Here is a 55,730-nt window from a genome sequence, read left to right on the forward strand (position 1 = left end):
TGTCCGGCGCCCGTCGCCGTACCAAGTTCGCGACCTCCGGAACAAATGTGAATGTCGCTCGCTTCTCACCGTGACCGCCGGCTTCCGCGCCTTGGGCGACGACAATGTCGGCTCCGGCATCAAGAGCGCGGCGCGCGTCGTCGAGGCTCTGGACCTGGCAGATCAAGGGGACCCCGGCGGCCCGTATCGCCGGCGAAAAAGGCGCCGGGTCGCCAAAGGATAGGAAAATCGCACTTGGTCGCCGCTCCAGGGCCTTATCGAGCAGGCGCGGGTTCCTGGCGAGTGACCAAGTTATGAAGCCGCAGCCGACAGGTCGGTTGCCAGATCGCTCGAACTCTCGCGTCAGCCAATCAGCGTCGCCATAGCCGCCGCCGATAAGACCAAGCCCTCCGGCTGAACTGACCGCACCTGCGAGTTCCCCGCCCGATGCGAATGCCATCGGCGCGCTGATGATCGGATGCTGCAGTTTAAGCCGATCAGTGAGACGGGTTACGATGCGCATCATCACTCCAACAGATTGCCTTGAGTATCGCAGGTTCGGTTGATCGTATCGAGCCCCGCTCAGCGCCCCGCGATTAACGGCAACCAGAGCCGCCAGCGCAGTCGACCGACGGTTATGAGTCCGGACCCTAACCCGATCAGCAAACTTACGACCGGGCTTTGAGCCCGTCACCGATCGATCCAATGGCGCTGCGGTTACCTGGACGGACCTGAAAACCAGCCTGTCACAGCCTTAGCTTCGGTCCATCCTGCAATGCGGCACAAAGCAGATTTCAAGATCATGCGCGGCGTGAAATCTGCGTGGCCATCATCCTGAACCTCGTAGGCGCCAAATGGGCCTCGGCACATGAGGTCACTAACACTGCTCGGTCTCTTTAGCCGCAGGCGGCAGTGATCTCTGCTCAGCGCTCGTAATCGTTATCATTTGAGCGCTGGGTCTTGCGGTCCTGTTCTTCAGCCTGCTGAGCCTTCTGCTTGTTGGCGTCCTTCTGCTTGGCTCTCACCTTCTCCTGCTCGGTGCCTGTGCGCGGCTCGTCCGGCTCGCGGGGATTGTCCCGAGTTGGAAGGTCTCGTGCTCGCGCCTCGCGCTCGGGGATCGGCTCGCCACCGCCACCACCACGACGCTGCTGTTGCCGCTCGAATTGCAGCCGCGCCAGACGGTCGTGCATCTTGTCGTTGACCTCTTCACGATACTGTTCGAACTGCCCTTGGTGCGCCGCCGGCAGCGTGTCGCGCATGTTGTCGAGAGCCTGATTGACGCGGGCCATCTGACGCCGCATTTCCAAGGGGGTCTGCGCCATGTTCAAATCTCCTATCAGTGCATTCAATTCTCTCATACCGGGATGGGACAGAAAAGACTTCTGCCCCGATTGATCAGCTCCGCGATCCCCGGCAGGAACTGGCTGCCCCTCCCCTGTCCGATCGCGACGGAACTGCAGAAAATTGTTGCCGATCGACTCCGCCGCCGTGAGAGCCTGACCGACTACGCCCGCGCTCCGCATCGTCGTCACAGTCTTTTGCCATGCGGCAGCGATTGCATCGCCGTTCACGACAAGCGATTGTCCATCCAAACGCCGTTGCCGCTTGGCCTCCACCCGTTCGATCGTCCTGGCGCTGACCTGATAGCGCGGATCGCTCTGGGCGCGGCTGTAGGCTCCGGCATGCTCCTTCGTGAATGGCCGCGTCATCGCATGATCCATGCGCCGCGTCGCCACCATCGCAATGCCGTTCTCGCGTGCTTTTTCCGCAAAAGTCTCGCGCCAGGCTGCGAGATCAGGCTTGTAGAATTTCAGGCGCTCGCCGTCGGCCGACCGTGCCTGCACCATTGCATGAATGTGGACGTGCTTGGTGTTGTTGTGATGCGCCAGGACGAACTTGTACCCTGGCGCGCGCTCCTCGAGCACGGCGCGCGCCGCGGCCATCACGGCGTTGGCATCGGTGCCGGCTCTTGCCGAGAAAAGCAGGTGATAGGCATTGCGGCGCTCACGCCCCGAAAACTGCGGGCGCCATTGTTCATAGATCGAAGCCGCCGCCTTGGTGGAGCTTTTCACAGCAGGCACAGGCTCGCCATTTGCGTGGCGGATGTGGCTGTGGGTGCGGATGAACTTCTGCAGGAAATATTTCGCTTTGGGTTCACGGCTCACGGCCGCCGTTACCTCTGCCTTGGCGACCACCCCCGCCTCGCCCATGGCTTCAGACAGGCGCGCTTCGATCTTGTCGAGCGCCTTGCTGCGCGAATTTTTTTCCCGACCGCCGGCGAGCACCTTGGCAAGCGGTCCGGCCCGCTCATCGGTATGCGCGTAAACCTCCACCGTCTGTCCATCCTGCGCATAGATGAACGGTTTTGCCCCGAAGGCCTTGCTCAGCGCCTCGCTCAAGGCGGCATCGGTCACCTCGCTAGCGAGATCGAAGCGAACCTCGATAAAATTGGTGTTTTCCAGGGGCGGTTCGAACGTCTCGCAAAACGATTCCAGGAACGCCTTTCTTGCGGCACCTGTCGCAAGCACCTGCCCGTCCTCGTCGAAAATCTCGATGTCGTGTTTCTCGCCTTTTTCGTCCTCGCGCTTCCCGATGTAATTGAGCAGCCGGGCGGCAGCTTCCTTGGTCGATGGCGGATTGGGCATGACCTTGAACACGGCAGGCTGCGCGCCCGCCGCATAGCCTGCCCGTGCCGCCACGGCCCGCGCCTGATAGCCCGTCCGCGCCGCTCGTGCCGTACCGCTCGGACGAACAGCACCACGACCACCGCCGCCGCGCCGCTTCCAGTCTTCCTCCTCCTCTTCCGGCCGGAAACCGGCGAGCGTGACGCCATAGATCATGATCGGCGCGCTAGCGGCCTTGGGCGAACTCGCAGCAGCAGTGGACTTCGGTGCCCTGCTGGACATGGAGCTCCCCGCCGCCCCCAATCCTCCCGGCGACGAACGATGGGCGCTCCTGCCGCCACCGGCCGTCGAGCCGCCTCCTTGCCCGAGGCGTCCGCCGCCACCGGTCCGCTCATAGCTCTTCATCGCCTGGAATTCACCGACCTCGCGTCGGGCGCCCGTGACGGACTTGTCGTCGTCCAGCTCCTCACGCTTCACGCCGGACTCGCCTCGAAGATAGCGTTCGATTTCGGCCGCGTAGCCAGCAAGACGACCGCTCATGGCCTGGCCACCCTCGCCTTGCGTGACCCGCCAGTCATCGCCTTCAGTTCCTCGCGAAACTGCCGCACCAGGTTGCCCACGGCGACCAGCGCCTGTTCAAGATCCTCATCGTGGGCAACACGGCCGTCATTTATCGCGCGCACGGCCTGATTGAAATTGACGCCGACGCGCCGCAGCTGATCGGTCATGTCCACGATCGCCGGCCGCAACGCCTCTGACGCGATAGGCAGATACCCGGCCTCTGCCCGCACAAGACGCCGCACGACCTCGCTGACGGTAACGCCGTCCCGCTCCGCAATGGCTTTAAGGTTGGCCAGCTCGTCAGCCGAAAATCGGATGTGCGTCACCTCGCCGTAGCGTCGTGACGCGTTCTGTACCGCTGCTTTCTGGGCGCCTGCATCCATCTCTCAAGCCCGCTTGCGGGCGCTAAGGCCCGACAGGGCCGCGCCGCCTATTTTGTGTGTATCACAAAATAGGCTATCCTGCCAATAAAAGAAGATGGAAAAGGACAAAGCCGACGTTCCTTTCTCACCAGCCCAGTTGTCAACCGCAGCGGGCCGGTCGCGATGTGTTTCCATCGTGACTTGATGTAGTGTGTCTATGATGCGTTGAGGACTGATGCGTAGTCGGAAATGCGCAGTCGATGGGCCACCGGACCTATTCCTTCGCTGCAGATAGCAGCTGCGCAAAAACCGCACCGTGAACCAGCTCTTATTGGTGCGCGCCTGGGTTGCCAAACCAGTCTTCCCCGTTGACTATGTCACCATGTCTCTACCGTGATATTGTTCCATGTTGACTTGTTTCCATGTTAACATGGAAACAAGGAGACAACGCCGGAACGAGGCCCCCATGATCATCTCCGCTGCGATCCCAAAGGGCGGCACTGGCAAATCGACGATGCTGCGTGCCCTCGCATCCGTCGCGCTGCATCGAGGTTATTCGGTCACTCTTATCGATGGCGATCGGCGGCAGAACATGAATCGCTGGTTCCAGATGCTGGGCGACGCTGGCAATTGTCCTGACACGCTCCAGATAGTGAGCGCGATGACCCCGCAGGAAATCCTCCGCGCGGCAGCCACTCACAACGGTGAACGCTCCGTCGTGTTGATTGATACGGAAGGCACCACAAATGACAACCTCATGGCCGGGCTCTTCGCGGCCGACATTGTCGTCGTGCCGGTCTATTTTGCCCTCGACGATGTGACCGCCGCCATCCAGATCACGGATCACTACATCCCGCTGGCGGTCGAGAGCCGGGGTAGGCAGCTGCCTGCGATATTCGTGCTGACCAAGCAGACCATCATCGATGGCAGGGCGCGAGCCCTGACCGAACTGCGCGCCATCATCCAGGCCAACGGCACGCCGATTGCAGAACACGTCCTGCACAATCGCGTTGCCTACCGTGACCTTCAGACCGGGCAGACCCTCTACAGCCCCGAGGTGCCTGACGCAAAGGCGGTTGCCGAGAGCGAAGGGGTCTTCGACGACCTTCTGCAAACCTTCATCGAAGCCACAAGGAACGCGGCATGAGTGAAGAAACCGCGCCGAAACCCGGTGACGACAAGAAGGCCCGCATGATGAAGGCGATCTCCACGCAGCCGCCCGTACTGCCGAGCATGTTCATCCCACAGAAGGTCGAGCCGTCAGGGATCAAGGAGCAAGCTACGCCACCGATGGAGGAACCGACAAAGCCGTCCCCGGCAGTCGGGCCCGATTTCCGCAAGCTGCTGCGGCAGGGTCAGAAAAAAGACCCCATCGCCGGAAAGAAGATTCGCGAGGAGGAGATGATCCGCTGCGGTTACTACCTGACGGCCGTGGAGCAGCGGCAGTTCAAGTTGCTGGCGATCAGCAACGGGCACAGCATGACCGAACTGCTGCGAAAGGCTGTCCAGGACTATATCCGCATTCATAAGCACAAACTGCCGAAGGAATAATCGGCGGTTTGGAGTCTCCATCGCATGCTGTGACGGGTGATGTTCGTGGCTCTTTTGCGACGCGCAAAAAAAGGGCCCGCGACGGAACACTCCGTCGCGGGCCCTTTTTTTGTTGCCTACTTGGGTTGGTTGAGATGTTTCAGCACCTCGCCGAGGATGTCGTCCCGCTCCGGACGCCCGCTGGCTGCAGCTTTGTCGTCGACCAGCTTTGCGGCCAATTCAGGCGGCAGCGGGACTAAGTCGTAGCCGTGTGAGATGGCTGCATGGCGAAGATCCTCAAGCGTTTCGAACGCGCGGTCGCGGGTGCCAAGCCAGAGCGCGGGCTCGTCGGTTTCTTCGTGCGGGAACGCTTGCAGGAAGTAGGTTCGAAGTGGCGGGTCGTAGCCGATGACAGCGTCTGGATCCGAGCGGCCCTGTCCGGTGACGGTGCCAGTGACAGTGATGGTGTAGCGACTCATTGCAACCTCCTTTTGCCGGGGGAGCCGGCCCCTTGCGGGGCCGGCCACCGATGCCTCACTGGGGGTTGTTCCAGAGGATGACCTTCTTGTTTTCCTCGCCGCCCGGGGCGGGAGCGAGGTTGCCGAAGATGACGCCGATCTCGGGGGCTTCCAGCTTGATCGAGAGGTATTCCTCGCCCGAACGCTGGGAGATGCGGTGCCAGCCGGCTCCGATCTCGAAGCCCGTGCGCTTGTTGACGATCCGGTAGTCGGGCGCGTCCTCGCGCGACTTGTTGGTGTTCGGGATCAGGGTGATCGGGGCGTTGACCCGGAGCGTGGCAAAGATGCCTTCCATCGAGCCGTCGGCCTTGGTGGTGAGGTTTGCGATCGTGGTGGCCATGGTAGTTCTCCTTCGGTTGCATCGGGACCATTCCCGATGGCGCCAAAGGAGAGGGCCGTCCTGCTGCGGTCATCTCGGCGAAAATTCTGGAAAATTCTATTTACCGAAAAATAGCGGGCAGCCCTTCGCCTGCCCGCAGATAAAAACAGAAATCGAATTTTCCTGAATATTCGCCGAGTGTACCCCCAACGGGGTTGACCGCACAAAGCAGGCGGTCGTCTACAAAGGCGACATGAAACGGGAATGGCCCCGGATGCAGCAGATGGACAAGAACTCAGGCCGCCATCGCTTGACCGCCGACGCAACGCTGCCGGATCTCAGGAAGAGGCTGCAGCCTCTCGGGTCATGTCCTCGGCATCGCCAACACATCGAACGGCAGCATGGCGCGTGAACCGCCTTGCGCGATCAGGATGGCGGCACAGCGGCTTCGAGATCGGAGCCGACTGGCAGCGAACTTCACGCCCCTCGGGGACGAGCCTCGCAACCAGGTTGGATGACCAAGCAAGCCAGCACGCTTGCACCCGCTTCAGATGCGAGACGGGTCAAGATGATCATTCTGCACAACGCCCCGCGGCTCTGCGCGTGGGCCGGTTTCGAAAGGGGCGGGCTCCGGCCGTTCATATAAGTGGAGTAGGCGGCGCGGGGCCGGATCAAGCTATCGGGTCGGACCCGCCGGCTGTCGGGGAGACCGCGCGTACATTATCCTGGCAACGCCAGACGCTCGTCCGGCTTCATGCGGGCTTCGGCTCGGCGGAGAATGTCCGGACCGGCATGGCGGAGCATGGCGCACCAGTCTTGCACATTGTAGGTAGTCGCCATGCTGCCCCTGGCCAGATCGTAAATGACGCACGGCTTGTTCGCGATGGCGAGCCGAAGCACGTTGGCGGCCATCCCGGGTGATGCCCCATCCCAAACCATCATCCCAAAGTCGGCGCGCCGTGCCATCTCCCGGTCTTTGGCAGCGTGGAACCGATACCCGTGAGCGCCTTCAGGAGACGGGACATGGTAGGCAGCCCAGTCGCCCAGATTGTAGCGGGGTTCCTTGCCCGCATGGAAGACCCCGACATGTTCGTAGCCGTAGCCCGCGAGCAGGGACTGCGTCTCGGCATCGGCTCCGGGCGCGTCGCCAATCAGCACGCCGTGCTCGGCAGCAACGATTGCGCCGATGCGAGTGATAGCAGGTTCCGGCAGCTCGAATATCTCGCGTGATCCACCTATGAATATCATCGACATGGTGACTTTCCCTTCTCTCCCGCGTCCCCCGCCCCGCGCCGGCCGCCCTCTCCCCTGGCCCTGCGCGAGGGATCGTCACCCGAAGGCCGAGACGGCAAAGCTGGCTCGGGAAGCGGCGGGACGCCGCGACGAGAGCCCGGCCGGCCGCAGGCCGGCGCGCCCGGATCCTGCAGCTGCCGGAGGCGCTACGCGCATCTGGCTAGTTGCGCTTCGCGCTTGGAGCTAGTGGTCTTTGCGGCCAGCCAGAGGCTCACGTCCTGGATCGAGCGCATGGCCGCGAAAGAGAACGTCAATCCAGACGGCTGACGCGGCGGCCCTCGCTGCGCGCTTCGATAAAGGCGTCTGCGATTTTCATCATGAATGCCTTGCTGAAACGACCGAGGGGCTTACCGTCGGCTTCGATGTACCAGGAGCGTTCGGCAATATCGTAGTTGTATTCGTCAACCACGATCCAGCAGCGTTTGAGATCGGTCAGACCGGCGCGGCGGCACTCGATAGTGGAGATTTCCAAACCGACCCGATCGCTGGTTGGTGGCTGGGTGGTTATCGCCAGGAGCGCGAGATGGGTCAGGCCATCTCTTGCGCCGCGGACAGCGATGACCACGCAGGTGGGCCGGCTCTTGCGGCCTTCCGTTTCGCCGCGCTCGTGTTGCCATGCCCAAAGATACGGGTAGGAGATCACCTGACCAGGCAGGAATCTACCGCTCATCATCGTATCCTTCCCCGCGCGCCAATCGGTCGATCTCGGCGGCGAAGAGTTCCGTGTGTTCCTCCGGCATCTCGGAGACACGGTATGCGCGGCGGGGATCGCCCCCGATGCGCATCCGTTCGTAGTGCTCGTAACTCATCAGCACGAACCGGGGTTTCCGGTGCTTGGTAAGAATAACGGGTTCGCGGCTGGCAACGTCGGTGACGTCGCCAACCTGCTTGTTGAGATCCCCCGTCGTGAACTGGCGCATGGCTGGACTCCTTATCGATCTCCATATTATCTGGATTTTCTAGATTTGCAAGAAAACGGCGCTCACGCGCCGTCCTCCGCGAACCGCCAGACGGGGATGCCGAGCCGACGGGCCTTGTCGGCAAGGTTGTCGGTAATGCCGGAGCCGGGAAAGACGATCAGGCCATAGGGCACCACGGAGAGAAGCTGGTCGTTGCGGCGGAACGGAGCTGCCTTGGCGTGCCGGTTCCAGTCTGGCTTGAAGGCGATCTGGATGACCTTGCGGTTCTCGGCCCAGCAGGCGGCGATGCGCTCGGCGCCGCGCGGGCTGCCGCCGTGGAGCAGGACCATGTCGGGATGCTTCTCGCGGGCCTTGTCGAGCGCGTCCCAGATCCGGTCGTGATCGTTGCAGTCGAGGCCGCCGGCGAAGGCAATCTTGGTGCCGGCCGGAACAAGCACCTCGTTTTCGGCGCGACGGCGGGCGGCGAGGAAGTCGCGGCTGTCGATCACCGACGCGGTCATTGCCTGGTGACTGACCTTGGAGCCGGTGCGCGGCCGCCATGCCGAGCCGGTCTGCGCCTCGTAGAGGTCGGCGGCCTCATCGCGCATGATTTCGAGCACGTTGCGGCGCTCGATATAGCTGATGCCTTCCGCGGTCAGCCGCTCCAGCTCGACGGACTTCACCTCCGAGCCGTCCTGCTCCTGCTGGCTTGAACGTTGCGCCTCCTCGTTGCGGTCGAGGCTGCGGGCGACGCGCTCGGCGGCACGGTGGAAGACGTTTGCGAAGGACCAGAGCAGGTCGTCGAGATCGGGTTCGAGCCTGGTGTCGCCAAGCATGCCGGCGAAGGTCTCGACGATCCCGGCGAGGCCGGCCCGGATCACTTCGTCGTCGGGAAGTGGCCGAGGATCTGGTTCGTCCTGATGCGGGCGATGGCCGTACATCTGCAGTTCGAGGATGACGCGGTCGGTCGGCGAGGAGGCGTGGTAGGGCTCGTAGGCGTCGTCGAGAGGAAGCTCGTAGGTCATGGCGGTGTCTCCGTCGGTTGTGGCCGCGCCTATCGCGGCCTGACAGCGCATCCCGGCCGCGCGCCGGGCGCGGCCGCACCGAAGGCCGGAGCGCGAGCGGAGGACGGCGCAGCCGTTGCGGCCGTGACCGGGGGGTGGCAGGGGTCGCCTCTCAGGCAGGCCGCGGGCGCGGCCTCTCTGGGGGGCCACCGCCATGTCTGCAGGCTAACCGCGACGCCGCCCCGCCCCGCGTGCCGGCCCGACCCGTTCATCCGGGTGGCAGGAAGAGACAGGCATCCTCCGGGACGAGCTGGTCGCTGAACGATGCCGCGAGATGGGCCGGGCCGAGATGACGCAGGTCGTCGTTGAAATCGCCGAGCTGCGGCCGCAACACCAGGGCGAGGATTCCGGCTTCGCCGGCTCGCTGGCTGAGACGCTCGATGCCGTGCCGGCCGGCGGCGTCGGCATCGGCCGCGATGTAGAGGCGACGGCAGCCAGGCGGGAAGGTCAGCCCGGCGAGGTGATTGGCCGAAGTGGCGGCTGCCACCGGCAGCGCCGGCATCACCGTCCGGAGCGACGCCATCGTCTCGAGGCCCTCGCCTGCGGCCATGACCGGGGCGGGGGCGCCGGGCTCAAGGCCAAGCCAGATGGCGTTGCCCAAGAGATGACCCAGTGAGCGGCGTGGATCGGCGAGTTGCGCCTTGCCCTGACCCGAGGGATCAAGCCAGGTGCGTTGCAGGCCGGTGATCTTCCCGTCGAAGCCGGTGACAGCGGCAATCAGCGCAGGAAGGGTCCGCGTCTCGCCGGTCACAAGATCCCGGTAGTAGCAGCCGGGATGGAAACGCAGCGCACGCTCATGCAAGGAGAGCAGAATGCCGCGGCCGGCGAGGTATCGTTCGGCCAGCGTGCCGGCGATCGGATGCGATATGGCGAACAGGCGACGCGCGGCCTCAGGCGAGCCGCGTGCCGCGGCAGGCTGGCGCTGCGCGCCAAGGGGCTGGAGCGGTGGCTGGGGCGGTGGCAGCGGCAGGGAGAGGAAGCGAAGTGCTTCATCCGCGACCTCGCGGAAGTCGACCAGACCACAGCTCTGCTCGATGACGTCAAGCAGGTCGCCATGTTCCCCCGACGACTCGTCGACCCATTTTCCGGCTGCCTTAGCGCCGACCGCCTTGAGCCGTACATGCATGGAGCGGCCGCGCGTGTTGCGGACATCGCCGACCATCCAGTAGTTGCCGCAGCGATGGCCGTTGGAGAGATATTCGCGGCACACCGCCTCTGCATGTTCGCCAAGGCGGCGTGCCAGCTCGGAGGCCGAGACGGTCATGATCGTCTCCCCTCACGCCGCTCCCGCGCGGTCGGTGACGCCGACCAGTGTGTGGCGGTCGAGGAGCGCGGCGAGGATGGACGGCCCTTGCTCGCTCGTCGGGATGAACAGCCGGAGTTTCCACGAGATGATCTCGGAGATCAGCCCCAGCGCCTTCAGACGCGGAACAAAAGCGTCTGTGAAGCCGATCAATTCGATACGGTAGTCGTTCATGATCCGACTGCGGCGCAGGATCAGTCCATCGGCGAGTTGCAGTCCGATCCGTCCGTCGACAAGCCCGGCCCAGGCATCGTCCGGCGCGAGCTTGGGCACATCGTCGAGCCCGAGATTGCGGAACATGGTCGCGACCAGCGTCGGCGCAATGGGACGCCCGATGATGCGTTCGCCGGCATCGGTCTGGATCCGGTAGACCTGGCAATCATGATCCGGCAAGCGCCGCCAGATCGGCAGCAGCAGACCCGTCACGATGTGAAAGGTGCTGGTGGTGAACTCCGGGACGGCGGCGGCTTCTGCCTGCCACAGGTCGCAGAACAATTTTCGGGCGGCGGGCTGCCAGTGGGTTTCGGCAAGGGCGTGGAGACTGAAGCGCAGCTCGTCAGTCGGCCGCAGCAAGCGCACGCGGTGCTCTATCGCGCCGTCGTCGAGCATCAGGCTCGCCGTCGGCAGCCGGATCGCCGCGCGGCTCGACCGCGTATTGACCAACAGAATCGCTTGCGGTTCCGCCCGGACGATTGCCAGCGCATCGACGAGGCTGAGCGGCCGAATTCGATCCTTGCGTGCGACGGTGAGCACATGCGACTGCGCGCCAGAGACTGGGTGCGCGTAGACGGTACGGCGATCGGTGACGACGATGCTTTCCGCCGTGATGGTCTCCAGGCCCTTGTCGTAGTTGCCGGCGGCAATGGCACCTTCTATTCTCGCCGCCATCAGTTGTTCGAACACTTCGAACAGCAGATTCTGGGTTTCGATGCGCAGCGCCAGCAGGCGGTTGAGCCAGGTCGTGATCGGCGGCAGGTCGTCACGCAGCCCGCCCTCGTCAGTCGTCAGCGACAGCCCGGTCACGGTCTCGAAGGTCGTGAGCGAGCAGCCTTCGATCCTCCCCTGATGCAGCAGCATGTAAAATTGGCGAAGTGCGGCCCGCGCGTAGGGGCTTTCGAGATTGTCCTCGGCACGGAACAGCCCTGCCCCGCCGGTCTGGCGCTGCCCGCGCGTGATCGCGCCCAGCGTGTCGAGCCGTCGTGCGATCGTCGACAGGAAGCGTTTGCCGGCTTTCACGTTCGCGGCCATGGGCCGGAACAGCGGCGGTTGCTTCTGATTTGTGCGGTGGGTCCGCCCGAGACCCTGGATGGCGTTGTCGGCGCGCCAGCCGGCCTCGAGCAGATAGTGCTTGCGCAGCCTCTGGTTCCTGACCCCAAGATCGGCATGATATGAGCGGCCAGTGCCGCCGGCGTCGGAGAAGATCAGAACGCTCTTGTCGTCATCCATAAAACTCTGGGTTTCGGCGAGGTTGGCCGAGCCCGGACGGTTTTCCACGGCCAGCCGGTCGATGCCATCGCGGCCGGCCTTCCTGACGATGCGGCGGGACCGGCCTGTCACCTCGGCCACGGTGTCGGTGCCGAAGTGATGGATGATCTGGTCCAGCGCGCTGCCGACCGGCGGCAGCGATGCGAGTTTTTCGACCATTTCGTCGCGCCGGCGAACCGCCTCGCGGCACTGGACCGGATTGCCATCTTCGTCGTGAACGGGCCGCGAATAGACGTTCCCCTCCGCGTCCGAATATTGCTCGAACAACTGGGTGGGGAAGGAGTGCATCAAGTACCCGCCGACATACTCGCGCGGCGTGACGTCGACATGCAGATCCGACCATTCCCCGGTGGGGATTTCGGCAAGGCGTCGCTCCATGAGCGCCTCCCCGGTCGAGACGATCTGTACGACCGCCGAATGACCGTCGGCGAGGTCCTGTTCGATCGCGCCGATCAGCGTCGGCGTCATCATCGAGGTGATGAGATGGCTAAAGAAACGCTGCTTCGTGCTCTCGAAGGCCGAGCGCGCGCCTGCCTTGGCGTTGCGGTTCAGCGTGCCGGACTCACTGGTGATGTTGGTCGCCTCGAGCGCGGCGGTGAGGTTGTTGTGAATGACCTGGAACGCATCGGCATAGGCGTTGTAGATGCGGATCTGTTCGTCGCTTAGCTCATGCTCGAGCAGGTCGTATTCGACGCCGTCATAAGAGAGCGAACGCGCCGCATAGAGGCCAAGCGATTTGAGATCGCGGGCGAGCACTTCCATCGCCGCGACACCACCATCCTCGATCGCCGCGACGAATTCGGCGCGGTTGGCGAAGGGAAAATCCTCGCTGCCCCAGATGCCGAGACGCTGCGCATAGGCGAGGTTCTCGACCGCGGTCGCACCGGTCGCGGAGACGTAGACGACGCGCGCGTCGGGAAGGGCGTGCTGCAGCCGCAGTCCCGCCTTGCCTTGTTGCGAGGGCGCGACGTCGCCACGCTCGCTTTTGCCGCCAGCGGCATTGGCCATGGCGTGGGCCTCGTCGAAGACGATGACGCCATCGAAAGATTTTTTGGCCCCCGACGGGTTTTCTCCAATCCCTGTCTGGCTTTCTCTAATCCCCGTCGGGCCTTCGTCCCTCCTCGCCTCTTGTCCGACCCAGTCGAGGATCTGAGCGATCCGGGATTTCTTGCCCTCCCGTTCCTGCGAGCGCAGGGTTGCGTAGGTCGTGAACAGGATGCCCTCGGCAAGGCGGATCCGTGTGCCCTGCCCATAACGTGACAGCGGCTGGACGAGAAGTTTTTCCTGGCCGAGTGATGCCCAATCGCGCTGGGCGTCTTCAAGCAATTTGTCCGACTTGGAAATCCAGATCGCACGGCGGCGGCCCTGCAGCCAATTGTCGAGGATGATGCCGGCGACTTGCCGTCCCTTGCCGCAACCGGTCCCGTCACCCAGAAACCATCCACGGCGGAAGCGGACAGCGTTCGCAGCACCCTCTGGCGCAGCCGAGACGACATCGCAGGTCTCGTCAACCGTCCAGGCGCCGGTGAGATGGCCGCAATGGGCTTCGCCGGCATAGATCACGCTTTCAAGCTGGGCGTCCGACAGCAGGCCCTCGTCGATGATCGCATCAGGAAGAAGCGGCCGATAGGAAGGTTTTGGTGGCGCGACGGCGGCCATTGCGGCCGACTGCACGAGCGGCGTCGGATGCGGCTTGGCGCGGGGAATGTCGATCGACTGGAGCGCGTACGGTTCGTAGATCGTGTCGGTGAGGCGGCCGCCCTCCTCCGGGATCCAGTCGCGCAGCTCATAGGCGAGCGGGACGGCAGGCGCGCTGCTTGCCATGACCCGGCGAGCGGGCTTCGCCTGCACAATCGGACGGACCGATCGTATGGTCTTCGGAGCAGCCGTTGATCCAGCGAGGGGTGCGGCTCTCGCCCCCCATCGGGCGCCCATGTGCATGGCGGCATTGCGCAGGATGCCGCTGGACAATGCACCGATCGAGTCCGGAAAGCCGCCCGGGGCTCGGGGCGGCAGGGCGGAGATCCAGGAGAGCAACGTCTCGACATCCATGGCCTTGCCCGGCGAGCCGGAGAAGCTGGTTGGGTCGGTAGCAGGAACTTTGTCGATAATTGTCAGGCGCGTCTCAGTGGTGGTGCCATGGCGGGCGTAGACACGGCCGTCGATCACCGCGGTGAAGATGATGGTGCCTTGCTGCTGCAGGCGTTCGAAGGCGCCCCGCCATTTGGGGTTTTCCGGAGACAGCCCGGTGCCGGTGATGGCGACCAGGCGTCCGCCCTGACGCAAGCGTGCGAATGCGGAGGAGAGGTGCCGCCATGCCGCGTCGGCGACATGGCCGTCGACATAGGCGCCGACGCTGAAGGGTGGATTCATCAGCACGACGGACGGCTCGATGGCGACGTCGAGATGATCGTCGATATGGGCGGCGTCGTGCCGAGAGACGGGCATGCGCGGAAACAGCAAGCCGAGGAGATCGGCCCGCGTCGCGGCAAGTTCGTTGAGGGCGATCGAGGCGCGCGCCATCTCGGCATTAACGGCGAGCAGACCCGTGCCGGCCGAGGGTTCGAGAACGAGGTCGCAAGATGTGATCGCCGCGGCGTGCGCTGTGACGAAGGACAGCGGCAAGGGCGTGGAGAGCTGCTGCATCGCGTGACTCTCGTCGGACCGTCGCGTATGCGTGGGAAGAAGTTCGGCGATGCGCTTCATCCTCGCCAGCGTTGCCTGCGGCGTGGTGGAACGGGACAGGATCGCGGGGCCGAACTGGCGCAGAAACAGCACCTGGGCGACTTCGAGCGCCTCATAGGCGTCCTTCCAGACCCATAACCCTTGCGCATCGCTGCCGCCAAAGCTTGTCGTCATGGCGGTGCGCAGTGCGGCGGTGGTGACAGGCTCGCCCTGTTCTAGGAAAGGCAAAAGCAGCGTTCCCGCCTGATGGATTGCCTGGGCGTTGTTGATGGAGGCAGGCGTCGGCGCGTCGAGGGGAGCAGCAGTCCGGGCAACGGCCGGTGTGGGCGAAACAATGTTCATGGAAAGTCCTTCGCGAGTGGGGAGTGGCGCCCGCGCCGGCACTCTCTCCGCGCCAGCCGGGCCGCACTTCTCCCGGCTCCCCCCTGCCTCTGGCGCCGATGCACCAATCGGGTTGCGCTCTGCGCAAAGCCATGACTTGAATGCCCGGACAGCGATGCGGCGGCGACCTGGAGCTGTGGAGGTGATGCGACGGTTCAGAATTGGCAGTGCGGTTTACGAGGAGGGGGCGCCTGACCTGCAGGGGGCGCTGGCGAACGCCTATGCCCGCACCGAGCGCCCGCTATGCCTGTGCCGCGAGCCGGGCTGCCCGATGTACATCGCCCGCATCGGCGACCTTCACCTGATCAAGCGCATGCCGCTGAGCGGCGGCGGGCATGATCCATCCTGTGATTCATATGAATCGCCTTACGAGCTGTCCGGGCTGGGCGCGCTGATGGGCAGCGCGATACAGCTCGATCCGCAAAGCGGCATGGCGGCCCTCAAATTGGACTTCAGCCTGTCGAAGACAGGGAGCCGGGCAGCGTCCGTGCCTGCTGGCCAGAGCTCCGCCAGTGTAACCGGAGACCCCAGGAGGATGTCGCTGCGTGGCCTCCTTCATTATCTCTGGCACGAGGCCGAATTGACGGTCTGGACATCCCGATGGGCTGGCAAGCGACATTGGTGGAATGTCCGCTGGCACCTTCTCGAGGCTGCCGGACAAATGACGGTGAGGGGCGGACCGCTCGCGGATATCCTGTTCGTGCCCGAGCCGTTTCGCGCCGAGAACAAGGAAGCGATCGAGCAGCGTCGCAATGCGATTCTTGCACCTGCGCTCCCGCCGAAATCCGGCCCACGAAAGTTGCTGGTCCTGGTCGGCGAGGTGAAGGAATTCATGCCCGCCCGATCGGGTCAGAAACTCGTCATCAAGCATTTGCCCGGTTTCCCCTTCATCATCGACGATGGATTGCACCGCCGCTTGCAGGCACGTTTCGAGAAAGAATTGTCGCTGTGGGGAGCAGATTCCAGCTCGCATCTCGTGGCGATTGCGACCTTCGGACTGAACCCGGCCGGCCTTGCAATTGTCGAGGAGGTCGCGTTGATGTTGGTATCCGAGAACTGGATCCCTTACGAGACGATCCCGGAGAAGAGGCTCGTTGACGCGCTTGCCCGCCTTCGGGAGAAAAGCGTCAAGGGATTGCGCTACGACCTGCAAGCCGACCAGCCGATCGCCAACGCTTTGCTCCAGAACAGGCAAGAGCCGATGGCGCTCTTTATCGTCCCCGCCGGTGCGGACGAAGCGTTCGAGGCGTCGTTGCAGGATATGATCGCGAACCGGCCGGAGATGGGTGCGTGGATCTGGCGGGTCGGTGACGGGGAGATGCCGGCCCTTCCATAGGCTGGGACGACATCTAGGTTTCCATCAATGCCGTGAATTGATTGGCGGCCATCGATTCAGACAATGCGTTGAACAAGGATCCCCGCTGTCTTGGACCATGACGGTTTGGTGGGGGATGACCAGCGATCATCTTTTTCGGTGAGCATGCTGCGGGTTTGCGAAGATCCGTAGCGCGAGGACAGTGGGCGCCTGATACTCGGCATGCCATTCGCCCTTGCCGAACCCCGCGTTGCGACAGGGAACAACGCGACCGTAGGACCCGAGAAATCTAGTTCCGTGCAACGCCAAACACTGAAAAGTCGAAGGTCTTCACATAATCGCGGAATGCGGCCTGCGCCTTGGACTGGTTCTTCAGGTTGGGAAAGATCAGCATCATCTCATAGGGTGGAATTTCCCACCCAGGCAGCAATTCCAGCAGGCGGCCGACCGCGACGGCCGGCTGGCATACATAAGCGGGAAGGAGAGCGACACCGCCGCCCGCGATGCAGGATTGCAGCAGAAACCCCATGGAATCCGAGATCGCAGCCGGCGGCGGTCGTAGGACGATCGGCGTGCCGTCTGACAAGAACACCCATTCGGGCTGCGCATCGTGAATTAGGCAGCGGCGATACAGGAGATCGGTCGGTTCCCGAAGAGGACTGCCAGCCGCCAGATAGGCTGGGGCGGCGACGAGAACCCGTTTGATCGAGGAGACACGCCGCACGATCAGATCCTGACCTGTGCTCGTGCCAACGCGAAAGGCGAAATCAACCCCCTCGCGGATGATGTCAAGATGCCGGTTTGTGGCGATCAGTTCGACGGCGATGCGGGGAAACTGCGTGGTAAATCCGTGTAGAAAGGTGGGCATGAAATAGGTGGCTGTTACCTCTGGGCAGGTGATCTTCAGCGTCCCGACCGGTTGTTCCTTCAGATTGGTCATCGCCATGTTCGCGGCCGAAACCTCTGCGCGAACGCGGCGGCAGTATTCGAGATAGACTTGGCCGCTGCCGGTAAGGCTCACGTGCCGGGTGGAACGGTTGAGGAGCCGCAATCCCACACAGGCCTCTAGCTGGGCGATGCGTTGGCTGACGGTAGATTTGGGCATCCCGATCCGCTCCCCGGCGCGGGTAAAGCTGCCCGTTTCGGCGACTTCGGCCAAAAGGATCATGTCGTCCACGCTGTCCAAAATCGGGCACCCCTTTTCATGTCGCCGCTCATTGTACAAGAACACAGACAATATTTCCGTATAAACACAATTGTTGGAACGTTCTCGGCTCGCTAGCCTGGGCGAACGAAGCAGAGACGCGAGAATGTCGATTAGTCAGACGGCCCGCAAAGTGGACAGGGTGGGCATCGCCGTTGCGGCGATGGTTTTCACTAACCTGACGCTTTCCATCGCGGATGCGATCATCAAGGTCACGATCTCGGACGTGCCGCTGTCGCAGTTCGTTTTCCTGCGGTCCTGCGTCACGCTGCCCTTGTTGATCTCGATCCTGAAATGGCGCTTTCCACAGGTGTCGTTGCGCCCAGCCTATCCTGGATGGGCCATCGTGCGAAGCAGCCTGCTTCTGTCGAGCCTGCTGACCTACTACGCTTCGCTACCGTGGCTCGATTTTTCGATGGCGGCGGCGGTGTATTACACGATCCCGCTGTTCATTACTCTTTTTGCGGCCATCTGGATCAGGGAACCTGTCGGAGTGCAAGGTTGGGCCGGAGTCGCCCTCGGCTTCGTCGGTGTGCTGCTCATGCTGAAGCCGCAGGCCGGTGATGTTAGCATTTATGCTGTGATGCCGCTGGTTTCCGCGATTCTTTACGCTCTGGCGATGGTGCTGACGCGTACCAAGAGCCGCGGCGAAAACCCCTTCGTTCTGGCGCTGATCTTCAACCTGTTAGCGATCGTTCTCGCGGGCGGCGCGAGCCTGGCGACCGTGACGGCCGGGAGCGAGGGCGGGCAAAGCCTGTTCATCGGCGAGTGGATTCCAATGGGCTGGACCCAATGGGCACTGATAGGGTTTTTGAGCATGACGATGCTGATCGGCAGCATTGGCACGGCCATCGCCTACCAGTGGGGACCATCGTCGATCATCTCGACCTGGGACTTCTCCTACCTGGCCTTCGCAGTGCTATGGGGCGTCGTGCTGTTTTCGGAACGTCTGGATGCGGCTTCAATGCTCGGCATCGTTCTCATCGCACTGGCTGGGATTATCGTCATCCGGCGTTAGCCCACGCCTCCCCGTTCGCAAAGTAACGATGTCGCTATCTGGGTGGAGGCGCTGATCCCCACCGAAGCGGCGGTCGCGACCCATCACGGCGGGGATGCTGACTGTGCATACAGGCGTCAGGACATTATTACGGCTGCCTAGGAGGGGTCTGGATCGCTATCGCCTCGCCTGCGTCGCGCGGGAATTGCCTGCAAGCGGCTGTCGATCTCATCGTCCGACAGGTCCTCGAGCAGTTTCAGGATCGTGCCATTGCCACCATTGTTGAGCGAGAATGACGCGTTTGCCACTCCGCGGCCCAGGTGCCGGGATTGATCTCGCCGGCGATCCCCTCGAAGTCGGGAGCGTCGTGTTCCAGATCGCCTCGAGCTGTTCCGCGCGGGTCATGCTGTCGCTCGCGCCGGTCTCGTGGGCGATGATGGCGGCGCGCATCTTGTCAGGGGACTGCCGATCCGTGAGGTCGCAAAAGCCATGAAACCAGCGTTCGCGGCCCCTGATCCGGATCGCGAAGAATACGCTGGTCACGTTGCCGGCCTTGAACTCCGACGTGCCGAACATGCCGGTGCGCATGAACAGCGGTGGCAGCAAATCGAGCCTGAAGTGATATTCTGACGCGGGGATTTCGAACTACTCGCCTGAATAGGGAGTGCCGGAAAGCGGATCGATGCCGGGAGTATCCTTGTGTCGGCTGAACAGTTGGAACATCTGCTCGCGGGTGGCGACGCCGTCGAGCACCTTCCTGAAGGGTGGATGTGCGGTCATGGGATTCTCCTGAACGCGGGTCGGCCACGCGTGGCATGAACCGCGTCGTCGCAACTGTTTGGTGGTGTTGTGGCTGTCGACTGGCCGAGCCCGCGGCCGGCGCGTGCACCGGCGATGATGGGGTTTGCAGGGTTCAGGCGGCACGTCGCTCGGAGGAACGCGAAGCGTCTCGACCAACCCCAGTGATGGCACGCACGGCGGCGGCGAGCGCCGGGATGTCGTCGAGCATGCCGAGCGCGACGAAGTGGTTGGCCCCGCCGACATAATCCTTGCGGCCCTTGCAGGTGCGGATCAGGATGCCGTGACCTGAGGACAAACCGAACTGGCCGACCTGAATGTAGGTACGGTGATGGTACAGGGTGACTTCGCCGGAAACGGCAATACCCGCCTTGTTTGAGCGCAGGTCAAAGCAGCCCGATGGCAGGTTTAGTTCGGCGGCGAGTTTTTCAGCCGTGAACGCGCTGTCGTGTGAAAACGCCTCTTCTGCTTGCTCGTCATAGGAGCAGCTTCTGTTCCAGTCGAACATGTCGATCTCCATGAAATGAACAGGCCCGTGATCGCTCACGCGATCCCGGGCCCGTCATCGGGTGGGGTTAAATGGTGGAACGGTCAGGCGGCCGCGCGGCCCTCAATGACGTCGGCGCCGACCCCGTCCGCGGAGACTTCCTCGAGATAGGCCCGACCATACTGGTTGTTGGCGAGCCAGCGTTCGGCCGCCTCGCGATCCTTGGCGAGATAGAGCAGCTCCGGGCTGTCGCCGCGTTCCTGCAGGACGCGGACCATGCCGATCGTGGGACGCTCGACGATCTCGAAACCCAGGTCACTCTCGACGGACCAAGTGCGCCTGACCGAGACGACGATGATGCCGCCCTGCTCGAAATCGCCCTCATGCAGGGTGAAGTAGGCCGGCGAGCTATAGGTCGCGCGCTCGCGCGGCGGTTCCTTCCTGACAAGGCGACCGACGCCGTTGCGGCTTTCCCAGGCCGCAAGTTTTTTGGTGAAGCGAGCCGGCGGTTTCGCGGTGCCGTCGCTGTACCGGATAACGCTCCCCAGAGGAGCGGATTCGTACACGATATGTGCGGACATGCGGGTTTCTCCATGCGGAAAACGAAAAAGGGCCCGGCGGGAGTGCCGGGCCCGGTGCGAGCGTGAGGCCGACTATTCAGCGGCCTGGAGGTGGTCCGCCTCGTCAACGTCGCTGGTCACCGGCTCATCCGAGGACGGATCCGCATCGTCGGCGAGAAAGGCCGGCAGCTCGGCGGCATCGCCGTCGCGAGCCGCCTCGTCCGACATATCGCCGGCGACCGCGTCGCCAGCATCGGTAGCCACTTCATCGACCTCAAGACGCAGCGGCTCGGGCAGCCAGTTCGACCCTTCGAGAAGACGCGCGGCCTCACGCGCCATGATGTCCTTCTTCATGTGGTCGATCAGCTGCGCGGAGTCTGCGCCACGAGCTTCATGGACTGCCTGTAGAATCCGCGCCTTGGTGAGCCGCCCGAGGAACTCGACCGTAGGCGTCCAGCCGGCGTCGACCATGTCGAACTGGAGGGAACGGCCAAGCACGTCTGCATGCTTGAGCGCCTTCGGTCGCCTGTTCCAGGGTTCGACCACCGCATTGAGGGTCAGCGAGACGCAGTGCGCGAACAGCGCCTTGCGGCTTGCTTCGTCGAGGCCGAGAAGGAAGTTCCACAGGCCATCCGCCTCATCGGGCAGATCGCGATCCCAGGCTTCATGGCGCTCGGCGATCTCCTTCGCCCAGGATGTCTCGGCAAGACCGTCGACCTGGCTGAAGCCGCCGCTCTTCAGGCTGATCTCCAGGCACGTGTCCGGCGCGAAGCGATAGAAGACCTGCAGGACGAAGGCATGGAGTGCGGCGACGAAGGCAATGTCGACGTCACCGGCGAGCGCGTTGCGCAGTGCCAGCGTCCGCTGCGCGGTCAGGTCGAAGACCAGCCGATCGGGCAGCGGCTTGATGCCGTCGTCCTCGCCGTCGTCGCTAGAGCCGTCTTCCACCGGCTTGCCGTTGACGTCAACACCATCGCCATCATCGTCGCCATTGGCTCGGGGTTGGCCGTCGGCGCCCCCTTTCTCGCCCTCATCGACGTCGCCGGTTTCGGTCCGCGGCTCGTCCTCGGACCGCACGAAACCGGCGTCGACCTGGAGCTTGCCGTCCGCGGCAAGCGTCACGAAAACACCGGCAATGGCCTTCTGGGCGGGATCGTAGCTTTGAGGACGATCATCGATCGCATCGAGCTCGGCACCCAACTGGTCGAGCTTCGCCTCGATTGCTTCGTCGGCATCCTCGGCCCGGGCATAGTCCGCATCCAGCTTGTCGTATTCGGCCTTCAGCGCGTCATAGCGTTCGATCTCCTCGGCGCTGAGCTCCTGCGGCTCGGCATAGATGCGCCGCATACCGGAGGTATGGCCGTAGGGAAAGCTGATCGCCGCCTCGACCCATTTCCAGCCTTCGGCGCGGATCGCCTCGGCATCCATCTTCAGCCTGTCGAAAACGAGCTGCTCGAGGAGCGCCGCATCCTGGAACCAGCCACCAGAATCCTGCTCGAAGAGATCGCGCAGGATGACGCCGCCGGCCGCCTCATAGGCCTCGGCGCCGATATAGACGGCCCGGCGATCATCGGCCCGGACCGTCGTCTCCGTCAGCAGGCGCCTGATGTAGTACGGTTCCTGCGTGTGCGAGCCGGATATCCGTTCCCAGACCTGCTCCTGGCGCGCGTGATCGTCCGAGATCGAAAACGCCATGATCTGCTCAAGCCGGATTTCGTCCTTCCCGTAGAGACCGAGAAGCCTCGGCGACACCGATGCCAGCCGCAGGCGCTGCCTCACCGTCGCAGGCGATACGAAGAAGCGGGCGCCGATCTCCTCCGGATCGAGGCCCTGATCGCTGAGCGTCTTGAAGGCCCGGAACTGGTCGAGCGGATGCAGGTCGGCGCGCCGCAGGTTTTCGGCAAGCGAATCCTCTTCGGCCGAGGTCTCCTGCCTGCGGTTGACGATGCAGGGGATTGGCTCGTTCTTCGCCAGGCGCTTTTGCTTGATGAGGATGCCGAGCGCGAGATAACGCCGGCCGCCGGCGGGCACCTCGAACGCGCCGGTCTCCTCGCCCTCGCCGTCGAGCACGGGACGGACGTTCAAGCTCTGGATCAGCTTTCGCCGCCCGATGTCCTCGGCGAGCTGCTCGATAGACACGCCGTCCTTGATGCGGCGGATATTCCTCTGCGACAGCCTGAGCTTGTCATAGGGAATGTTCTCCGCGGCGTTCATCGCAATCTTCTGAATGGCGTTCTTTGCCATGGTCAGGTTCTCCATGACGAGCGGCCCGGGGCCTCTCCCCGAACCTCCAAGCCCGTCAGGAACCTCCCCTTCCCCCTCTGCCTCCAGGCCTCACACCGGCGCCGGCCGCCTGCCGCAAAGCTTCGCTGGACTGCGGACGGCAGATGACTATATATCTTCCATGAACGTGGAAGGATTATTGTCATGCCGGGGTTTAGTACCGAAGTGCTCACCGCCAATGAGGCGGCGGCGGTAACGCAGGTGCCGCTCAAGCAGGTGCATCGCATCATCGATGCCGGATTGCTACGCGGCCGTGTCGAGACACGCCGCGGCAGCCGCGTCATCATCGGAGCGGGTCTCGTCGGCCTACGCCTCGCCTGGCTGACGGCGGAGACGCTGACGCCTGCCGCGCGGCGGCGGATCGTCGAGCACGCTATTGCCGATGAAGCTGCGCCCGTGGTCGCGGACGATCCGCTTAAGGTCGACCTGAAGCCAATCACCGCCGGGGTAAGGACCGGCCTCAGCCGGCTGAGGAAAGCAAAGGCCATGGTGGCGCGCGATCCAGCGGTACTTGGCGGTCAGCCGGCTTTTGTGGGAACACGCGTGCTTGTTCATGACGTTGCCGACATGCTCGCCAATGGCGATACGCCCGAGACGATCCGTGCCGCCTATCCGCAACTGACTCTCGACCAGATCGGGCTCGCGGCCGACTATGCGCTCGCCTATCCGCGGCGTGGCCGTCCGCCGGTCAAGCCGGCGTGGCGCAGTACGGCAGCGAAGTCGAGCCTCACAATCCGTCTCGACGATCTGCCGGCCGTTTCGTGAAATTCCTGATCGACGAATGCCTGAGCCCAGAGCTTGCGAACGCGCGAACGGGGTTTTCCCGAGTCGAGCCATGTGCGCTGGCTGGGCTCGCCGGCGCCAAGGACCATATGGTGACCCGGCGCGCGGTCGATGACGGCTATGTGCTCGTCACGCACAACACGACCGACTTTCGCGGCCTCTATCGCGGCGAGGAGCTGCATGTCGGGCTGGTCGCCTTCAACATCGCCCCTGGCCTGATAAGCCTCGATCTCCAGCACAGGCTCTTTCATCTCGCCCTTTCGGAGCTCGGTGGGGAGGAGGCATGGAACGAAGTGCTGGAGATTACGGTGGATGTCGCGCGTACCATCACCATCGAACGGTTCAACCTCCCCGACTGACGGACCATTTCCTGCAATCGGGCTGCCAGAAGCCGCCGCTCGCACAACGAAAAAGCCCGCCGCGGGAGGAGATGCGGCGGGCTTGATTTGGACGACAGCATTCGGGAGGAATAAATGCCGTCCCGATCGCCAAGGTCGGGAGGAGGTGACCCGGACGAAACTTGATACCGACAAGCTACTCCCTTCCACGCTCCCGAGAAGCATTAATTGTGCATAGCAGCATTGCGATTTTGTGCAGCGCACACCTGGACCTGAAAGATGTGTTTGCCAGACCGGCAGCGCAGGCCGTGTGCTGCGCGCCGCAGCGATGCAACGGCATCGGCAGCCCGGTGACGTTACCCACTCCCGCGGCGCGCAGCATTGCGGTATCATGCTGCCAGATCGTGAAGCTTCTTGGCCTTGCCCTCCATCTCCAGGCGAACATCCTGATGCGACTTGTCGCGCGCCACCCGCGTAATGCCCTGCACGAAGTCGAAAATCGAGGCGGGCGGGTGCCCTTCCTCCGAAAGCACGGCATCGATGATCTTCGTCGTCTCAGCCTTGGAGAAGCCACGCTTGCGCAGGAAGCTCTGGCGATCTTCATCGTCCCGAGCGACGACACGCTCCCGCGAAGCCTTGATGCCATTGACGAACGGCATGGGCGAAGACTCCGCGAACCGGATCAGCGCTGGCTCGGCTTCCAGGGCAAAACGCGAGGCGGCATATTTAGAATGCCGGATAGTGATTTCCTCGAAATCCTCCACGCCCCAGAGGCAACGATTCTGGCACACTGCACGTAGATAGAAGCTGGCGATTCCAAGCGTGCGGGCGCCGACCTCCGAGTTCCAGCAATAAAACCCCCTGAAAAAGACGTCGGGCGAGCCATCGGGCAGCTTGCCGGCTTCGATCGGATTCAGGTCGTCGACGAGGAAGACAAAGACATCACGGTCGGACGCATAGAGCGTCGTCGTGGCATTGGAGATGTCGACATTCGGATTGTAGATTCCCGTCGACCAGTCGAGCACGCCGGGCACCTTCCAACGCGTGTCGCCGGTACCGTTGCCGGCGATTTTTTGGACGGCCGCGATCAGCTCTTCATCGAAAATCCTGCCGTAGTCCGGACCTGTTACCGCTCGCAACTCGAGGCGCCCGTTCTTGATTTCCAGCGTCTTCACCTGTTCGCGGTGGTTGAGGAGACCATGCTGAAGGTTGATCGCCGCGAGCGGGGCCGGAAGCTGGCGCAGATAGGTGGCCGGCGCGCCTATCAGGCTGGCGAGTTGGCCAAAACTCCAATGCGTGGGGGCAACTGGGGCAGGCGCATCGGGCAGCATTAGCCTCAGGCGCTCCGGATCGTCGCGGCTGGCCTCGACGCGGATTAGCTCACTTTCGACGGTGCGCGTCTTGCTACGTTCGGACCGCCATTTCACCGAATTGTGGAGATTGGTGAGAGAAAGGTAGCGCTCGTCGGCCGGGCGGCTAAACCACTCCGACGACACCCGGCCGATGCGCTGGCCGCGGCTGACGTCGACCTTGTAGCCTCGACGTTCGTTGCGTGTGGGCGTGTGAATTTCCATCTGTGTCATGGTTGGAGCTCCGCGGCGGGCGCCGGGAGCCGATCTCCCGGACCTCCACCCGCCACCCGCAATCCCGTCCGCCCTCTGCCTCTGTCGGCCTGTCCGCGCCGAAAGAAGCGCTGGCGCAACGGCAGCGGCCGCGTCAAGGCTGACACACAAAGGAGGGAAGGCTCGGGCTTCAGGAAAGCCCGCCATGGGACCAAGCGCCGCTTCACCTTCCGGACGCGACAGAATTCCGCTGTGCTTTCTTGCGCAACAAGACCGGGACCCATCCGGATTCAGATAGCGCCCTGCTGAAATTGGACAGGGCAACTTGTGTTGAGATTGAGCAACTGCAGGTTCTCTTCGGGCCCTAACCAATACATGTCTAAATCGACTCCACGTCATGATACGCGAAGACCGTATCGGGGTCGGAGCTGAGAGAGTAATTGCATGTCGAGCAGGTTGGTCCGGCCCGTGGTGGTGCAAGTTGGCCGGCATGACCGTGAGCGCGTCATATTCGATGTGAACGACGCTGCCACGATCCTGTTGCGGAGTTTCCTTATCAGACGAAGAAGCGAAAACTGGCTATGGATGCATGTCTTCAGGTTCTGCGTGGTGAAGCTCAGCCGGCGGTTGGGAGACGGGCCTTCGTTGTAGCGGCGCTAGAAGCGAAAATCCTACGCAGCGACTGAGGTCCAAATGATAGTATCCTCGATGGCTTCCAAAGTGACTTAGGAAAGCAGAGCTTCACGCGTCGCTTCGATGACCGCGAATTATGCAGCCGAAGCAGAACATCGAGTCCTGCCATCGTGTGAAACAACCCCGACGTTCATTTGCTTGACTCGACGACGGTCAGGAAGACGGCAATATTTACGTCGATCGGAGATAGCATATGCGAGATTTGCCGAGCGACATCGATGCTGACGTTGTGATCGAAGTCAGTCGGCTTCTCGATGACGCCGAGGATCTATCGCCTTTGCCGGTGCACGAACTGGTTAAACGAATTCGTACGATACTGCATACCCGCCTTTCCGATCACGCCATCGAAGAGTTGGTCGTCGAGATGGCGAAGAAACGTGGGTTGCCCATGGTCTTCGACAAGCCCGCAGCATAGTCAATTCTTCCACATCACTTGGAAATATCGGCGAAAGCTGGCAGCGAATTGCCATTGCCCTTCGAATGACCGGCAAGAATGGCAGGTCGAGAAGACGGCCAGGGATCAGTTTGCCGCCTGCCGGGCTGGCGACGTTACACCGTCGGCTTGACAGCTCTCATCATGGTTCTCATTTCACCGGTGACGTGGCAACGCGATATTTGACGATTCTGGGCGGTAGATCGCCCAACCAGCGGCCGGACGTCGTCGCCTCAGTTTACCCGTTTCTCGCGCACAAATCGGGATAGGGGGGAACCTCGCGGTTCCACCCCTCCCACACCACCGTACATACGGGTCCGTATACGGCGGTTCGTCGGATTACTCGACTGGTCGGACGTAGACGGAGGCGAGACCATGGTCCCTGAAGAAGGCATTGGGAAACGCCATGGAAAGTGCCGGACTTTGACTAAGCCGCCAGACACCGTGCGGGCTACCGGCGGCTTTCGCCGCCAGCTCCTTTCTGATGCTACGGCGACGCAATTCCGCAAAGCGGGTCGTTCCGTACTTCCACTGCTTCCAGACGATGGCGCGGAGCCGTCGCCTGATCCATCTGTCCAGCGACCGCAGTTCCGTTCGAGTTTCGCAGAATCCGAAGTACCCACGCCATCCGATGAGATAACGCGATAGCCTCGGGATGACCTGCGCGAGGCTTCTCCCACTCGTCCGTGACGTGAGTTCTCGAACCTGCTGCTTGAACCTGGCGAGTGCCTGCGGCGCAATACACGGTCGAGGCTTAAAAAGCTGAAGCCGAGGGAACTTCCGTTCAGTTGGAGAAGCGACAGCGCTCTTTGCCGTGTTTACCCTCAGCTTGAGACGCCGTTCGAGGAACCGGGTGACGCTGGCCATGACCCGTTCGCCTGCACGAGGACTGCGAACATAAATGTTGCAATCATCGGCGTATCTTGCGAACCGGTGGCCGCGCCGTTCCAGTTCCTTGTCGAGCACATCGAGCATCAGGTTTGAAAGCAGCGGCGAGAGCGGACCCCCTTGCGGGACTCCCTCATCCGTCGGATCGACCATCCCACCCACGAGCACACCTGCCGTCAGATAACGGCGGATGAGCCGGAGCAGAGAGCGGTCCTGCACCCGTTTGGCCACCAGACCCATCAGGATGTCGTGGTTCACCCGATCGAAGAATTTCTCCAAATCGAGATCGACGACGGTGTGGCATCCGTCAGCGATGAACTGCTGAGCGGCGGCCACGGCCTGATGCGCCGAGCGTCCGGGACGGAACCCATAGCTCGATGGCGAGAAGGTCGGATCCCAGTCCTCTTGCAGCACTTGCATCACCGCCTGCTGGAGGAAGCGGTCGAGCACCGACGGAATGCCGAGGCCGCGAGTGCCTCCCGATGCCTTCGGAATATCGACGCGCCGCACCGACTGCGGCTGGTAAGTGCCGTTGAGAAGTTGGGCCCGGATCTCGGGCCAGTGGTCTTTCAGGTGGGCAGCCAGATCGTCGACGGTCATGCCGTCGACGCCGGGCGCGCCCTTGTTGCGTCTGACTTGGGCCAGCGCCTTCTTCAGATTGTCGCGGGCGACAATCCTCTCCATCATCGGCCCAACCAGGGCCGCTGGGCTTTCGGGGACAGGTGCCGCCGACAGGACTTCGGCTCCTCCGGCGGAAGTGCTCAGGGCTTCACCCTTTGCCTCTCCGTCGAAAGCCAACTCGAGTTGGTGTTTCTGCCGCTTGGTCTGTCGAGACACCTGCTCTACTCACCCTCTCTAACGTTCGGGCCTTCGGTCTTGCGACCTAATATGCCGTCTGCTGACTTCTCCGCCACGATCACAGGCCTTGCGACCCGCTCAGTCCGGAGGCCCGGACATGGGGGAGATCTCCCGAGGTAAGTTCGACCGCCTTCCCCGCACACCTGCCGGATTTACCGCCCCGGTCTTTGATGACCTTGGACTTTGCAGCCTTTCGCCTGCTCGTCCGGCCGAGACGGCCTCCTATCCGGTTCTTGTTCATCAGGTCGCGGTTTTGCTCCACGCTTCCTTCAGACCCCGCCTCGCGGCGACGCCCTTGCGCTTTGCTAACCCTTCGCCGTCATCAGGCTGGGTAGAGGACTTACACCTCCGAGCTGTCGAACATGCTCGGCACGCGAAAAAAGCCGGACCAAAGGGTCCGGCCAGGTATGAAGGTTAAAACCTCCAGAGGGGAACGCGCCGGACGAATGGGAGGAAACATCCGACGCAGCGCGCATATAGGTCAGCAAAGGTGACACTTCAACGACGTGCCGGTAGGCCACCGGACTTGATCGTCTTGGTGCACTGAAGTTGCGTGCTTGATGCGCTTGCCGAAATCACATGGCTGGTTCAGCCAGCCTTGCTCAGGTTGCCGGCCGACGATTTGCCGGTCCGCCGATCCTGTTCTATCTCATAGTTGACCTTCAGGCCGTCAACGAGCGTCGACAGGCCAGCGCGCTCGACAGCAGAATAGGGACAAACACGTCCTGTCCACCACTGTCGGGCTGAATGAAGCCAAACCCCTTGGTCGCGTTGAAATGCCGCCAGCTCAACCACGCCGCGGGACTCGATTGTTTCCGGCGTAGGTCGAATGGCTGTTTGGTTTTGTGGAACATCCAAATTAGCTGACGCGAGAGCTGAGACCGAGCTCTACGCCCAACCCACGTGATCCGATTTTGCGAGCTTTACAAACAGGTCAAACCAAAACCGATGCTAGGGTTCACCTCGATGGCCAAGCGTCTGGAACGCACAATACGCGACCGACGTCGTCGCGTCTTTGCCGTGTTTGTCGATCGCAGCGTCAATCGCAGAACTCCCATCCTCGTATTCCGCTATCGTGAGTTCTCACGTTGACCTCCTCAAACCTGCCCAGGAAAATTAATATTTGGGCGGCCCTGCGTCACCCCTGCATTTCAAGAAATCACGTCGATCGTAATGGAGACCCGATCAGTTCACATGGGACTACATCATCTCCCTTGAGGACGGAAAGAAATTCAAGTCGCTGAAGCGCCATCTGTCGACCCATTACGGGCTGACGCGGATGAATATCGCGCCAAATGGGGTCTGCCGGCTGATTATCCCATGGTTGCCCCGAATTACGCCGCCGCGCGCTCGGCATTAGCCAAGACGATCGGGCTCGGCCGCAAACCAAAAGAGCCGCACGCGCCGGAGCCGAGAAGCGGAGCCGCAAGAAGGTCGCAGCTTGATTGATCTCTAGGGTCATTGTGGCGCGGGCAGCCGCAGGCACAGGCTACGCGGAAAATGAAAAGCGGGGCCAACCCATTCGCTTGCACACAGCCTGCGTTTTGCCAGCTCCTCAACCGCAACGTGCTGTCAATCTTCGTCTTGCCATGTCTTGAACGCCGAACTGTTCACGCCATTGGCGCCGCTTTGTCATCCCGTGCCCCGAAATGAGGCCGTCGTTCGAACGATATGCGCAGTTGCTTATCCGCCAGAAACCGGCGAGCCAGATCGGTGTCGCGCTTACCCACGCGTGACACCCAGTCCGAAAACAGGCGAACCGCGCGCCGGTTCATATGCCGCGAAGGACAGACCAGCCAGTATCCCGGAAACTCGATGACCTCGAACTCTATCGAGACCGGAACCAGAGAACCCGACACCAGGTCCTCGAATGCGATGGATGTGCTTTCCAGGACCACACCTGCACCGTCCTTCGCCAGTTGAACCGACATTGACGAACGGTCGAAACGATAGGGATACGTCATGCGGGCGCCCTGGATACCGTTGCACGGCAGCCAATAATCCCACCGGAAATAGGCCTTCACACTGTCGATCAACCGCGCATGGCGAAGCTGCTCGCGCGGATCCGGTGAAATCGCGCGCAGTTCGGCAAGATAGGAAGGCGAGCACATCGGCAGGATCAGATCGTTGACGACGCAATCCGAATAAAGGCCGGCCCAGCCGCCGTCGCCATAACGAAGATCGAGATCGATGACCTCCGTTTCGAAATCCGAGAAATTGGGCGTGGCGTCGACGCGCAAATTCCAGCTCGGATAGCCCTTGCTGAACTCGGCCAACCGCGGCGCCAGCCATTTCTCGCCGAAGGAAGGACTGACGCGCAGGCTAAGCTGGAAGCTTTCGCGCTGCCGCACAATGGCATTACGCACCTCGCGTATGGATTCGAAAGCCTGGGTCGTGGTCTGGAAGAGCCGCTCACCGTCGATCGTGAGCGAGAGATGGCGCTTTTCGCGCTGAAAAAGCCGCACCCCGAGTTGGTGTTCGAGCAGCCGCAGCTGCTGGCTAACCGCCGAAGGTGTCACCTGCAATTCCTGAGCGGCCTTTGCCACGCCGCCGAGCCGCGCGACTGCCTCGAAATGCGTCATCGAATTGAACTTGATGTCTGACATCGTCCTCGTCAGTTAAGCTCAGCTACACAGAATGTTAAGAAACGAGAATTGAGCCGAATGTCAATCGGTCGCATCACCCTGTGGTCTCGGGAGGAGATGCAGGATGGAACCGGGTTCACCCCAAAGCTTGGGTAGTGCCGGCAATGTGCCGGCAGTTGGACAGGCATCGACCAGGAAGCCCCTGATCGAGGCTTCCAACGTCAAGAAGAACTACGGCGCAACACGGGTCCTTCGGGGCGTGAGTTTTCAGGTCCGGCCTGGCGAAATCCACGCGCTCCTGGGCGGCAACGGCGCCGGCAAAAGCACCCTGATCCGCATCATCACCGGGCTGATCTCACGCGATGCCGGCGATATTAGCTTCGCCTCGTCGAAGGCCGGCCACACCAGCCCGATCATCGCGGTGGTGCATCAGGAGCTGGCGCTATTGCCCGAGCTGTCGGTCGCGGAAAACATCGGCATTGTGCATGCGAGGTCGGGCTGGTCGCAGATCAGCCGTCGCCGCATGCGCGAAACCGCGCTCGGAGCGCTCCGGCTGATTGACCCAGCGATCGGCGAAGAGATCATCGAGCTGCCGGCACGCAAATTGTCCCTCCACGAAGGCCAGATCGTCGAGATCGCTCGTGCCCTTTCCACCGGAGCCGAAGTGCTGCTTCTCGACGAGTCCACGGCCAATCTCACTGCCGGCGAGACGGCCAAACTCTTCTCGGTGCTAAAGCGGCTGGTGCGAGAAGAAGGCATTGGTATCGTCTTTGTTTCTCACCGGATGCGGGAAATTCGGGCGCTCTGCGATGTCTGCACGATCTTGCGCGATGGCGTCACGATCGCAAATGCCACGCCGCTTGCATCGCTCAGCGACGCGGACATCATCCAGCAGATGGGCCAACACGCGCAGCGTCCAGCAACCCACCGCAAACCGCAAAAGGGCCTCCGACAGAACGCACCGATCGAGCTGCTGGGCCCGGATGACGTCAGGATCGCGATTTCGTCCGGGACCATTTTGGGACTGGCCGGCGCACCGGCGGGCCCGACCGGGCTCATTGCTCCGCTTGTGGGTGCCGGGCCCGGAGCTGGCTGGCACCTTTCCGGCGAGGGTTTTGGGAACGGCTTCTCGTCCCCAGCGGCCGCGGCGCGGGCCGGTATCGGCTTTGTTTCGGGCGACCGCGCAACCAAAGGGATTCTTTCGCAGCTGCCCATCGTCGATAACGTGCTTGCAGCACGCAGGGTTCGCGAAAGGCGGCGGATCGTGGCCGCAGCCGAGCGTCAGGAATGTCACGATCTCGTTTCAGCGCTGAAGTTGAAAGCCAGCTCGATCTGGGACCTGCCGGCCTCGTTGTCGGGCGGCAACCAGCAGAAGCTTCTCGTCGCACGGTGGCTTGGGCTGCCGCTCCGGATGGTGGTGCTGGAAGAGCCGACGCGTGGCGTCGACATCGGCACCAAGCACGACATTTACGGTTTGATCCGGGAGATGGCCGACGCTGGCGCGATCATCATCTGGTGGTCGACCGAGAACGTCGAAATGCTCGAGCTTTGCGACGCTATTTTCGCCTTTGACACCGATGGGCGGCCAAAGGGATTCCTGCCTGAAGAGCACTTTACCGAAGAGGGGCTCGCCGAACTGACGGGGATGGCGGCATGACCGACGCAACCGACACCACCACCACCACGAAAAAACTCCGGACCACCACGTCGCGCGTCCCAGTGGTTCTTTTGTCCTACCGCACCGAAGCCGCGATTGCCGCTGCGATCGTCGTCCTGCTGCTGGCCGTCGGCATGTTCGTGCCCGCAGCACTCAGCATGGGCAATGTGCAAAACATCATCCAGGCCGCCGCGCCTCTCACAATCATGTCGCTCGGTGTTTTGCTGGTCGTCATCACCGGCGGAATCGATCTTTCGGTCGGTTCAGTCTTTTCCCTGACCGGAATGGTGACCGCGTTGGCGATGGCCAGTGGCGCTGACGGACTGACCGCGAGTGCTGCCGGCCTGGCGGTCGGCCTTGTGTTCGGCTCGATCAATGGCCTTCTGGTCACGGTTGTCGGGCTTGCGCCTTTCGTCGTCACGCTCATTACCTACGCGGTGGCGGGCAGCCTTGCCTTCATCGTCACCAATGGGCGTTCGATGCCGATGGGCGCCCCGGATTTCTGGCTCCTGAATTCCGGCGAGATCGTTCCCGGCATGCCCAACCATCTTCTATTCTGCATCTTCCTGATGGTCCTGCTGGAATACGCCTTGCGCAAGGTCGTCCTTGGACGCTGGTTCTATGCCGTCGGCTCATCGGCAATTGCTGCCCGGCTGCTCGGCATTCCGGTTCTGCGCATCAAGTTCGCGGCCTATGTCGCTTCAGGGCTGCTTGCCTCTTTCGCGGGACTGCTGACCGTCAGCTACATCCTCAACGCCGAAGCTACGGCAGGGGCGAGCCTGATGCTGCAGGCGATTGCCGCCGTGGTCATCGGCGGCGCCAGCCTCTTTGGCGGGACGGGCAGCGCGATCGGCGCCGTGCTGGGCGCGCTGATGATCACCTGCATCCAGAACGGCGTGAACCTCATTGGCGTGAACAGCTTCTGGCAAGGCTCAGTCACCGGCGCTGCAATCCTGCTCGCGGTTTTGATCGACCGCTTCAGCAACAAGAACCGCATCTAGATCATCAACGGGAGGAACCAAGATGAAAATGAAGACAATCCTGCTTGCAGCATTGGCGGCGGCCGCCTTGTCCAGCGCATCATACGCGCAGGACAAGAAGACCGTCGCCTACATCGCCCCATCGCTGGACATCTCCTACTGGCAATGGGTCGGCTACGGCGTCAAGGAGAAGGCCAACGAACTCGGCATGGATTATGTCGAGTACACCTCAGAAAACTCACCCGCCAAGCAGATGGACAATGCTCGGATCGCCGTGACCAAAGGCGTCGCGGCCATCGTGATCGGCCCCGTCAGCTCGACCTCGACACCGCCGCTGCTCGACTATCTGGCGAAGCAGAAAGTGCCGATCGCCTTCGCCGGCATCGGGCCGCAGCCGGGCCTCACCAACTATACGTCCTCGGTCACCGCGAACAACTATGAGACCGGCAAGGCGCAGGGGAAATTCACCTGCGAGCTTGCCAAGGAGCGTGGCGGCAACAAGGTTGGCATGCTGTCGCTGCCGCAGGACCGGGAGAATGCACAGAAATACCTCAAGGGCGCCAAGGAGGCGTTTGCCGCCGACGGCTGCGACCTCGTCCAGATGCTGGAAACGCGGGGTCTGACGATCAACGAGGCCGTCACCCAGGCAAACGACCTCTTGACCGCCAATCCCGACATCAAGGCCATCTACGGCATGTATGACGAAGCCGGCACCGGCGCCGCCAAGGTGGTCGAGACCCGGGGCCTCACCGGCAAGATCGGCATCACCGTGGCCGACGGCTCGCCGACCACGATCGCGCTGCTGAAGAAGGGAGCGATCCAGGGCATCTTCTTCCAGGAGGCGGTGGGACAGGGCATCGACGGAACCCAGCAGGTCTACAACGCACTGACGGGCGCACCGGTGACCCAGGACCTGGCCTTGGTCATGCCTCTTGTGACCGCCGACAAGGTCGAGAGTCCTGAGGCCAAGAGGGTCATCGCCCGCGTCTTTCCGCCGAGCAACTGACCGCCACCCAATGGACCCGCCGGCTGGGCCGGCGGGTCCAGACCTCGAGCAAGGAATCCCGACCGTGGCCGAGCTGCCGTTCATCGATCCGCACCATCATTTGTGGGATCTGGAGACCAATTATTATCCGTGGCTGACCGACGGGGTTAAGCCGTCGGCTTTCGGTGACTACGAGGCGATCCGCAAAAGCTACCTTCTCGACGACTACCTGGAAGACGCCAGGAACCAGACCCTGGTGAAATCGGTGCACTTGGACGTAGGGTTCGATCCCAGCGATCCGGTTGGGGAGACGCGCTGGTTGCAGGAGATCGCCAACAAGCGGGGCTTCCCCCACGGCATCGTCGGCTATGCCGACCTGTCCATACCCCATGTCGGCGACCTCCTCGACCGCCACATGGAATATCCGAACTTCCGCGGTATACGGCAGTCGATGAATTACCATCCTGACCCCGCCAAGACCTATCAGTCGCGTCCGGAGGTCAGCCGGACACCCGAATGGCGACGTGGCTTCCGGGAACTGGCGAAGCGCCGGTTGAGCTTCGACTTGCAGCTCTACTATCCGCAGATGGGCGAGTTTCTCGAGCTCGCGCTGGACTTCCCCGACGTCCAGATCATTCTCAATCACACCGGCATGCAGGTCGATGGCCCTGAGCATTTCGATGCTTGGAGAAAAGGCATGCATCAGTTGGCGCAAGCGCCGAACGTCGCCTGCAAGATCTCGGGTCTCGGCATGGGCGACTGGCGATGGACCGCTGCATCGATCCGTCCCTATGTCGAGGAAGCGTTCGGGGCGTTCGGGGTCGGCCGCTGCATGTTCGCGACGAACTTTCCGGTCGACAAGCTGTTTTCGAGCTTCGATGCGATCGTGAACGCCTTCAAGGAGATCACGCGAGGCTACACCCATGAGGAGCGGCTTGCGTTGTTCCACGACAACGCCGCCCGGTTCTACCGACTTTAGATCACCGGCAAAGAGAAATAGCAGGAGAGTTCGACATGTTGCTGAAGGGCAAGGCCGTGGTGATTTCAGGGGCCGCGAGCCCTCGGGGGATAGGCCGCTCCACGGCAACGCTGATGGCGGAGCAAGGCGCGCGCATTGCTATTCTTGACCTCGATGAGCAACAGGCCCGTGACGCCGCCGAGTCGCTTGGGCCCGAGCACATTGGCCTCGCCTGTAACGTCGCCGACCTCGATGCCTGCAAGAGGGCTGCTGCCGAAGTGGCCGAAGCCTTCGGCAAGGTCGACGTGCTGTGCAACATTGCCGGGATCACGCAGCCCGCAAAGACACTGGATATCGGCCCGGCTGACTGGGACCGCATGCTCGATGTCAACCTACGCGGCGTGCTCTATCTCAGCCAGGCATTCATCCCGAACATGCGCGAAAATGGCGGTGGCTCGATCATCTGCATGTCGTCGGTTTCGGCCCAGCGCGGCGGCGGCATCTTCGGTGGCCCGCACTATTCGGCTGCCAAGGCGGGTGTTCTGGGGCTTGCCAAGGCCATGGCGCGCGAATTCGGTCCCGAAGGCATCCGCGTCAACTGTGTCACACCGGGCCTGATCCAGACCGACATCACCGGCGGCAAACTGACCGAAGCCATGCGCGCCGACATCATCAAGGGAATCCCGCTCAGCCGGCTGGGGGATGCGCGCGACGTCGCTGGCGCCTATCTCTTTTTGGCGTCCGATCTGGCCAGCTACATCACCGGCGCCGTGATCGATGTCAACGGTGGGATGCTAATCCATGGCTGAGTGGACAACGGAGCTTGAGATGCCTCGCGCTGGCAGCAATGTCAGCCTGGCCGAACGAGCCTATCGTATCCGCCGACACGCCGTGCGGATGGGTCAAGTCCAGGGCCAAGGTTATGTCGGACAGGCGCTGGGTGTCGCCGACGTGCTTGCCGTCGCCTATTTCCATGCGCTTCGTTACCGGCCGGAGGACACGTTGTGGGAGGGACGCGACCGCTTCCTGCTGTCGATCGGACACTATGCGATCGCGCTCTACGCGGCTCTGATCGAAGCGGGCGTGCTGCCGGAGGAAGAGCTCGAAACCTATGGCAGCGATGAAAGCCGTATGCCGATGTCGGGCATGGCGCCATACACGCCCGGCATGGAGATCACCGGCGGCTCGCTCGGTCACGGCCTTGGCATTGCCGTTGGCATGTGCATGGGGCTGACGCGCAAGCGAAGCGACAGTTTCGTCTACAATCTTTTGTCCGACGGCGAGCTCGGTGAGGGCTCGACCTGGGAAGCCGCGATGTCGGCCGCCCACCACAAGCTCGACAATCTCATTGCCATTGTCGACTTCAACAATCAGCAGGCCGATGGTCCGTCGACGGCCATGCTCTCCTCCGAACCGGTGACCGACAAGTTCGAGGCGTTCGGCTGGCATGCGCAGCGCGTCGACGGCAACGACATCGAGGCGGTCCGCAAGGCCTTCGACATGGCGCGCGGCCTGAAGGAACCTCGTCCGCGTGTGATCGTTTGCGATACGCGCATGGCCAAGGGTGTGCCATTCCTGGAAACCCGCGACATCACGCATTTCATCCGCGTCGAACCGCATGAATGGGCGCTGGCGCTCGAAGCTTTGGAAAAGGGACGTCCGCGTTGAGGTTGTCAAAGTTCGCGCCGCGCCACGCCGCCAATGCCGGTGAGCGCAAGACCACATCGGCGATGATCGCGTCGATCGCGCCCGATGGCGTACCGACACGCAATGCGCCGTTCGGGCACACACTGGCCAGACTGGCGCACCAGCGGCCCGGGATAGTTGGCCTGACGGCGGACCTCGCGAAATACACCGATCTCCATGTCTTCGCACAGGAGCATCCGGACCGCTTCTATCAGATGGGCATGGCGGAGCAGGTGCTGATGAGCGCCGCCGCCGGCTTGGCGCGGGAGGGTTTTACGCCCTTCGCCACCACCTACGCCGTCTTCGCATCGCGACGTGCCTACGATTTCATCTGCATGGCGATCGCCGAGGAGAAACTCAATGTGAAGATCGTCTGCGCCTTACCGGGGCTGACGACCGGCTACGGCCCCAGCCACCAGGCGACGGAGGACATCGCGATTTTCCGCGGGATGCCGAACCTGACGATCATCGACCCTTGCGACGCGCTCGACATCGAACAGGCCACGGAGGCGATCGCGGACTACAACGGGCCGGTCTACATGCGGCTTTCGCGCGGCAAGGTTCCTGTCGTGCTCGACGAGTACGATTACACATTCCAAATCGGCAAGGCACGCCTGTTGCGCGAGGGTGAGGATGTGCTGTTCATTTCAACCGGCCTGATGACCATGCGCGCGCTGGAGGCGGCGAAGGCGCTTGAAGCCGACAGGATCGGCTGCGCCGTTCTGCACGTTCCGACGATCAAACCTCTGGATACGGAGGCGATACTCGCTGCCGCGCGCCGTTCGGGACGGCTGGTGGTGGCGGCGGAGAACCACACCATCATTGGTGGCCTTGGCGAAGGCGTTGCCGCGCTGCTGATGCGCGAGAGAGTGACCCCAGTCTTTCGCCAGATCGCCCTGCCCGACGAGTTCCTCGACGCTGGCGCGCTGCCGACGCTTCACGATCGCTACGGGATCTCAACTTCCGAGCTCGTGCGCCGCGTCCGCATTTGGAGCGAGAAGTAAGAGCTCTCCCCATGCAACAGTTGAGCCATCGACTTGAACTGTGAGCTGGCTAACCCCGCCGCGGTTGTCGCGCTCGTCACAGCGTTGTGGACTAAGGACCTGGGCTTCCCTGATGCCTGTCAATCGGGCACATCCTGCGCGGCACTGATTGAGCACCGGCCTCCTGTTCAGATGCGGCTGGACGAGCTGTCTTCCAGTGGTAAGGAGAGAACTTCCTAGGATCTTGAACACACATCGAGGGCATTCGAGGACTTGGTGTCAGGCCCCCTGGTGCCGGTCTCCCGCGAGTTCGACGTAAGCAAGTTTCGGGATGTTGGCTCGTCTGTCCTTCGCGGCATATGGACCGGCGCGCGGCTCGCCTCTTCTCGGAACGGGTGTCACGGCACCGGTTTGGTCGAAGGTTGGTGGCGCGAAGCGAAAGAAGCTGGCCGCAACTACCTCGCCCGCCAGCAGGGCGACGCCGTCCTGGCCCCCGCCGGCTACAACTTCTCGCTCCTGCTCCGGTGGCGGAAGGCTCTTTTGGGGCTACTCATCGCCGCCCTCAAAAGTCAGCCGAAGGAGCTCGAAGCCTGACGGCCGATTACGGACATCTGCTGTTCGAGCAGGCAATCCCGAGCGACAACGGTGTCGTTGACGAACTGCGGCCTCATTTCGAGTCCGCCCATCTCGACGCACGGGAAGTGTATCATCGTACATCAGGATCGACTTCCATCCTGCGCCAACGGGCCCAGACTCCGGTATCATGCAGAGGTGGAAAGCTCATCTTCGGTCTGGCTCGCGATCCGGCTCGCGTTCGTGAGATTTCTCTGCGCCACCGGTCGCCGGGCTGAAGCGTCAGGATATCGGCGAAGACGCGGCATGCTTGAGCGTCCAGCTTGGGCGCGAGCCAAAGAGTAAATTCGGATCGCAGCAATGTTACGATCGCAAGCGGTGACACTCGGTCCGTAGGCCCAACTTTGATCAATCGCGGCCGGGCGCCAATCTTTCACCGCAGGTCCCCGAGCGCGCGCATGCAGTGCCTCCCAGCATTTGTCGGCCGGCGAGCAACGAATTTGCCCTGCAGTGGATGACATTTAGCTGGCCAATCTGCTTGCGGTGATCGATGCGGGGGCAGCATTGTTGGGGTTTGCACGAAACCCGCGTCGCACTGAGCCGGCATCAGCCGCCCCGATCTCGCCAAGCAACAAGGACAGGCCGCACCTAACCCAAGGCCACCGAAGCGGCACGGACGTTCAGTCGATGTTTACCATTCGCTATTATCTTTCGCGAAGCGGCAAGGTTCTGAGTACCGCGCAAGTCAAAGGGCCTGCTCCAGACAATGGGGCGGGCCTTTTTGCGTCACTTTGGAGAACGGACTCCAACGAATTGCCGGTTACCTGAAAAATAGGCCCCAGGCTGTGAAACGTCGAACGTGGCCGGGTTGTTGGTGCATCCGCAATCGGTTGGAAGGCAGGCCCCATTCTCGCGATACTCTGCCAGCGTCAGGGCTGGGCCAGCGGTAGGTTAGGGCGTCACGACCCGCAACATGGCGGCGTCATAGACGAATGAAACACGATTTCGTCCATGTTGTTTCGCTTCAAAAAGGCACCGTCCGGCAGTGCGAAGGACGTCCTGAGCATCTGCATTGGAAGAAATTTCCGCGCCTCCAATGCTGACAGTCACTTTCACCCATGAGAGCGCGTTTAATTAAGTTGGGGTCAATTCGTGGCAGCAGGGTTCGTGCTATGAAGGGACCGGTTCCCAACCGCGGCGAGGCACTTGCCTTCATCAGTGCCAGTCTCAAAGAACTGGAGGCACTGCGCGGCGGGTCTCGTGTATTGTCGCGTCGACTGACCAGTGCGCTTGATGCGCATGGTGGATGCGGTGGCTTCACCTGGGTGACCGCGAGCCCCATCGATGTTTCCTGGTCCAGGGAACCAAAACCTTTAACCGGTGCGAAGAAAAGGCATGACGTCGGCGCGAAAAAACAGCCGGACGGTCACTCCCTCCGCCAGATGCCCTTGATTTCATTAAACCTTTTGTCGGTATCTTCTTGCGGCCCCAATTTCGGCCCTAACGGACAGACTCGTCAGTGAGTCGTGGGGCTCGGGAACAGGAACTTGTACCCTTCCTTGAGAATCCACCGGGCGCGGGCGAGATGAGTTTCCCAGGCTCGGTGCGCCCGCTTCGGTTCCTTCTCGGGATCGATATGCAGCACAGTCCTGGCAACCACGCGCCAATCCTCGTCGTCATAGGCGGCGTCCAGCAGCCACATATACATGGCGACGCGTTTATTGTCGTATGGGGTGAGGTAGGGCTCGCTTGGCGCTTCGTCTGCGACCTCGGGATCCGGAAGCGGGCTGACCACTACGCCGCCTTCTTCGGGTCGCCGATGACGCGCGCCGGCAGATACGCTGGAGCCGGAGGCGGCAGCAAAAAATTGTTGTCAGCTGCAGTGCTCATGGGCGCAATATACATTGCGAATAGTGCCCATTCAACGCTGCGATCAAGATGGACGCGGCACGAGTCTTGCATGGCGCTCAACACGGCGAAGACCAAAGAAAACCGCGTGCGCTCCCTCGGCCATATCAATCGATTTTATCCGACGTGTCACATCCGCGTGATTTAGCGACACCTAATTAAAGCGGCTAAGGGGGACCGTGGTTTGGGGAAAAATTCTTATGAACAGCCAAAAAGACGCAGAGCGTATCCGGGCCGAAATGTCGATCGCACAGGCGATTTACGACGCCATTTGCGAGATGAACGGATCTTCGTACAGGCAAGACAAAGTACCTTTGCGGTGGGATACTTCGTCAGGCACACCGTTGAGCCTGATGAGTATTGACGGCTTTTTCGAATTGCGGGAACTGGCCCGGCGGATAGCGTCGAAGATCGACACGCCTGCGCTCATCAGTCTCAAAAGCCACACCGCGCAGCCGTCGAAAAAGATTGACTTCCACTAGGGTAGATTTGCCATCGCCGTGAAAAGGTTGCTCGAGATCACGTCGAGGATGGCATCCACCTGGCCCGTGGCGCGGTTGTCGCGCTGGTCGACGCCATCCGCGCCTGCGAGGTCGGTGACGCTTGCGCCGACCCAAGCACGCGCGCATTCTGCCCCAAACCAAAAACTGGGGAGGGCCGAATGTTCGAAATCGGAAGAGATTACCGCATCACCATGATTGTAGCGGTTCCGGGCGACTGGAGCGACGAAACTGGCGTCTGGACGGTCGCGGAAGTTGATGGGACGCTAGTGAAACTCACCAATCCCTATACCCCGGACACGATCATTAACACGGCGTCATGGCATTTCGTCCGCGCCGAGATTGTCTAGGCGCAACTTAGAAGTTGTCGAACAGCCCCGCCGCCATCATGCCGCCGATCAGGTCCTGTCCAAGATTGTTGGGGTGAGTTCCGTCTCCAGGACCCATCCAATGAACGTAGTTGAACTGGTTGATGATGAAGCGGCGGTACAGATCGACCACTGGCACCCTGTTTAGGGCGCAGACCTCAAGCATGGCGTTGGCGTAGTCGATCAGCTGGCTTCCGGCTCCTCCCGCAGTGCCGTCCAGCGTCCGCCATATCGGCGTCGTGAAGATGAGCTTCAGGTTCGGCCGGGCGGTCATGATCGTCTGGATGCCGTAGTTAATGGCTCCCTTGAAGGTCGCCCCGGTTATGTCCGCATTGGTGCCGATGGGGCACGTCGGGCCGGCGCCGGTGAAGTCGTTGGTGCCGAACGAGGGGATCAGGTAATCCAGCAGGCTGTAATCCACCGATGCCATGCGCGCTGCAATCGCTGGAAAGGTGCCTCCGATGACCGTTGCTGCGGCTATCTGTTGGGAAAAATCACCGGAGGCAATGGCATCGGCCAGCCGGTAAAACGAGAACTTGTCATAGTTCGCAGCATGGTTGGCCATGCGGGTGCCGCCGCCGCCGCAGTTGGTGATCGTCATGCCGGTGCGCTGGGCAATCTTGGCGGTCGGCGTGATGCCCGGCCAGATGACACTTTCGATGATGCTATCGCCGAAGTGCGCACCGATCTTGCCGGCGAACTGCGAGGCCGGCACGGAGGCAACGTCCTTGGCCAGTTTGTCAAACCGGCCATGGTTATCGATCAGCCGGCCCGGTGCCTTCTGGATGGCCCAGCCGGGAAGGTAGGCATCCGCGGCCAAGGCCCCTGTCGGAAGGATGCGGAGCTGGTGATTAAGGCCGTAGGTAACGTCGTTCTGGGTGACCACGATGGGCAGCGAAATATACGTCAGGCCATTGACCGTTTTGGTTATCTGAACGGTCTGGGTCACCCCGGACGACACCGGAATGTAGTGGATGAACTGGATGGACTGGGCACTCCCCGCCATGAAGGCGAAGATACACCAGACAGTTTCTCCCACCGTCAACCCTGCTTCGGCTACGGGCGTCTTGATGTCGTGCAGCGTGGCCGGCCGGCAGCTTGATGGCCTTGGTGCCGAAGGGCGAGCCTGCCGGCGCGTTGACCAGAACAGGAGGAAACCCGCCAGCCGATGCTCCGATCAGGGGGTTGCCAGCATAGTCGTTGGTGACGCCGCTGGCCGCAATGCGGAAGAACGGGTTGATGTTAAGCTTCGGGTTCGCATCCTCCGCCACCATGGCCGCAGATTGGAGAGCCCCGCCGATGTAGGTCAGGCGTGACTTGGCCTTCTGGACAGCCCAGCCGAGCACGAACAGGCCATTCGCACCGACGCCGGCAGCGATGTTGAGCCGAACCAGCAGGCTCGTGCCAAACGTGACATCGTTCTGGGTCGGCGTGACGGTCAGCCCAACGCTCATGTAGCCCAGCCCGCCCGCCACTGCCGGGTTGACCGTGTTGCTCTCGTTGTGCGCCACCCCGGATGACACCGCGATGCTGCCGATGATCTGAAGGCTTTGTGCGGCGATCAGATCAACGATGATTTCAACGGGTTCACCAACCCGCAGGCCGAGGTCGGCAGCGGACACTTTGAGGTCCAAAAGCGTCGCCCCGACCGACAGAGACAAGGCGCCACGCCTGTCGTTCAATTTTGGCGAGGTGATATTCGGAAACGGCTTCGTGTCGGCGAGGGTGCGCCATCCCGCAGAATAGGAATATATTCCGCATGCCGTCAAGGCACATAGACTACTTCGTCCTGCCCTCAGCGCCTGCTCGCCGCGGGCATTTTGGGGGAAGCATGAATCAAGTTATGTGCGTTTGTAGCCATCAGCGTTTTGTCGGGCTGCGCTACTCGCCCAGCCGACATCAAGCCCACGCTGGTTTCGTCCAGCGTATACGCGGGCAAGTCCTGCAGCCAGTTGGAAGCCGAACTTTACCGAACGAGTTCCGACCTGGCGCCGATAATGGCCATACAAGACAGAACCGCCCGCCATGACGTGGACGGCGTGTTTTGGCTTGGCTTGCAGGTTGGCAGCATGATGGACAACACAGACATCAAGGCAGGTGAAGCCAAGATCGGCGAGCTGAAGGGCAACATGGACGCGATCAACGCAGCCCGACGAAAGGGCGGCTGTGTTGCACTTTGTAAGCCGCTCCAACGTTAAAATTGTCGGCTTGCTTCCCGCCCTCGCGAACTGCGGAGTGGTATCTCCCCGCCAGGGCAAGAAGAGGGGCTATGAAACTGGGAGCAAACGATGACTGTCCAAAAAGAAGCTATCGAACCAACAGAGCCGACTACGCCATAGCTGCCATGCATAGCCGAGCGACCGCTGAGGGCGATCGTGACGATTTGGTGGCGAGGAAAAAGTCCCTGTGGGTAACAGATCGGCGATCTGCAAAATTGGCTGCAAACCCGTCCGAAAGCTCGCCAGAACCCAAGGCAAAAGCGCGCGGTAAGTGAATCGGACGCCAGCCACTTTCTTACCGCCGCGTACTTCGTTCGCATGGTTCGATTATATTAGATTTATCTAAAATACCAACCAGCCAGTCGAGCATTCCCGAACGCTCGCTGGTCAGGCCCAGCGGCCGCCCCCTAACCCAAGCTGCTGGGCCGCCCGCTAAGGAAGTGCGTTGTATCACTGATACGGTCGTCGGTGACCGCCTCCGTACCGCGGCCGTGATCGCAACCACGTCACCGATGCCAACGCCCCGCATCGTACCACTCAAACGAATGGCCTGGATGCGTTTGGTATCCATTCTCGGGAGACCCACGCATGGGTGTCGCTTGGGAGACAAGTGACTCCCCTTTAAAGGCATCGAGATGCTACGAGCGCCGAAAAGTCAGTTCCTTAGACCTAAAGATCGGGCGATTTGCCAGCGGGTTGTCGACCAGATAACCGCCGACGCTAAATGGTACAGCACTTCGATAGACGGTCAGATTCTGGCCTCGACCAAGCTGAATCTCTTTCAATCAGGGGTCGTAAACGAAACGAATTTGCTGGCACATGTTCGCGCGCGGCGCCACGACTTCACTAAACTGACAGGCTAGCTCCACCCGGGCGGAAACAGCGCGTTTCAGCAAATCGTGAATTGACCTGCATCCATGGAAGCCGGTTGGCGGCACGGCAGTTGGGCTGAAGATCAAGAGCTACATGGTGGAAGAATATGACTTGCTCGGCGGGTGGACCGGCCGCTGCGATATTTGCTGTCGCGGCGGCCAACACACCCAAGTGGCCGGCTGCTGTCATGCGACCACAGAGCCGCCACGTCAGGATTGTGGAGCAATGACTTGTCGAAAGATCCGCGCGCAAACTGTTCAACGAAGAGACCCGCGATAGTCGCGGGTTGGCTCCATTGGATGGCGTAGCCCGATACTCAGCCATTCGTCAGCCTCTGCAGGCGCTTCTCCGCTTTGTCTAGCGCAATGCGGCGCGCGATGACCTTTGCGCTGTCACCACGCTTGGTGTGCTGTTTATCGCCCGGCAGTCTCACCAGACGTTGACCAGGGCGCCCCTTATCCGTGGCGGCTTCGTATTCTCGCCGTTCCATACTCACACTCCCTTGCGTTGCCGCAGCCTGGCGGCTCCGGTCGGGCATCAAGGATTTTCAAGGGGAGCGGTCCAGTCTTGGAGTGCCGCCGTTGGTCGGCGGTGTTTTTTGAAGAAACGCGCGGCCCGTCAGTGTGCTCACTCTCGAGCGATGCGCATTGCTGTCATTTCAATTAATTCGCCAAGGAAGCGGATGCTGATTAAGCCCTGCGCTTCTCGATCTTTGTCTGTTCGGTCGATGGGCCACTCCTCTTGCAGTAGGTGCAAGCCGGTTGCGAACTTTTCCCTATTGAAGTCCGGAACATCCTCTATCAAGCGGATCAGAAGATGCTGCAGGAACGCCTTCTCGGTAGCCTTCCAAAGCATAAACATTTCGCAACAGTTTCGGCATTGTGGCTCATGCTGCCGCGCTCGCGGCGATACGCTTATCAATCCACTCTTCGACCTCGGCACGCATATATGCACTACGTCGTTCGGATAGCGAAACGGGCTTCGGGAACCCCCCGGCTTCGGCCATCAAAATCAATAGTGTACGAGAAAGAGACGTGGCTGACGCCGCGTCTTTTGGTGCGATCAGGCGCGGTCGGTTGTCGTTTGCTGTCATCGGAATCCCCATTGCAACCCGGCGCAAAAAGAGCGTGCGGAAAATCCAACGTGCGAAGGGGCACGTTCAAATCTGAATCTTTAGAGAGGGATTCGGGTCGCCGTTAACTTAGGCGAGGTAAGCCAAGGTGAAGAACAATATGCGTTTTCGCCTGTAATGCCAATATGGTCAACGGGCTTTATTTTACAATACTGTGCCAGTCTACCATCAAGCCGCGTCTTTTTTGCGACGCGGTGCCACGTCTGTATGCGGCTTCGGTCTTGTCCTTGAGCACATGAGCCAAGGCCGCCGCGGCTACATCGCGCGGGTAATCGGTCTATCGCCAGCCCAATCACGGAACGATGAGCGCAGACCATGCAAGGTCGCATCGCCCGCACCAGCGGCCCTAAGCGCCTTCGTCATCGCTGTGTCGCTGATTGGCCTTCCGTCGCGTCCACCTTCGAACACCAGATCGCTGGTCGACTGCTGCTGTGTAGCGCGGAGGATTGTCACGGCGCGCTCGGAAAGCGGAACCTCATGGTCGCGCGCAGCCTTCATCTTTGCGGCGGGTACCGTCCACAAGGCCGCATCAAGGTCGATCTCCGGCCACACTGCGCCGCGAACCTCACTGGAACGCGCTGCGGTCAATGCGGCGAACTCCACAGCCCTAGCTGACACGCCAGCGGCGGCTCGTAGGCGCTTGATGATGGCAGGCAGTTCCTTGTAGCCGACTGCTGCGTGATGGCCGCGCGTGAGCTTCTGTCGAGCCGGAAGCATATCCTTCAGGCCTCTCCGCCAGTCGGCAGGGTAAAAGCCGCCTCGCCTTCGCGTGATCCATTACTGCTGCAATGCACATGCGGAGGCGGTCAGCAGTCTCTGGTATCTTCTCCCAGATCGGCTTCAGCGTCTCGACCACGTCGTCGCGCGCGATCTCGGCGATCGGCCTCTTGTGCAGCGGCTTGGCATATTCACGCAACGTCATCGACCACTGCGCCTTGTGCTTCCCATTGCGGAAAGACTTCTCCTTCACCGCTATCTTCATCGGAAAGCGAGCCGGGAAAGTGTCTCGCTTGACGATTCGAAAGACCCGCTGTTTATAGCTTTTTCATCGGCTTCTTTCGTTATCGTTGGCGTCGGAATTGTCCTGCCTGCATGGTTGGCTTTTCATGTTGGCGGTTCGGGTTTGGTTGGCCTCGTGTTGCTGTCGTCCAGCGTGGCGGGTCTGGTGCTCGCACCGGTCGCCGGCCATCTGGTCGATCGTCATGATGGAGCAAAGAACTGAGGTCTTTCAATTTGAACCTAATTCCCGCAGCCCCGACCGTGAGACCGCTCTTTTCGCGGACGCCGTAACCACATCTGAACAGGCGGAGCGTGTCGCCGCCTGTTCGCCCTCATCCGGCGAACAATTCCTTGTAACCGGTCGTCACCATCCAGTTCGCCCGATCGAGATGGCTTCGCACGGTTTTCCGGGCCCGCTCCGGCTCTTGCACCGGATCGATGCCGAGGATGACCTGCGCCATCTCCTCATAGCTTGCCTCGTCGGCACCTGCATCCAGGAGCCTCAGGTAGGTCGTGAAGTGCTGGCGGTCGTAGCTGGTCAGGCTGTCAGACCAGGGCACTTCTTCTTTAAGGCCTGGTTTAACGTCTGGATATTTCATCATGATATCGGGCTCCGGAAGTAAGTGATCGAAGAGCGATTGTTTCTTTCGACAGCCTAACCAAGCGGATGGGAAACATCGTAGCTAACACAACACCGCGATCATGACCCGCAAGCGCCCGCTCGAGGCGATATGCGCATCTTCTGAGCGGTTCGACCCAGGTTAGCGAGAATTGCAAAAAGCTCAAGACCGTGCGGCTGCACATCGGGTTTCGCGCGGATTGGTGGCCATCAAGGTCGTTTGTGACCACAGGATTAACAGGCAAAGCTTATGCTTGAATTACCGCAATGCTCAGCATCGGTTCAACCACCGTATTCGAGTTCGCAGCGCCTGCCGAGGGCGCGCTGGCCGGGGCGCAGGTCGAATCGAAAGTCAAGAACCGAAGCCTAGCTACCGCATCCGTGAGGGCTTCGTGAGCTGCGGAAGGACGACCTTGGGGCTTCATGGGGGGCGCAAAACATCTTTGGCGCTTCGTTTTGCCCGGCCGACAGCGCGCAGATCAACACGCGCACGACGGCGGATGCAGCGCTATGGTCCTCGGTGCCGACGAGCATCGCGATAGTCCTGCCGGGCTGTATTTGCTTTCAGCGACAACCGCCACTATTAAGCAACACTTCGCCGACTGTGTTTCAGGCTGCCCGGAGAATTTCATGACAGAAGAAGCCGCAAAAAACATTGACACCCTCATCGAGCTCACGGCCGATGTCGTCTCAGCCTATGTCTCCAACAATCCGGTCCCGGTGGGGGATCTCCCTGCCCTGATCGGCCAAGTGCACGCGGCGCTGAAAGGCACGGCTGCAGGCGTCACCGCACAAAAGCCGGTTGCGCTTACGCCTGCTGTCCCAATCAGGAAGTCGGTGACACCGGACTACATCATCTCCCTTGAAGACGAGAAACGCCGGCGCCGGCACCGGCGAAGCGGACCCGCAAGAAGGTCGCAGCTTAGAATTTCGGCAATCGAGGTCGGGCTGGAGCGCGCAGCTACCGTCGGCATCTGCGCAGAATACGAGAAGGCGGGGACAGCCCGCCTTCAACTGCAAACATCCTTGTTTCACAAGAAGCGCCTCCGCCAGCAATGTGCTGCGCCGAACCCTATTCTCGCCCGCTCTTGTCCAGCGGCCGTCAGTACATCCGGACTTGCCGCGTACTTCCGGCTCTTGCCGGGGGCAGGAGAAAAATCAGCCAGCTTTGCTGAGGCTGCCAGCGGAGGACTTGCCAGTGCGGCGGTCCTGCTCGATCTCATAGTTGATCTTCTGGCCGTCAGCGAGGGTCGAGAGGCCCGCGCGTTCGACAGCGGAAATGTGGACGAAAACGTCCTGACCACCATTGTCGGGCTGGATAAATCCAAACCCCTTGGTGCTGTTGAACCACTTCACGGTTCCAGTTGCCATATGCGTATTCCTTGTAAAGTTCGCAACACGTTTTGGTTCGGCGATCATGCCGGGCGCCCGGAGCGACACGCCGTGGTAAGCGCATCGAGCAGCCAGTGGACTGGCGGCGATCAAGCGGCAGTCGCAAAGGTAGACGAAACTCACGCACCACGTGGTGAACCTTGCAATGAGGAGTCGGGGGCCGGCACCTCGTACGATCGCCATCGTCAGAGGATCGAAGCGTTAATCACTGCGGCCAGCGCGGATGCGATCGATCAGGCGCGCGTTTTGCTGGATCCGCCCACGCGATCGACGACTTCCTGCTTGATTTGATGCCCTAGTGGTTGTTGTAGAAAACACCCGCAAGAGGCTCTACAATCCGGCGAGGCAGTTGGCGCGCGTGAGATTGACCAGGATCAGGCCGTTCTAGGCTGATTAGAGCGCCCACTCTCGCGAAGAAGGGGGCCGATCTGATCATCGACAAAATCGAGCGCAGCAAAGCTGACCCGTTCTGTGGGTGATCGCTGCTGCGATTCCTCATGCACCACCCAGCGTCTGGATCAACGACAACGAGGGCTGCGGAACAAGCCTGGTCAGCGCCACCTCTTGCGACTTCGCAACCCACACTAAGGGTTGATCGGTGGAGGAAAGCCGATGCATGTGCAGCAAGTGCAGCTTTGGGATTGCCGAGCGCTTGCGAGTGCAATCTGTGCCCGGCCACCCAGACATCCGGCATGCGGACCATCAGCAGCATAATCAGTCGCAGGTGGCCGATTGCAAAAATGCGTTGGACGGGTCCGATTTACTCGGGAACATGCGAGCATGGAAAAGTGGCGGCCATCTTCATTGCATCTTGAACATTTTGCGGCTTCGCGATGGGCCTACTAAAGGCGACTGCGTGGGCGATATGGTCGTTATGGCGGTCATGCTGACGGCAAGACAACAGATCGGGAGCCTGGGCCTAAACACCTAGGCTCCGGCGGTGAGCCGCTTCAGTCGTGGCATGGACGATTTCACGGTCTTCGAAAACCGTTGGAAAATGCGTGGGCGGGTGGACGAAAGCGTGCGATCGGCCTAGACGACATTTCGCACGCTCCCAAATCCGCCGAGAGCACTATGAAGCAGCAGCGACCTTTTGTCGTCGAGATCAAACAGAAGCGTGGGCTCATGAAGCGGCCACAGTCAATCTGGGGCGGCATCGACCTGGCCGCCATCGCGAACGATATCGCGGAAGCGAAGACTGAAGGTGCGATCGCTGAAGTGCCGATTTTTCCTTGTGAAGATATCCGTTCTCGGCCCATGGCCGCCGTTGGTGAAGCGGTACCCGACGGCAAGGAGGTGATCATGCCCGACGGATCGCTTCCTAAGCAGCCGACGGTTGAGAAAGCGCCGGTTCCGAAGGCATCGAACCCACCGACTGAAGACAGACGGACCCGCCAGAAAAAGCGGCGGCAGAAAGATGTTGCTTTGCCGAGAGGTGAACGATGGAAGCGGCGCCTGCTATGGGTGCTCCGCCAGCGCCGGGCTGTGCCGTAGGTCAACCGCACCAGGATTGAAGCTGCCCTTGTCGAACTGTCCATGACGGGCCGGCAGTGCACTTGCCTATCAGACGCCCTCGGATTTAGGGACGAGAATGAAATCGAAAACGGGCTCAGGCTGGCCAGGCATCGGCTCTCGCAAAACAGCCGGGAAAGTTGTGGCCGTTTCGGCGTGTACCGCGAGCTTGGCAGGTGTCATTCCGAGTGCGGCCTCAAAGGGCCGGCTCGGCAGAGGCGCCACCCGACGAAAAAGCGCTGCAGCTCTCGCCGCATGGCGCGCGGCAGCGACCCGCTTTCCCTCGCGGATTTTCACCCCGGCCGCCGCCAACAGGATCAATCCCTTGAACAAAAGGCGATGCTGAGTGCTTTGTTTCGCAGCGTGCCAAAGAGGCTCCCAAGCCTCATGGGCTTCCCAGTAATAACCGTGATTGAACAGGTCGATACCCCATCGGAACCCGTTTGAGCTGAGTGATTCCTCGACGGCAACAACGGTCACCGGGTCGCTTTGGTAACTGTGACCCAGCGGGTCGCGAACCGGATGCGGATGTTTGCCAGGCAGGTATGCGTAGCCCGGGAAATTCTTTTCGGGTAGCAAGCGACGACGTGACATCGACCCCAGCAATCATGAAAGCACGTCGATGACAATTCATGTCCTATGGAATCTGATGGGACACCGCCTGCATTGGCTGCTGGGTCCTTCCATCCCTGAGATTTCAGCCTCCGCCGTACACGCACGACGCCGGACGTCTTCGGTGGCAGACGCCGATAGCGCTTGACCGTCTTGAAGCCCGACTACTCGCGCACCGAAGACTGACGCTGCTTCTGCGAGCAGCAGCCCGGTCGCAAGGCCGAAGGCGACCCCAAGGTAGTTCGGATCGATCTCCGCCCGGAGCCAGTCGCGCCGGCGTTCAACGTGAGCAGTTTGATGACGGGAACGAAGCTGGGTCTCACTGCGGAGCGGCTGCTGCTGGCGGGATTCGCGCGCTGGTGCCTCATCGCCGCCGCGCCATCTGCTTAGCCCGCAAGGTAGGAAGCGGCGCTCAGCCGGCTAGAACCGGGCGAAGTGACCAGAGCTCCGAAGTTTGGCTAGCAGGATGATGGCCGTTCCGCGGTGGTCAACCCTCGCTTGCTCACGCAGCGGAGACGCATCCCAGGCAGCCAATTCTGCCACCAAAAGGGCGGTGTCCCCGTTTACCGATGCGCATCTAAGTTGTCCGTACTTGTCCATCACGATTATTGCTGTGCCGGTGACGCCATATCCAATCGCGGCCATCCGCTGAACGCAAATATCGCCGTCGACACGAACATCGAAAAGAACCGATCCTGCGGTTTTCTCCGCAGCGTCAGCCACACGATCACAGAACGGCCGATGCAGGCCTTCGATATTGCCGAGTGACTGCTCAAACAACGCCAATTCAACATGCTGCGCCACCATGGCTGCAAAATGCGCGCCGGCTGGCACAATCGACAATAGGCCAGGGCTGACTATCCACGCACCAATCGCCCTCCCGATGCCTACATCGCAACTGCGCTCTTGGCGGGCGCTACTTCGCTTGTCCGCGGCATGCCCAAGCCGTTGGAGCGCTCCTCGAACAGATTGCCCATAACATCACAGCCCAAGATGGCCAATAGGACGAACGACCTTGTAATATCGCTTCATTCGTCCTCCCGAGCGCCGCGCTTCTTTTCCACAAGCGTTTCGGCTTGCCGGAAATTAGGAATCCGCATGGCTTTTCGGTTGGGTGTTGGCAGGAAGACTTATGCGCGGGCGAGGATGGATCAAGGCGTTGCGTCAGGACGACGCTCGGCAAGTGCGTGCGCATTGCGGAACTGGAGCGCGATCTCATGGCGACCAAATGAGGAGTCTCGGAATTATTCTGGGACGATTTCGCGAGTCACATTCTTCCTGCCAGTCGAACCGGCAGATTGCGAATTCAGTGGCGAGTATATGTCCGCGATTTAGCGGAACGACTGTCCCGTTTTTGCGAAATGCGCACTCACTCAGCGGAGACGCATTCCACGCAGCCAATTCCGCCACCAAAAGGGCGGTGTCCCCGTTTACCGACGCGCATCTAAGTTCTCCGTTGTTCCCCAACACGATTATTGCTGTGCCTGTTACCTCAATCGACCGTTCTGCGATCGTGTGGCTGACGCTGCGGAAAAAACCGCAGGGTCGGTTCTGTTCGATGTTCGCGTCGACGGCGATAGCTGCGTTCAGCGGATGGCTGCGATTGGATATGGCGTTTAAATCCTAACGGGATTCAATAATCCCTGTGGGACGGCACGTCCTGTGTCCTGCAGCGCGTTGTTGAGCGCATGGCCCATATAGCGGATTGATGATGGTGAAGGCCTCGGGCTCTCCTCGGCTCCGGCACCGGCACGGAACGTGTCGGCCGGCACCGCAAAGGGCGTTCGGCCGGCCGGAGAGAGGTCGAGGCAGCAAGCATTCCCAGTGGGGAAGTCAGGCTGTTTGGCTGTCGCATCCACGAAAGGTCGCGCCACAGAAACTTGATTGCCAGTCAAATTTTGTTTTCTCGACGCTTCACGAATTAGCATTGGATGCTTCGCTGTTGGGCGTGAAGGAAGATAGGCTGGGGATGGCGCGGCCCGAGCGAACCCACAAAGCCTTCACACGATGCAGATAAGGCACGGGACCTCGTCGAAAGTGTCGACAGGCTGGCTGGCGTTGCTCATGACTGAGCGGAAATAGAGCACGGCAAGACGGTGGAGACCATCGCGCTCGACAGCAAGAACAATTCTCCAGAGGCGATCATCATTATCGATCCGGCGGTCGGGAGGCCTGGTCGGCTTAGCGGGGCTACGACGATGCGACATCCAACAGATATGCGGCATGACTCGGTCAAGGTCGGTGCTGGAATTGCCGCCCGAAAATGGAGTCTTGGCCCAGGAATCGAGCCGCCATCGCGGACGTTGCACCGAAGCAGAGCCGGCACTGTCTCAAGTCCGGATGGCGAAGTGCGCAGCCGATGAAAGCTGCGGCAGTTGGGGACGCGTACAAGCCGATTATGATGACGACATTCGGGGCGCCACGGAGGCGTTCCGCGTTCCTATCGCTCGAACCATGGCCATCGACGAATACGACAGGCCATCAGGTCCGCCGCGCCTTAGCGATAGATGAGTCGCAGCTTCGCCGTGCATAGCGTGATCGCGGAAGTTTGCATTTACGCGCTCCCGTCCGTTTCATTCTCCTCATCGATTTCGCGCACGGGCAGATAGGCGTTCGTTTCCAACCATTCCCGCAGCACGATCTGAATGAGGTCCGCCCGGCCGATTTCCATTTCGGCAGCAATGGCGTTGAGAGCGTCCTCGGTGGCCGGTTCCAGCGGCACGCCGGCGACGTTTCTGAGCATCAATGCCGCGCGCCGCAAGATGATCTGCAGATCCGCGCGCGAAACGTGTGTCGCTTGGCAGTTAATAAGTAAGCGCGAATTTCCCCGCACCTTTTACTGTTGAGTGCTCTGATGCATGAGGCGTCACCAAAATAGGTGGACACCTTGTGTGCGGTCGCCGTCAATGCCGATCACATCAAAGGAAACGGCCCGCCCATTGCCGCATGGATGCGTGACAATGCTGCTCGACCTCCTACATGTTAATGCATCACGCAATATAGTAGCCAATCACCCACCCGGCCAGTTTGCTGCCTTTGCCCGGCTCTAACTACCCCCTGAGGAATGTCTCTCGACAGTCCTCAGAGGAACTCGACGCGAATGTCTGCAATATCCGCTAAGCGGGCAGAATTTCTGCGACAGCATTTGCTGAAACCCTACTTCACAACAGTGTGGCGCTTCCGGCCGAGCGAAAGCCGGATCGGGAGGTCTTGGGACGATATCATTGTATCCACCTCGACGACGTTGCCGTTGATCCGCACACCTCGTCCCGAGATCGCCCTTCGCGCTTCCCCTTTGGAGGAGGTCAATCCGGCGCGTACCAGCAAATCCACAAGGGCTACTCCGGCCAAGCCCTCGGCGTCATTTAAATGAAGCGTCGGTAGCCCCTCTGCGGCTTCGCCCTGCCCAAATGCTTGGCTAGCCGTGGCCTCCGCCTGTTTGGCGGCGTTAGTTCCATGTGCCAGGGCCGTAGCTTCGTTGGCCAGACGTTCTTTGACGGCGTTTAGCTCGGTTCCTTCAGCCTGTCCAAATCGCTCGATCTCGTCCATCGGCAGATCGGTGAAAAGCTTCAGGAACCGAACGACATCAGCGTCTTCCGTGTTACGCCAGAATTGCCAGTAATCGTATGGCGAAAGGCGATCTTCGTTGAGCCACACAGCTCCGGCAGCCGTCTTACCCATCTTGACACCTGAAGGAGTCGTCAGAAGCGGCGTAGTCACTCCGAAGACTTCCTTTCCATCCGTCCGCCGTATCAAGTCGATGCCATTGATAATGTTCCCCCACTGGTCGGCTCCACCCATCTGCAGACGGCAACCGGTCCGGCGGGATAGCTCAAGGAAGTCGAACGCTTGGAGGATCATGTAGTTGAATTCTAAGAAGCTCAGGTTCTCCTGCTTTTCCAGCCGCGACTTCACACTGTCGAAAGAGAGCATCCGATTGACGGAGAAATGCCTGCCGACGTCTCTCAGCATGTCGATCCAACGAATGCTGTCCAGCCAGTCGGCATTGTTCACCATCACGGCATCCGTCGGGCCGTCTCCGAAGACAAGGAGACGGTCAAAGACCTTTCTGATCCCTTCAATGTTGGCGGCGATCCGCTCGTCCGTCAGCATCGGCCGCGCCTCCGAACGGAAGCTGGGATCGCCGATGCGGGTGGTCCCACCCCCAATGAGAACGATGGGTTTATGGCCAGTCTGCTGAAGATGACGAAGCGCCATGATCAGAAGAAGATGGCCGACATGAAGACTGTCAGCCGTCGCATCGAAACCAGCGTAAGCGGGTACGATGCCTGCTTCAAAGGCGGCATCGACACCCGGCAGGTCGGTCCCTTGATTTACATAGCCGCGCTCAATGAGCGTCTTCAAAGCCGCCGAACATGGTTCGGAATGACCGGTTGATAAATCGGGAAGTGCCATATAGGGAATCCTCCTGGTATTGCCGCCAGGGGGTCCTCTCATGAACAAAGCCGCCTGACGGCGGCTTGTTTCAAGGCATGATCGAAACGCGCCGCTCCTTATGGAAGCGTCGCATAATAGATTGCAGCGATGAGCGCGGACTTGATCATGTGCCCATGCATAAAGGACTTTATCCGCACCTGCAAGCAATCTGAAATGGCTACTTCGGGGAGCTGCCGAGCCTCTGTCGCGACGATTTGCAACTGACTTTTGCACCGTCGCAGAACTCAACTTTTGCGACAACATTTCCTGCTTCCCGCTTTCCTTCTGATGTCGAGCCCAGACGCGCTTCACCTGCGCTTCGCTGCAGCAGCCGGTCAGCTTTGGCGTCCTGCCGATACTGTTGCCGCCAGACCGGAAGACAATAAGGCGTTCGTGTGTCACCAGTCAGCTTGGTCCGGCATATTTCCCGGTTCCGTCGCAAACTCCAGCTGAGGTCGGGCAGGTTGATCGTCACGCGGCGCTCATGCGGCGAGCATTTCGAACTGCTTGGGATCAATCGAGGCGGGAACCCTAGAGAGTCAGCCCTCAG

At 61.3% G+C, this 55,730-nt stretch carries 52 protein-coding genes and 6 pseudogenes; 23 read left to right on the forward strand and 35 right to left on the reverse strand.

The genetic code is table 11. The features are described 5' to 3' along the window. From NKI25_RS26200 to NKI25_RS26210, 3 genes are all read right to left on the reverse strand, one after another. The coding region (locus NKI25_RS26200) for a nitronate monooxygenase (protein WP_502897437.1) at window positions 1–505 on the reverse strand (505 nt) is incomplete at its 3' end. A gap of 397 nt (window positions 506–902) precedes the next feature. Further along, the gene (locus NKI25_RS26205) at window positions 903–3,143 is read right to left on the reverse strand and encodes a relaxase/mobilization nuclease domain-containing protein (protein ID WP_352999764.1); all 2,241 of its coding nucleotides are present in this window, start codon (window positions 3,141–3,143) and stop codon (window positions 903–905) included. Continuing rightward, window positions 3,140–3,547: a plasmid mobilization protein gene (locus NKI25_RS26210; protein ID WP_352707581.1), complete on the reverse strand. Its 408-nt coding sequence runs from the start codon at window positions 3,545–3,547 to the stop codon at window positions 3,140–3,142. The genes NKI25_RS26205 and NKI25_RS26210 overlap by 4 nt, the downstream gene beginning before the upstream one ends. A gap of 445 nt (window positions 3,548–3,992) precedes the next feature. On the opposite strand from NKI25_RS26210, the gene NKI25_RS26215 reads away from it, so the two are divergent. Together NKI25_RS26215 and NKI25_RS26220 are read left to right on the forward strand one after the other, a co-directional pair. Continuing rightward, complete coding sequence (locus NKI25_RS26215; RefSeq protein WP_352999766.1) at window positions 3,993–4,673, forward strand: nucleotide-binding protein; 681 nt, start codon at window positions 3,993–3,995, stop codon at window positions 4,671–4,673. Beyond that, on the forward strand, window positions 4,670–5,077 hold the full coding sequence (locus NKI25_RS26220) for a hypothetical protein (protein ID WP_352689097.1): 408 nt from the start codon (window positions 4,670–4,672) through the stop codon (window positions 5,075–5,077). Before NKI25_RS26215 ends, NKI25_RS26220 begins: the two co-directional genes overlap by 4 nt. Before the next feature lie 116 nt (window positions 5,078–5,193). Here the strand turns inward: NKI25_RS26220 and NKI25_RS26225 are convergent, their stop codons facing one another. From NKI25_RS26225 to NKI25_RS26260, 8 genes are all read right to left on the reverse strand, one after another. Then, a complete protein-coding gene (locus tag NKI25_RS26225; protein WP_352999769.1) occupies window positions 5,194–5,535 on the reverse strand; it encodes a hypothetical protein in 342 nt (113 codons plus the stop codon). Window positions 5,536–5,590: 55 nt separating this feature from the next. Beyond that, window positions 5,591–5,914 (reverse strand): DUF736 domain-containing protein, encoded by a 324-nt coding sequence (locus NKI25_RS26230; protein WP_352689092.1) that lies wholly within the window; start codon window positions 5,912–5,914, stop codon window positions 5,591–5,593. A 699-nt stretch (window positions 5,915–6,613) separates the two neighbouring features. Continuing rightward, entirely contained in the window at window positions 6,614–7,147 is a 534-nt protein-coding gene (locus tag NKI25_RS26235) for a hypothetical protein (protein WP_352999771.1), read from the reverse strand. 289 nt (window positions 7,148–7,436) lie between these two features. Beyond that, window positions 7,437–7,856 (reverse strand): hypothetical protein, encoded by a 420-nt coding sequence (locus tag NKI25_RS26240; protein WP_352999835.1) that lies wholly within the window; start codon window positions 7,854–7,856, stop codon window positions 7,437–7,439. Then, window positions 7,846–8,106: a type II toxin-antitoxin system prevent-host-death family antitoxin gene (locus NKI25_RS26245; protein ID WP_352483438.1), complete on the reverse strand. Its 261-nt coding sequence runs from the start codon at window positions 8,104–8,106 to the stop codon at window positions 7,846–7,848. Before NKI25_RS26245 ends, NKI25_RS26240 begins: the two co-directional genes overlap by 11 nt. Before the next feature lie 62 nt (window positions 8,107–8,168). Continuing rightward, window positions 8,169–9,110 carry a DUF2493 domain-containing protein gene (locus tag NKI25_RS26250; protein WP_352999773.1) on the reverse strand — a complete coding sequence of 314 codons (942 nt, stop codon included), beginning with the start codon at window positions 9,108–9,110 and terminating at the stop codon, window positions 8,169–8,171. A gap of 247 nt (window positions 9,111–9,357) precedes the next feature. After that, window positions 9,358–10,413, reverse strand: a complete 1,056-nt coding sequence (locus NKI25_RS26255; protein ID WP_352999775.1) for a DUF7146 domain-containing protein — start codon at window positions 10,411–10,413, stop codon at window positions 9,358–9,360. 12 nt (window positions 10,414–10,425) lie between these two features. Continuing rightward, window positions 10,426–14,964: a strawberry notch-like NTP hydrolase domain-containing protein gene (locus NKI25_RS26260; protein WP_352999777.1), complete on the reverse strand. Its 4,539-nt coding sequence runs from the start codon at window positions 14,962–14,964 to the stop codon at window positions 10,426–10,428. Window positions 14,965–15,148: 184 nt separating this feature from the next. On the opposite strand from NKI25_RS26260, the gene NKI25_RS26265 reads away from it, so the two are divergent. Then, on the forward strand, window positions 15,149–16,339 hold the full coding sequence (locus NKI25_RS26265) for a DUF1173 domain-containing protein (RefSeq protein WP_352999837.1): 1,191 nt from the start codon (window positions 15,149–15,151) through the stop codon (window positions 16,337–16,339). Window positions 16,340–16,607: 268 nt separating this feature from the next. On the opposite strand, the gene NKI25_RS26270 is transcribed toward NKI25_RS26265, so the two are convergent. Then, entirely contained in the window at window positions 16,608–17,486 is an 879-nt protein-coding gene (locus NKI25_RS26270; protein WP_352999839.1) for a LysR family transcriptional regulator, read from the reverse strand. A 142-nt stretch (window positions 17,487–17,628) separates the two neighbouring features. Here NKI25_RS26270 and NKI25_RS26275 point away from each other — a divergent pair, with 142 nt between their 5' ends. Next, window positions 17,629–18,540 (forward strand): DMT family transporter, encoded by a 912-nt coding sequence (locus NKI25_RS26275; protein WP_352642912.1) that lies wholly within the window; start codon window positions 17,629–17,631, stop codon window positions 18,538–18,540. Between the two features lie 207 nt (window positions 18,541–18,747). On the opposite strand, the pseudogene NKI25_RS26280 reads toward NKI25_RS26275, so the two are convergent. The 4 genes and pseudogenes from NKI25_RS26280 to NKI25_RS26295 all read right to left on the reverse strand — a co-directional run bounded on the left by NKI25_RS26280 (window position 18,748) and on the right by NKI25_RS26295 (window position 22,608). Continuing rightward, window positions 18,748–19,299, reverse strand: a pseudogene (locus tag NKI25_RS26280) (DUF1419 domain-containing protein). Between the two features lie 133 nt (window positions 19,300–19,432). Further along, window positions 19,433–19,825 (reverse strand): hypothetical protein, encoded by a 393-nt coding sequence (locus NKI25_RS26285; RefSeq protein WP_352942178.1) that lies wholly within the window; start codon window positions 19,823–19,825, stop codon window positions 19,433–19,435. An 83-nt stretch (window positions 19,826–19,908) separates the two neighbouring features. Further along, on the reverse strand, window positions 19,909–20,385 hold the full coding sequence (locus NKI25_RS26290; RefSeq protein ID WP_352834450.1) for a UCP036055 family protein: 477 nt from the start codon (window positions 20,383–20,385) through the stop codon (window positions 19,909–19,911). A gap of 72 nt (window positions 20,386–20,457) precedes the next feature. After that, complete coding sequence (locus NKI25_RS26295) at window positions 20,458–22,608, reverse strand: ParB/RepB/Spo0J family partition protein (protein ID WP_352999779.1); 2,151 nt, start codon at window positions 22,606–22,608, stop codon at window positions 20,458–20,460. Between the two features lie 183 nt (window positions 22,609–22,791). Between NKI25_RS26295 and NKI25_RS26300 the strand changes: the two genes are divergently transcribed. Next, window positions 22,792–23,412 (forward strand): DUF433 domain-containing protein, encoded by a 621-nt coding sequence (locus tag NKI25_RS26300; protein ID WP_352999781.1) that lies wholly within the window; start codon window positions 22,792–22,794, stop codon window positions 23,410–23,412. Continuing rightward, window positions 23,409–23,789: a DUF5615 family PIN-like protein gene (locus NKI25_RS26305; RefSeq protein WP_352999783.1), complete on the forward strand. Its 381-nt coding sequence runs from the start codon at window positions 23,409–23,411 to the stop codon at window positions 23,787–23,789. Before NKI25_RS26300 ends, NKI25_RS26305 begins: the two co-directional genes overlap by 4 nt. A 368-nt stretch (window positions 23,790–24,157) precedes the next feature. On the opposite strand, the gene NKI25_RS26310 is transcribed toward NKI25_RS26305, so the two are convergent. After that, a complete protein-coding gene (locus tag NKI25_RS26310; RefSeq protein WP_352999785.1) occupies window positions 24,158–25,351 on the reverse strand; it encodes a DUF932 domain-containing protein in 1,194 nt (397 codons plus the stop codon). Window positions 25,352–25,911: 560 nt separating this feature from the next. Here NKI25_RS26310 and NKI25_RS26315 point away from each other — a divergent pair. Next, on the forward strand, window positions 25,912–26,016 hold the full coding sequence (locus NKI25_RS26315; RefSeq protein WP_352999787.1) for a DUF982 domain-containing protein: 105 nt from the start codon (window positions 25,912–25,914) through the stop codon (window positions 26,014–26,016). 200 nt (window positions 26,017–26,216) lie between these two features. Then, window positions 26,217–26,438, forward strand: coding sequence for a hypothetical protein (locus tag NKI25_RS26320; protein ID WP_352648769.1), 222 nt, complete (start codon window positions 26,217–26,219; stop codon window positions 26,436–26,438). A gap of 357 nt (window positions 26,439–26,795) precedes the next feature. Here the strand turns inward: NKI25_RS26320 and ltrA are convergent, their stop codons facing one another. After that, window positions 26,796–28,181 carry a group II intron reverse transcriptase/maturase gene (ltrA, locus tag NKI25_RS26325; protein ID WP_352999789.1) on the reverse strand — a complete coding sequence of 462 codons (1,386 nt, stop codon included), beginning with the start codon at window positions 28,179–28,181 and terminating at the stop codon, window positions 26,796–26,798. A gap of 609 nt (window positions 28,182–28,790) precedes the next feature. Then, window positions 28,791–29,056: pseudogene (locus tag NKI25_RS26330) on the reverse strand (cold-shock protein). Window positions 29,057–29,394: 338 nt separating this feature from the next. Here NKI25_RS26330 and NKI25_RS26335 point away from each other — a divergent pair. Next, window positions 29,395–29,647: pseudogene (locus NKI25_RS26335) on the forward strand (Ros/MucR family transcriptional regulator); the annotation flags it as partial. Window positions 29,648–29,812: 165 nt separating this feature from the next. On the opposite strand, the gene NKI25_RS26340 reads toward NKI25_RS26335, so the two are convergent. Next, complete coding sequence (locus tag NKI25_RS26340; protein ID WP_023722450.1) at window positions 29,813–30,808, reverse strand: LysR substrate-binding domain-containing protein; 996 nt, start codon at window positions 30,806–30,808, stop codon at window positions 29,813–29,815. 103 nt (window positions 30,809–30,911) lie between these two features. Here NKI25_RS26340 and NKI25_RS26345 point away from each other — a divergent pair, with 103 nt between their 5' ends. The 9 genes and pseudogenes from NKI25_RS26345 to NKI25_RS26385 all read left to right on the forward strand — a co-directional run bounded on the left by NKI25_RS26345 (window position 30,912) and on the right by NKI25_RS26385 (window position 40,132). Continuing rightward, window positions 30,912–32,444, forward strand: a complete 1,533-nt coding sequence (locus NKI25_RS26345; RefSeq protein ID WP_502897438.1) for an ATP-binding cassette domain-containing protein — start codon at window positions 30,912–30,914, stop codon at window positions 32,442–32,444. Continuing rightward, a complete protein-coding gene (locus NKI25_RS26350) occupies window positions 32,441–33,445 on the forward strand; it encodes an ABC transporter permease (protein WP_352999791.1) in 1,005 nt (334 codons plus the stop codon). The genes NKI25_RS26345 and NKI25_RS26350 overlap by 4 nt, the downstream gene beginning before the upstream one ends. Window positions 33,446–33,467: 22 nt before the next feature. Then, entirely contained in the window at window positions 33,468–34,430 is a 963-nt protein-coding gene (locus NKI25_RS26355; protein WP_023722447.1) for a substrate-binding domain-containing protein, read from the forward strand. A gap of 64 nt (window positions 34,431–34,494) precedes the next feature. Beyond that, a complete protein-coding gene (locus NKI25_RS26360) occupies window positions 34,495–35,388 on the forward strand; it encodes an amidohydrolase family protein (RefSeq protein WP_352999793.1) in 894 nt (297 codons plus the stop codon). Window positions 35,389–35,423: 35 nt separating this feature from the next. Then, window positions 35,424–36,176 (forward strand): SDR family NAD(P)-dependent oxidoreductase, encoded by a 753-nt coding sequence (locus NKI25_RS26365; protein WP_023722445.1) that lies wholly within the window; start codon window positions 35,424–35,426, stop codon window positions 36,174–36,176. A gap of 19 nt (window positions 36,177–36,195) precedes the next feature. After that, window positions 36,196–37,035 (forward strand): transketolase, encoded by an 840-nt coding sequence (locus NKI25_RS26370; RefSeq protein WP_352999841.1) that lies wholly within the window; start codon window positions 36,196–36,198, stop codon window positions 37,033–37,035. Continuing rightward, window positions 37,032–38,057 carry a transketolase family protein gene (locus NKI25_RS26375; RefSeq protein ID WP_502897440.1) on the forward strand — a complete coding sequence of 342 codons (1,026 nt, stop codon included), beginning with the start codon at window positions 37,032–37,034 and terminating at the stop codon, window positions 38,055–38,057. Before NKI25_RS26370 ends, NKI25_RS26375 begins: the two co-directional genes overlap by 4 nt. Window positions 38,058–38,483: 426 nt before the next feature. Next, a pseudogene (locus NKI25_RS26380) lies at window positions 38,484–38,630 on the forward strand (IS5/IS1182 family transposase); the annotation flags it as partial. Window positions 38,631–39,781: 1,151 nt separating this feature from the next. Further along, a complete protein-coding gene (locus NKI25_RS26385) occupies window positions 39,782–40,132 on the forward strand; it encodes a hypothetical protein (protein ID WP_352999797.1) in 351 nt (116 codons plus the stop codon). On the opposite strand, the gene NKI25_RS26390 is transcribed toward NKI25_RS26385, so the two are convergent. Then, window positions 40,126–40,404 carry a hypothetical protein gene (locus NKI25_RS26390; protein ID WP_023722441.1) on the reverse strand — a complete coding sequence of 93 codons (279 nt, stop codon included), beginning with the start codon at window positions 40,402–40,404 and terminating at the stop codon, window positions 40,126–40,128. The two genes, NKI25_RS26385 and NKI25_RS26390, sit on opposite strands and share 7 nt — an antisense overlap. A gap of 313 nt (window positions 40,405–40,717) precedes the next feature. Between NKI25_RS26390 and NKI25_RS26395 the strand changes: the two genes are divergently transcribed. After that, window positions 40,718–40,999: a hypothetical protein gene (locus tag NKI25_RS26395; RefSeq protein ID WP_023722439.1), complete on the forward strand. Its 282-nt coding sequence runs from the start codon at window positions 40,718–40,720 to the stop codon at window positions 40,997–40,999. A 179-nt stretch (window positions 41,000–41,178) separates the two neighbouring features. Beyond that, the gene (locus NKI25_RS26400; protein ID WP_023722438.1) at window positions 41,179–41,367 is read left to right on the forward strand and encodes a hypothetical protein; all 189 of its coding nucleotides are present in this window, start codon (window positions 41,179–41,181) and stop codon (window positions 41,365–41,367) included. 7 nt (window positions 41,368–41,374) lie between these two features. On the opposite strand, the gene NKI25_RS26405 is transcribed toward NKI25_RS26400, so the two are convergent. Both NKI25_RS26405 and NKI25_RS26410 read right to left on the reverse strand, forming a co-directional pair. Then, a complete protein-coding gene (locus NKI25_RS26405; RefSeq protein WP_352999799.1) occupies window positions 41,375–42,334 on the reverse strand; it encodes an SGNH/GDSL hydrolase family protein in 960 nt (319 codons plus the stop codon). Continuing rightward, window positions 42,237–43,046, reverse strand: coding sequence for a hypothetical protein (locus NKI25_RS26410; protein WP_352999801.1), 810 nt, complete (start codon window positions 43,044–43,046; stop codon window positions 42,237–42,239). Before NKI25_RS26410 ends, NKI25_RS26405 begins: the two co-directional genes overlap by 98 nt. 336 nt (window positions 43,047–43,382) lie before the next feature. On the opposite strand from NKI25_RS26410, the gene NKI25_RS26415 reads away from it, so the two are divergent. Next, a complete protein-coding gene (locus NKI25_RS26415; RefSeq protein ID WP_352999803.1) occupies window positions 43,383–43,583 on the forward strand; it encodes a hypothetical protein in 201 nt (66 codons plus the stop codon). A gap of 976 nt (window positions 43,584–44,559) precedes the next feature. Here NKI25_RS26415 and NKI25_RS26420 read toward each other — a convergent pair. The 7 genes and pseudogenes from NKI25_RS26420 to NKI25_RS26450 form a co-directional block, all read right to left on the reverse strand. Further along, window positions 44,560–44,781: pseudogene (locus NKI25_RS26420) on the reverse strand (HK97 family phage prohead protease); the annotation flags it as partial. 12 nt (window positions 44,782–44,793) lie between these two features. After that, window positions 44,794–44,967 carry a hypothetical protein gene (locus tag NKI25_RS26425; protein WP_352999805.1) on the reverse strand — a complete coding sequence of 58 codons (174 nt, stop codon included), beginning with the start codon at window positions 44,965–44,967 and terminating at the stop codon, window positions 44,794–44,796. Between the two features lie 137 nt (window positions 44,968–45,104). Then, window positions 45,105–45,332: a hypothetical protein gene (locus tag NKI25_RS26430; RefSeq protein ID WP_352694561.1), complete on the reverse strand. Its 228-nt coding sequence runs from the start codon at window positions 45,330–45,332 to the stop codon at window positions 45,105–45,107. A 31-nt stretch (window positions 45,333–45,363) separates the two neighbouring features. After that, window positions 45,364–45,570 (reverse strand): helix-turn-helix transcriptional regulator, encoded by a 207-nt coding sequence (locus NKI25_RS26435; protein ID WP_352517670.1) that lies wholly within the window; start codon window positions 45,568–45,570, stop codon window positions 45,364–45,366. A gap of 294 nt (window positions 45,571–45,864) precedes the next feature. Beyond that, entirely contained in the window at window positions 45,865–46,326 is a 462-nt protein-coding gene (locus NKI25_RS26440; RefSeq protein WP_352595194.1) for a tyrosine-type recombinase/integrase, read from the reverse strand. Then, on the reverse strand, window positions 46,217–46,591 hold the full coding sequence (locus NKI25_RS36540; protein ID WP_502897441.1) for a phage integrase central domain-containing protein: 375 nt from the start codon (window positions 46,589–46,591) through the stop codon (window positions 46,217–46,219). The genes NKI25_RS26440 and NKI25_RS36540 overlap by 110 nt, the downstream gene beginning before the upstream one ends. Window positions 46,592–46,940: 349 nt before the next feature. After that, the gene (locus NKI25_RS26450) at window positions 46,941–47,207 is read right to left on the reverse strand and encodes a DNA -binding domain-containing protein (RefSeq protein WP_031195313.1); all 267 of its coding nucleotides are present in this window, start codon (window positions 47,205–47,207) and stop codon (window positions 46,941–46,943) included. Between the two features lie 650 nt (window positions 47,208–47,857). On the opposite strand from NKI25_RS26450, the pseudogene NKI25_RS26455 reads away from it, so the two are divergent. After that, window positions 47,858–48,124: pseudogene (locus NKI25_RS26455) on the forward strand (MucR family transcriptional regulator); the annotation flags it as partial. Between the two features lie 261 nt (window positions 48,125–48,385). On the opposite strand, the gene NKI25_RS26460 reads toward NKI25_RS26455, so the two are convergent. Then, the gene (locus NKI25_RS26460; RefSeq protein WP_023749661.1) at window positions 48,386–48,598 is read right to left on the reverse strand and encodes a cold-shock protein; all 213 of its coding nucleotides are present in this window, start codon (window positions 48,596–48,598) and stop codon (window positions 48,386–48,388) included. Between the two features lie 1,095 nt (window positions 48,599–49,693). Between NKI25_RS26460 and NKI25_RS26465 the strand changes: the two genes are divergently transcribed. Then, on the forward strand, window positions 49,694–50,113 hold the full coding sequence (locus NKI25_RS26465; protein ID WP_352999807.1) for a hypothetical protein: 420 nt from the start codon (window positions 49,694–49,696) through the stop codon (window positions 50,111–50,113). Between the two features lie 69 nt (window positions 50,114–50,182). Here the strand turns inward: NKI25_RS26465 and NKI25_RS26470 are convergent, their stop codons facing one another. The 4 genes from NKI25_RS26470 to tyrS all read right to left on the reverse strand — a co-directional run bounded on the left by NKI25_RS26470 (window position 50,183) and on the right by tyrS (window position 55,159). Then, entirely contained in the window at window positions 50,183–50,725 is a 543-nt protein-coding gene (locus NKI25_RS26470) for a DUF309 domain-containing protein (RefSeq protein WP_352999809.1), read from the reverse strand. Between the two features lie 438 nt (window positions 50,726–51,163). Then, window positions 51,164–51,550, reverse strand: coding sequence for a hypothetical protein (locus NKI25_RS26475; RefSeq protein ID WP_352451796.1), 387 nt, complete (start codon window positions 51,548–51,550; stop codon window positions 51,164–51,166). A gap of 1,747 nt (window positions 51,551–53,297) precedes the next feature. Continuing rightward, window positions 53,298–53,576 carry a hypothetical protein gene (locus NKI25_RS26480; protein WP_352451797.1) on the reverse strand — a complete coding sequence of 93 codons (279 nt, stop codon included), beginning with the start codon at window positions 53,574–53,576 and terminating at the stop codon, window positions 53,298–53,300. A gap of 323 nt (window positions 53,577–53,899) precedes the next feature. Beyond that, window positions 53,900–55,159: a tyrosine--tRNA ligase gene (tyrS, locus tag NKI25_RS26485; RefSeq protein ID WP_352820560.1), complete on the reverse strand. Its 1,260-nt coding sequence runs from the start codon at window positions 55,157–55,159 to the stop codon at window positions 53,900–53,902. Between the last annotated feature and the right edge of the window lie 571 nt (window positions 55,160–55,730).

It is taken from the genome of Mesorhizobium sp. M0808 (assembly GCF_040320025.1).
In the GTDB taxonomy this organism is placed as follows: Bacteria; Pseudomonadota; Alphaproteobacteria; order Rhizobiales; family Rhizobiaceae; genus Mesorhizobium.

What these genes read in the sequence shown, in the direction of transcription:
- NKI25_RS26205 (WP_352999764.1), bottom strand. Translation starts at nt 3,143, where the DNA reads ATGAGCGGTCGTCTTGCTGGCTACGCGGCCGAAATCGAACGCTATCTT.
- NKI25_RS26210 (WP_352707581.1), bottom strand. Translation starts at nt 3,547, where the DNA reads ATGGATGCAGGCGCCCAGAAAGCAGCGGTACAGAACGCGTCACGACGC.
- NKI25_RS26215 (WP_352999766.1), top strand. Translation starts at nt 3,993, where the DNA reads ATGATCATCTCCGCTGCGATCCCAAAGGGCGGCACTGGCAAATCGACG.
- NKI25_RS26220 (WP_352689097.1), top strand. Translation starts at nt 4,670, where the DNA reads ATGAGTGAAGAAACCGCGCCGAAACCCGGTGACGACAAGAAGGCCCGC.
- NKI25_RS26225 (WP_352999769.1), bottom strand. Translation starts at nt 5,535, where the DNA reads ATGAGTCGCTACACCATCACTGTCACTGGCACCGTCACCGGACAGGGC.
- NKI25_RS26230 (WP_352689092.1), bottom strand. Translation starts at nt 5,914, where the DNA reads ATGGCCACCACGATCGCAAACCTCACCACCAAGGCCGACGGCTCGATG.
- NKI25_RS26235 (WP_352999771.1), bottom strand. Translation starts at nt 7,147, where the DNA reads ATGTCGATGATATTCATAGGTGGATCACGCGAGATATTCGAGCTGCCG.
- NKI25_RS26240 (WP_352999835.1), bottom strand. Translation starts at nt 7,856, where the DNA reads ATGAGCGGTAGATTCCTGCCTGGTCAGGTGATCTCCTACCCGTATCTT.
- NKI25_RS26245 (WP_352483438.1), bottom strand. Translation starts at nt 8,106, where the DNA reads ATGCGCCAGTTCACGACGGGGGATCTCAACAAGCAGGTTGGCGACGTC.
- NKI25_RS26250 (WP_352999773.1), bottom strand. Translation starts at nt 9,110, where the DNA reads ATGACCTACGAGCTTCCTCTCGACGACGCCTACGAGCCCTACCACGCC.
- NKI25_RS26255 (WP_352999775.1), bottom strand. Translation starts at nt 10,413, where the DNA reads ATGACCGTCTCGGCCTCCGAGCTGGCACGCCGCCTTGGCGAACATGCA.
- NKI25_RS26260 (WP_352999777.1), bottom strand. Translation starts at nt 14,964, where the DNA reads ATGAACATTGTTTCGCCCACACCGGCCGTTGCCCGGACTGCTGCTCCC.
- NKI25_RS26265 (WP_352999837.1), top strand. Translation starts at nt 15,149, where the DNA reads ATGCGACGGTTCAGAATTGGCAGTGCGGTTTACGAGGAGGGGGCGCCT.
- NKI25_RS26270 (WP_352999839.1), bottom strand. Translation starts at nt 17,486, where the DNA reads ATGATCCTTTTGGCCGAAGTCGCCGAAACGGGCAGCTTTACCCGCGCC.
- NKI25_RS26275 (WP_352642912.1), top strand. Translation starts at nt 17,629, where the DNA reads ATGTCGATTAGTCAGACGGCCCGCAAAGTGGACAGGGTGGGCATCGCC.
- NKI25_RS26285 (WP_352942178.1), bottom strand. Translation starts at nt 19,825, where the DNA reads ATGTTCGACTGGAACAGAAGCTGCTCCTATGACGAGCAAGCAGAAGAG.
- NKI25_RS26290 (WP_352834450.1), bottom strand. Translation starts at nt 20,385, where the DNA reads ATGTCCGCACATATCGTGTACGAATCCGCTCCTCTGGGGAGCGTTATC.
- NKI25_RS26295 (WP_352999779.1), bottom strand. Translation starts at nt 22,608, where the DNA reads ATGGCAAAGAACGCCATTCAGAAGATTGCGATGAACGCCGCGGAGAAC.
- NKI25_RS26300 (WP_352999781.1), top strand. Translation starts at nt 22,792, where the DNA reads ATGCCGGGGTTTAGTACCGAAGTGCTCACCGCCAATGAGGCGGCGGCG.
- NKI25_RS26310 (WP_352999785.1), bottom strand. Translation starts at nt 25,351, where the DNA reads ATGACACAGATGGAAATTCACACGCCCACACGCAACGAACGTCGAGGC.
- NKI25_RS26315 (WP_352999787.1), top strand. Translation starts at nt 25,912, where the DNA reads ATGGATGCATGTCTTCAGGTTCTGCGTGGTGAAGCTCAGCCGGCGGTT.
- NKI25_RS26320 (WP_352648769.1), top strand. Translation starts at nt 26,217, where the DNA reads ATGCGAGATTTGCCGAGCGACATCGATGCTGACGTTGTGATCGAAGTC.
- NKI25_RS26340 (WP_023722450.1), bottom strand. Translation starts at nt 30,808, where the DNA reads ATGTCAGACATCAAGTTCAATTCGATGACGCATTTCGAGGCAGTCGCG.
- NKI25_RS26345 (WP_502897438.1), top strand. Translation starts at nt 30,912, where the DNA reads ATGGAACCGGGTTCACCCCAAAGCTTGGGTAGTGCCGGCAATGTGCCG.
- NKI25_RS26350 (WP_352999791.1), top strand. Translation starts at nt 32,441, where the DNA reads ATGACCGACGCAACCGACACCACCACCACCACGAAAAAACTCCGGACC.
- NKI25_RS26355 (WP_023722447.1), top strand. Translation starts at nt 33,468, where the DNA reads ATGAAAATGAAGACAATCCTGCTTGCAGCATTGGCGGCGGCCGCCTTG.
- NKI25_RS26365 (WP_023722445.1), top strand. Translation starts at nt 35,424, where the DNA reads ATGTTGCTGAAGGGCAAGGCCGTGGTGATTTCAGGGGCCGCGAGCCCT.
- NKI25_RS26370 (WP_352999841.1), top strand. Translation starts at nt 36,196, where the DNA reads ATGCCTCGCGCTGGCAGCAATGTCAGCCTGGCCGAACGAGCCTATCGT.
- NKI25_RS26385 (WP_352999797.1), top strand. Translation starts at nt 39,782, where the DNA reads ATGAAGGGACCGGTTCCCAACCGCGGCGAGGCACTTGCCTTCATCAGT.
- NKI25_RS26395 (WP_023722439.1), top strand. Translation starts at nt 40,718, where the DNA reads ATGAACAGCCAAAAAGACGCAGAGCGTATCCGGGCCGAAATGTCGATC.
- NKI25_RS26400 (WP_023722438.1), top strand. Translation starts at nt 41,179, where the DNA reads ATGTTCGAAATCGGAAGAGATTACCGCATCACCATGATTGTAGCGGTT.
- NKI25_RS26415 (WP_352999803.1), top strand. Translation starts at nt 43,383, where the DNA reads ATGGCCATACAAGACAGAACCGCCCGCCATGACGTGGACGGCGTGTTT.
- NKI25_RS26425 (WP_352999805.1), bottom strand. Translation starts at nt 44,967, where the DNA reads ATGGAACGGCGAGAATACGAAGCCGCCACGGATAAGGGGCGCCCTGGT.
- NKI25_RS26430 (WP_352694561.1), bottom strand. Translation starts at nt 45,332, where the DNA reads ATGCTTTGGAAGGCTACCGAGAAGGCGTTCCTGCAGCATCTTCTGATC.
- NKI25_RS26435 (WP_352517670.1), bottom strand. Translation starts at nt 45,570, where the DNA reads ATGACAGCAAACGACAACCGACCGCGCCTGATCGCACCAAAAGACGCG.
- NKI25_RS26440 (WP_352595194.1), bottom strand. Translation starts at nt 46,326, where the DNA reads ATGCTTCCGGCTCGACAGAAGCTCACGCGCGGCCATCACGCAGCAGTC.
- NKI25_RS36540 (WP_502897441.1), bottom strand. Translation starts at nt 46,591, where the DNA reads ATGAAGATAGCGGTGAAGGAGAAGTCTTTCCGCAATGGGAAGCACAAG.
- NKI25_RS26450 (WP_031195313.1), bottom strand. Translation starts at nt 47,207, where the DNA reads ATGAAATATCCAGACGTTAAACCAGGCCTTAAAGAAGAAGTGCCCTGG.
- NKI25_RS26460 (WP_023749661.1), bottom strand. Translation starts at nt 48,598, where the DNA reads ATGGCAACTGGAACCGTGAAGTGGTTCAACAGCACCAAGGGGTTTGGA.
- NKI25_RS26465 (WP_352999807.1), top strand. Translation starts at nt 49,694, where the DNA reads ATGAAGCAGCAGCGACCTTTTGTCGTCGAGATCAAACAGAAGCGTGGG.
- NKI25_RS26470 (WP_352999809.1), bottom strand. Translation starts at nt 50,725, where the DNA reads ATGTCACGTCGTCGCTTGCTACCCGAAAAGAATTTCCCGGGCTACGCA.
- NKI25_RS26475 (WP_352451796.1), bottom strand. Translation starts at nt 51,550, where the DNA reads ATGGTGGCGCAGCATGTTGAATTGGCGTTGTTTGAGCAGTCACTCGGC.
- tyrS (WP_352820560.1), bottom strand. Translation starts at nt 55,159, where the DNA reads ATGGCACTTCCCGATTTATCAACCGGTCATTCCGAACCATGTTCGGCG.